General features: G+C 39.5%; 54 protein-coding genes and 4 pseudogenes (1 of these 58 running past the window's edge). 41 read left to right on the top strand and 17 right to left on the bottom strand.

Features of this window, described 5'->3' with window-relative positions:
- Positions 1-167, bottom strand: a pseudogene (locus PQ474_RS18570) (recombinase family protein); the annotation flags it as partial.
- A 17-nt stretch (positions 168-184) separates the two neighbouring features.
- On the opposite strand from PQ474_RS18570, the pseudogene PQ474_RS26650 reads away from it, so the two are divergent.
- Positions 185-454, top strand: a pseudogene (locus PQ474_RS26650) (DUF4260 domain-containing protein); the annotation flags it as partial.
- A gap of 667 nt (positions 455-1,121) precedes the next feature.
- Here the strand turns inward: PQ474_RS26650 and PQ474_RS18575 are convergent.
- The 3 genes from PQ474_RS18575 to PQ474_RS18585 all read right to left on the bottom strand — a co-directional run bounded on the left by PQ474_RS18575 (position 1,122) and on the right by PQ474_RS18585 (position 3,570).
- Positions 1,122-1,862: an amino acid ABC transporter ATP-binding protein gene (locus PQ474_RS18575; RefSeq protein WP_273846548.1), complete on the bottom strand. Its 741-nt coding sequence runs from the start codon at positions 1,860-1,862 to the stop codon at positions 1,122-1,124.
- 13 nt (positions 1,863-1,875) lie between these two features.
- A complete protein-coding gene (locus PQ474_RS18580) occupies positions 1,876-2,577 on the bottom strand; it encodes an amino acid ABC transporter permease (RefSeq protein WP_273846550.1) in 702 nt (233 codons plus the stop codon).
- A gap of 93 nt (positions 2,578-2,670) precedes the next feature.
- Complete coding sequence (locus PQ474_RS18585; RefSeq protein ID WP_273846552.1) at positions 2,671-3,570, bottom strand: transporter substrate-binding domain-containing protein; 900 nt, start codon at positions 3,568-3,570, stop codon at positions 2,671-2,673.
- 394 nt (positions 3,571-3,964) lie between these two features.
- Here PQ474_RS18585 and PQ474_RS18590 point away from each other — a divergent pair, with 394 nt between their 5' ends.
- Positions 3,965-4,189 (top strand): hypothetical protein, encoded by a 225-nt coding sequence (locus tag PQ474_RS18590; protein ID WP_273846554.1) that lies wholly within the window; start codon positions 3,965-3,967, stop codon positions 4,187-4,189.
- A 786-nt stretch (positions 4,190-4,975) separates the two neighbouring features.
- Here the strand turns inward: PQ474_RS18590 and PQ474_RS18595 are convergent.
- Positions 4,976-5,237 (bottom strand): annotated as a pseudogene (locus tag PQ474_RS18595) (transposase); the annotation flags it as partial.
- Positions 5,238-5,398: 161 nt separating this feature from the next.
- On the opposite strand from PQ474_RS18595, the gene PQ474_RS18600 reads away from it, so the two are divergent.
- The 10 genes from PQ474_RS18600 to PQ474_RS18645 all read left to right on the top strand — a co-directional run bounded on the left by PQ474_RS18600 (position 5,399) and on the right by PQ474_RS18645 (position 14,822).
- On the top strand, positions 5,399-6,100 hold the full coding sequence (locus PQ474_RS18600; protein ID WP_273846556.1) for a GntR family transcriptional regulator: 702 nt from the start codon (positions 5,399-5,401) through the stop codon (positions 6,098-6,100).
- A gap of 27 nt (positions 6,101-6,127) precedes the next feature.
- Positions 6,128-7,078 carry a sugar kinase gene (locus PQ474_RS18605; protein WP_273846558.1) on the top strand — a complete coding sequence of 317 codons (951 nt, stop codon included), beginning with the start codon at positions 6,128-6,130 and terminating at the stop codon, positions 7,076-7,078.
- Between the two features lie 23 nt (positions 7,079-7,101).
- Positions 7,102-8,115, top strand: coding sequence for an ureidoglycolate dehydrogenase (allD, locus tag PQ474_RS18610; protein ID WP_273846560.1), 1,014 nt, complete (start codon positions 7,102-7,104; stop codon positions 8,113-8,115).
- Between the two features lie 99 nt (positions 8,116-8,214).
- Complete coding sequence (locus PQ474_RS18615) at positions 8,215-9,243, top strand: TRAP transporter substrate-binding protein (protein WP_273846562.1); 1,029 nt, start codon at positions 8,215-8,217, stop codon at positions 9,241-9,243.
- Between the two features lie 99 nt (positions 9,244-9,342).
- Complete coding sequence (locus tag PQ474_RS18620) at positions 9,343-9,819, top strand: TRAP transporter small permease (RefSeq protein WP_273846563.1); 477 nt, start codon at positions 9,343-9,345, stop codon at positions 9,817-9,819.
- The gene (locus PQ474_RS18625) at positions 9,819-11,093 is read left to right on the top strand and encodes a TRAP transporter large permease (RefSeq protein ID WP_273846566.1); all 1,275 of its coding nucleotides are present in this window, start codon (positions 9,819-9,821) and stop codon (positions 11,091-11,093) included. Before PQ474_RS18620 ends, PQ474_RS18625 begins: the two co-directional genes overlap by 1 nt.
- Positions 11,094-11,115: 22 nt before the next feature.
- The gene (locus PQ474_RS18630) at positions 11,116-12,132 is read left to right on the top strand and encodes a zinc-binding alcohol dehydrogenase family protein (protein WP_273846568.1); all 1,017 of its coding nucleotides are present in this window, start codon (positions 11,116-11,118) and stop codon (positions 12,130-12,132) included.
- 23 nt (positions 12,133-12,155) lie between these two features.
- Positions 12,156-12,806, top strand: a complete 651-nt coding sequence (locus PQ474_RS18635) for a bifunctional 2-keto-4-hydroxyglutarate aldolase/2-keto-3-deoxy-6-phosphogluconate aldolase (RefSeq protein ID WP_337956376.1) — start codon at positions 12,156-12,158, stop codon at positions 12,804-12,806.
- A gap of 27 nt (positions 12,807-12,833) precedes the next feature.
- Positions 12,834-13,895, top strand: coding sequence for a mannonate dehydratase (gene uxuA, locus PQ474_RS18640; protein WP_273846571.1), 1,062 nt, complete (start codon positions 12,834-12,836; stop codon positions 13,893-13,895).
- A gap of 78 nt (positions 13,896-13,973) precedes the next feature.
- Positions 13,974-14,822, top strand: coding sequence for an SDR family oxidoreductase (locus PQ474_RS18645; RefSeq protein ID WP_273846573.1), 849 nt, complete (start codon positions 13,974-13,976; stop codon positions 14,820-14,822).
- Between the two features lie 181 nt (positions 14,823-15,003).
- On the opposite strand, the pseudogene PQ474_RS18650 reads toward PQ474_RS18645, so the two are convergent.
- A pseudogene (locus PQ474_RS18650) lies at positions 15,004-15,295 on the bottom strand (transposase); the annotation flags it as partial.
- Between the two features lie 70 nt (positions 15,296-15,365).
- Positions 15,366-16,718 (bottom strand): N-acetylmuramoyl-L-alanine amidase, encoded by a 1,353-nt coding sequence (locus PQ474_RS18655; RefSeq protein ID WP_273846574.1) that lies wholly within the window; start codon positions 16,716-16,718, stop codon positions 15,366-15,368.
- 480 nt (positions 16,719-17,198) lie between these two features.
- Here PQ474_RS18655 and PQ474_RS18660 point away from each other — a divergent pair, with 480 nt between their 5' ends.
- From PQ474_RS18660 to chrA, 7 genes are all read left to right on the top strand, one after another.
- Entirely contained in the window at positions 17,199-17,384 is a 186-nt protein-coding gene (locus PQ474_RS18660) for an NlpC/P60 family protein (protein ID WP_273846576.1), read from the top strand.
- A 719-nt stretch (positions 17,385-18,103) separates the two neighbouring features.
- The gene (locus PQ474_RS18670; protein ID WP_273846578.1) at positions 18,104-19,870 is read left to right on the top strand and encodes a cache domain-containing sensor histidine kinase; all 1,767 of its coding nucleotides are present in this window, start codon (positions 18,104-18,106) and stop codon (positions 19,868-19,870) included.
- A 17-nt stretch (positions 19,871-19,887) separates the two neighbouring features.
- On the top strand, positions 19,888-21,048 hold the full coding sequence (locus PQ474_RS18675; protein WP_273846582.1) for a response regulator: 1,161 nt from the start codon (positions 19,888-19,890) through the stop codon (positions 21,046-21,048).
- A gap of 85 nt (positions 21,049-21,133) precedes the next feature.
- Complete coding sequence (locus PQ474_RS18680) at positions 21,134-22,426, top strand: ABC transporter substrate-binding protein (protein WP_273846584.1); 1,293 nt, start codon at positions 21,134-21,136, stop codon at positions 22,424-22,426.
- A 397-nt stretch (positions 22,427-22,823) separates the two neighbouring features.
- Entirely contained in the window at positions 22,824-23,255 is a 432-nt protein-coding gene (locus PQ474_RS18685) for a Chromate resistance protein ChrB (RefSeq protein WP_273846586.1), read from the top strand.
- Complete coding sequence (locus PQ474_RS18690) at positions 23,252-23,671, top strand: chromate resistance protein ChrB domain-containing protein (RefSeq protein WP_273846588.1); 420 nt, start codon at positions 23,252-23,254, stop codon at positions 23,669-23,671. Before PQ474_RS18685 ends, PQ474_RS18690 begins: the two co-directional genes overlap by 4 nt.
- Positions 23,672-23,688: 17 nt before the next feature.
- A complete protein-coding gene (gene chrA / locus PQ474_RS18695) occupies positions 23,689-24,816 on the top strand; it encodes a chromate efflux transporter (protein ID WP_273846590.1) in 1,128 nt (375 codons plus the stop codon).
- A gap of 319 nt (positions 24,817-25,135) precedes the next feature.
- Here chrA and PQ474_RS18700 read toward each other — a convergent pair whose 3' ends face one another.
- Complete coding sequence (locus tag PQ474_RS18700) at positions 25,136-25,258, bottom strand: hypothetical protein (RefSeq protein WP_273846592.1); 123 nt, start codon at positions 25,256-25,258, stop codon at positions 25,136-25,138.
- Between the two features lie 275 nt (positions 25,259-25,533).
- Between PQ474_RS18700 and PQ474_RS18705 the strand changes: the two genes are divergently transcribed.
- From PQ474_RS18705 to PQ474_RS18715, 3 genes are read left to right on the top strand one after another with little or no spacing between them, the layout of a single operon-like run.
- Positions 25,534-26,877 (top strand): MATE family efflux transporter, encoded by a 1,344-nt coding sequence (locus tag PQ474_RS18705; RefSeq protein ID WP_273846594.1) that lies wholly within the window; start codon positions 25,534-25,536, stop codon positions 26,875-26,877.
- A gap of 32 nt (positions 26,878-26,909) precedes the next feature.
- Positions 26,910-27,728 (top strand): MerR family transcriptional regulator, encoded by an 819-nt coding sequence (locus PQ474_RS18710; RefSeq protein WP_273846596.1) that lies wholly within the window; start codon positions 26,910-26,912, stop codon positions 27,726-27,728.
- A gap of 43 nt (positions 27,729-27,771) precedes the next feature.
- Positions 27,772-28,404, top strand: coding sequence for a hypothetical protein (locus PQ474_RS18715; RefSeq protein ID WP_273846597.1), 633 nt, complete (start codon positions 27,772-27,774; stop codon positions 28,402-28,404).
- A 181-nt stretch (positions 28,405-28,585) separates the two neighbouring features.
- Here the strand turns inward: PQ474_RS18715 and PQ474_RS18720 are convergent, their stop codons facing one another.
- Positions 28,586-29,179, bottom strand: a complete 594-nt coding sequence (locus PQ474_RS18720; protein ID WP_273846600.1) for a dienelactone hydrolase family protein — start codon at positions 29,177-29,179, stop codon at positions 28,586-28,588.
- A gap of 349 nt (positions 29,180-29,528) precedes the next feature.
- Positions 29,529-29,900, bottom strand: a complete 372-nt coding sequence (locus PQ474_RS18725) for a winged helix-turn-helix transcriptional regulator (RefSeq protein ID WP_273846602.1) — start codon at positions 29,898-29,900, stop codon at positions 29,529-29,531.
- A gap of 178 nt (positions 29,901-30,078) precedes the next feature.
- Here PQ474_RS18725 and PQ474_RS18730 point away from each other — a divergent pair, with 178 nt between their 5' ends.
- Positions 30,079-31,104 carry a zinc-binding alcohol dehydrogenase family protein gene (locus PQ474_RS18730; protein ID WP_273846605.1) on the top strand — a complete coding sequence of 342 codons (1,026 nt, stop codon included), beginning with the start codon at positions 30,079-30,081 and terminating at the stop codon, positions 31,102-31,104.
- Between the two features lie 288 nt (positions 31,105-31,392).
- Here PQ474_RS18730 and PQ474_RS18735 read toward each other — a convergent pair whose 3' ends face one another.
- Entirely contained in the window at positions 31,393-31,938 is a 546-nt protein-coding gene (locus PQ474_RS18735; protein WP_273846606.1) for a GrpB family protein, read from the bottom strand.
- A 336-nt stretch (positions 31,939-32,274) separates the two neighbouring features.
- Positions 32,275-32,430: an aldehyde dehydrogenase family protein gene (locus PQ474_RS18740; protein WP_273846608.1), complete on the bottom strand. Its 156-nt coding sequence runs from the start codon at positions 32,428-32,430 to the stop codon at positions 32,275-32,277.
- 294 nt (positions 32,431-32,724) lie between these two features.
- On the opposite strand from PQ474_RS18740, the gene PQ474_RS18745 reads away from it, so the two are divergent.
- The 4 genes from PQ474_RS18745 to PQ474_RS18760 all read left to right on the top strand — a co-directional run bounded on the left by PQ474_RS18745 (position 32,725) and on the right by PQ474_RS18760 (position 39,747).
- Positions 32,725-34,095 carry a glycoside hydrolase family 68 protein gene (locus PQ474_RS18745; protein WP_273846610.1) on the top strand — a complete coding sequence of 457 codons (1,371 nt, stop codon included), beginning with the start codon at positions 32,725-32,727 and terminating at the stop codon, positions 34,093-34,095.
- Positions 34,096-34,160: 65 nt separating this feature from the next.
- Positions 34,161-35,507: a glycoside hydrolase family 68 protein gene (locus PQ474_RS18750; RefSeq protein ID WP_273846612.1), complete on the top strand. Its 1,347-nt coding sequence runs from the start codon at positions 34,161-34,163 to the stop codon at positions 35,505-35,507.
- A gap of 113 nt (positions 35,508-35,620) precedes the next feature.
- Complete coding sequence (locus PQ474_RS18755; RefSeq protein ID WP_273846614.1) at positions 35,621-36,967, top strand: glycoside hydrolase family 68 protein; 1,347 nt, start codon at positions 35,621-35,623, stop codon at positions 36,965-36,967.
- 386 nt (positions 36,968-37,353) lie between these two features.
- Positions 37,354-39,747, top strand: coding sequence for a GH32 C-terminal domain-containing protein (locus PQ474_RS18760; RefSeq protein WP_273846616.1), 2,394 nt, complete (start codon positions 37,354-37,356; stop codon positions 39,745-39,747).
- Between the two features lie 162 nt (positions 39,748-39,909).
- Here PQ474_RS18760 and PQ474_RS18765 read toward each other — a convergent pair whose 3' ends face one another.
- From PQ474_RS18765 to kynU, 4 genes are all read right to left on the bottom strand, one after another.
- Positions 39,910-41,253: a sodium-dependent transporter gene (locus tag PQ474_RS18765; protein WP_273846618.1), complete on the bottom strand. Its 1,344-nt coding sequence runs from the start codon at positions 41,251-41,253 to the stop codon at positions 39,910-39,912.
- Between the two features lie 149 nt (positions 41,254-41,402).
- Positions 41,403-42,257: a tryptophan 2,3-dioxygenase gene (gene kynA, locus PQ474_RS18770; RefSeq protein ID WP_273846621.1), complete on the bottom strand. Its 855-nt coding sequence runs from the start codon at positions 42,255-42,257 to the stop codon at positions 41,403-41,405.
- Between the two features lie 20 nt (positions 42,258-42,277).
- Complete coding sequence (gene kynB, locus PQ474_RS18775) at positions 42,278-42,919, bottom strand: arylformamidase (protein WP_273846623.1); 642 nt, start codon at positions 42,917-42,919, stop codon at positions 42,278-42,280.
- 2 nt (positions 42,920-42,921) lie between these two features.
- Positions 42,922-44,205, bottom strand: a complete 1,284-nt coding sequence (kynU, locus tag PQ474_RS18780) for a kynureninase (RefSeq protein WP_273846626.1) — start codon at positions 44,203-44,205, stop codon at positions 42,922-42,924.
- Positions 44,206-44,365: 160 nt separating this feature from the next.
- Between kynU and PQ474_RS18785 the strand changes: the two genes are divergently transcribed.
- From PQ474_RS18785 to PQ474_RS18795, 3 genes are all read left to right on the top strand, one after another.
- Positions 44,366-44,980, top strand: a complete 615-nt coding sequence (locus PQ474_RS18785) for a TetR/AcrR family transcriptional regulator (protein ID WP_273846629.1) — start codon at positions 44,366-44,368, stop codon at positions 44,978-44,980.
- Between the two features lie 243 nt (positions 44,981-45,223).
- Positions 45,224-46,027 carry a LysM peptidoglycan-binding domain-containing protein gene (locus PQ474_RS18790; protein WP_273846631.1) on the top strand — a complete coding sequence of 268 codons (804 nt, stop codon included), beginning with the start codon at positions 45,224-45,226 and terminating at the stop codon, positions 46,025-46,027.
- Between the two features lie 175 nt (positions 46,028-46,202).
- On the top strand, positions 46,203-46,838 hold the full coding sequence (locus PQ474_RS18795; RefSeq protein ID WP_273846633.1) for a hypothetical protein: 636 nt from the start codon (positions 46,203-46,205) through the stop codon (positions 46,836-46,838).
- Positions 46,839-46,869: 31 nt separating this feature from the next.
- On the opposite strand, the gene PQ474_RS18800 is transcribed toward PQ474_RS18795, so the two are convergent.
- Entirely contained in the window at positions 46,870-48,192 is a 1,323-nt protein-coding gene (locus PQ474_RS18800) for a helix-turn-helix domain-containing protein (RefSeq protein WP_273846635.1), read from the bottom strand.
- A gap of 121 nt (positions 48,193-48,313) precedes the next feature.
- Here PQ474_RS18800 and PQ474_RS18805 point away from each other — a divergent pair, with 121 nt between their 5' ends.
- The 11 genes from PQ474_RS18805 to rbsD all read left to right on the top strand — a co-directional run.
- Positions 48,314-49,429, top strand: a complete 1,116-nt coding sequence (locus PQ474_RS18805) for a mandelate racemase/muconate lactonizing enzyme family protein (RefSeq protein ID WP_273846686.1) — start codon at positions 48,314-48,316, stop codon at positions 49,427-49,429.
- Positions 49,430-49,433: 4 nt separating this feature from the next.
- Entirely contained in the window at positions 49,434-50,162 is a 729-nt protein-coding gene (locus PQ474_RS18810; protein WP_273846637.1) for a GNAT family N-acetyltransferase, read from the top strand.
- On the top strand, positions 50,159-51,283 hold the full coding sequence (locus PQ474_RS18815) for a M20 peptidase aminoacylase family protein (RefSeq protein WP_273846639.1): 1,125 nt from the start codon (positions 50,159-50,161) through the stop codon (positions 51,281-51,283). The genes PQ474_RS18810 and PQ474_RS18815 overlap by 4 nt, the downstream gene beginning before the upstream one ends.
- A gap of 35 nt (positions 51,284-51,318) precedes the next feature.
- Positions 51,319-52,743, top strand: coding sequence for a Na+/H+ antiporter NhaC (gene nhaC / locus PQ474_RS18820; RefSeq protein ID WP_273846640.1), 1,425 nt, complete (start codon positions 51,319-51,321; stop codon positions 52,741-52,743).
- Between the two features lie 14 nt (positions 52,744-52,757).
- A complete protein-coding gene (locus tag PQ474_RS18825) occupies positions 52,758-52,958 on the top strand; it encodes a hypothetical protein (RefSeq protein WP_273846644.1) in 201 nt (66 codons plus the stop codon).
- A 267-nt stretch (positions 52,959-53,225) separates the two neighbouring features.
- The gene (locus PQ474_RS18830) at positions 53,226-53,375 is read left to right on the top strand and encodes a hypothetical protein (RefSeq protein ID WP_273846646.1); all 150 of its coding nucleotides are present in this window, start codon (positions 53,226-53,228) and stop codon (positions 53,373-53,375) included.
- Between the two features lie 141 nt (positions 53,376-53,516).
- Entirely contained in the window at positions 53,517-53,723 is a 207-nt protein-coding gene (locus tag PQ474_RS18835; RefSeq protein WP_273846649.1) for a hypothetical protein, read from the top strand.
- A 226-nt stretch (positions 53,724-53,949) separates the two neighbouring features.
- On the top strand, positions 53,950-54,657 hold the full coding sequence (locus PQ474_RS18840) for a MerR family transcriptional regulator (protein ID WP_273846652.1): 708 nt from the start codon (positions 53,950-53,952) through the stop codon (positions 54,655-54,657).
- Positions 54,658-55,433: 776 nt separating this feature from the next.
- The gene (locus PQ474_RS18845; RefSeq protein ID WP_273846655.1) at positions 55,434-56,423 is read left to right on the top strand and encodes a LacI family DNA-binding transcriptional regulator; all 990 of its coding nucleotides are present in this window, start codon (positions 55,434-55,436) and stop codon (positions 56,421-56,423) included.
- Positions 56,420-57,304, top strand: coding sequence for a ribokinase (rbsK, locus tag PQ474_RS18850; RefSeq protein WP_273846658.1), 885 nt, complete (start codon positions 56,420-56,422; stop codon positions 57,302-57,304). The genes PQ474_RS18845 and rbsK overlap by 4 nt, the downstream gene beginning before the upstream one ends.
- Positions 57,305-57,308: 4 nt before the next feature.
- Positions 57,309-57,671: the 5' portion of a D-ribose pyranase gene (gene rbsD / locus PQ474_RS18855; RefSeq protein WP_273846661.1), read on the top strand. It continues 27 nt past the right edge of the window; 363 of the gene's 390 nt are visible here — the first part of the coding sequence; the start codon lies at positions 57,309-57,311; its stop codon lies beyond the right edge, outside the window.

Below are 57,671 nucleotides of genomic sequence, written 5' to 3' on the forward strand. Positions count from 1 at the left end.
AAAGGTCGTCCAAATTTTGTTCCTTTCTTCTTTGCTGCTTCAATTCCTTCAGCTTGTCGTACACGAATATCAGAACGTTCTTTTTCTGCAAATGCAGTAAGAATGACAAGTACAGCTTGCTGGATAGCTTTTAATATTACATCATCTGTTTCACTATTCGTGTTAATCAGATCAAGTGGGAGTTAGCTGGTGGGTATTTTTCCTCTTTTTGTTAGTACCAGATCTGTCTATGCTTGGCTATATAGTTAATAATAAAATTGGGTCAAAAATATATAATATTTTTCATACATATACTCTTCCGTTACTTTTTATCATCTTAAGTATGATTCTAGAACAAAATTTAATGCTGGCATTAAGTATCACTTGGATAGCGCATATTGGTATGGATCGAACTATAGGCTACGGATTAAAGTACCCAAGTAATTTTAAAGATACTCATCTACAGAAAGTATAGCCACCTTCACGAAAAATTCTTTTTTTATCCAATGAGTATGTGCATAATCTATTTTTATTTATTCAATTAACGGCCGCGATTGTTGAACAACATAGGTAGAAAATGATCAAACTTTTTTATAAAAACCAAACTTAAATCAGCTGAAGAAGAATCCATTTTGATCAATCTTTTTTCAAAAAGGATTCTTCTTATTTATTGTAAAAAAAGGGTTTACGAGGTATTTTTGCTTAAACTTTATTTCAAAGCTACACTAAAACAATGTTATCAAATTTAATAAGATTTATATATTAAAAATAAGAAGGAAGAGTTTTCTCCAAATATGGGAGGGAAAAAGAATGGAGGAAAAATATTGTGAGAAGTATAATTTTTTCTTACACGGTATAATTAATCTAAACTTATAGTATTATTTTTTTGTACATAACAAGAACAAGAAGAACAAAAAAATGAGCCCAACTATAATAAAGAACGGCTCCATTATACCTAAAAACGATAGAAGATCTTGAGATAACATGTTCAAAGATTTATAGTCGAATATTTGTGTAATCAAAAATAATATAATTAGTCCTAATATCAGTTTCCTCACTTTTAACCTCCTACACTTCTATGATTGAACATACTTAACATAATTATACTGCTCTATATAAATGAATGAGAAAAACCTTCAAAGCTATTCGTCTATCATTCGTAGAAATTGTTTTGTCCGATCTTCCTGTGGATTTTCAAGTACTTGAGTAGGAGGGCCTTCTTCAATAATATAACCGCCGTCCATGAATAGTACTTTGTCTGCCACTCGGCGAGCAAAATTCATTTCATGTGTAACAATGACCATCGTTTGACCTTCTTTCGCAAGATCTTCAATGACTCGAAGCACTTCGCCAATAAGCTGGGGATCGAGTGCAGACGTCGGCTCATCAAACAGCATCACTTCTGGTTTCATCATAAGAGCACGAGCAATAGCTACTCGTTGTTGTTGTCCACCTGAAAGTGAATCAGGGTACTTATCACGATGTTCAAACATCCCCACTTTTTGCAGTAATACCTCTCCTTCTTTAATAACCTCCGTTTTATTTCTTTTTTTAACCATTAATGGAGCTTCAATAATGTTTTCCATAACTGTCTTGTGTGGAAAAAGGTGAAACCCTTGAAATACCATCCCAGAATAGCTTCGCAGTTCAATCGTATCTTTTTTACTTGGTGGCTTTCCAACCAACTGTAACTTTTTATTGCCGATCATAATAGATCCACCATTAGGAGTTTCGAGTAAATTTAAACAACGCAGCAATGTTGTCTTTCCTGAACCTGATGGTCCAATCAAACACACTACTTCCCCTTTTTTTACTGAAAAATCAATCGACTCTAGTACCTTAACATTATCAAATTTCTTCATAAGGTTTTTAACATTTATCATTGATTCACCTCATTTATCGTCGGCTCAAATATCGATTATACCGTTTTTCTAATCTCTCTTGGAAATGTCCAATAACGATACAAACAACCCAATAGATAAGGGCTGCTGTTATGTACATTGTCATACTATCAAATGTTCGACCAGCAACGAGTCTCGAACTATATAATAATTCCTGTACTGTAATGACTGATGCAAGCGACGTCCCTTTAACAACATCCATGAAAATATTAAATATTGGCGGGAGCGCAATACGTGTAGCTTGTGGAATAATAATGCGACGAAGTGTTTGTACATAACCCATTTGTAACGAAGATGCCGCTTCCCATTGTCCGCGAGGTACTGACATAATTGCTGAACGGACGACTTCAGCAATATAAGCTGCAAAATTCAAGCTAATCCCGACAATACCAGCAACAATTGCACTACTAAATTGAACACCTAATACTGGGACACCATAATAAAGAATAAAAATAAAAACGAGTAAAGGTGTTCCCCGCATAAATGAAATATAGAGCCGAGTTGGCCAGCGTAAAAACCAGAATTTTGACATCCTTGTAATTCCTAGTAATGTACCAAGAACCAAGGCAAAAAACATACTAAAAAGGGCAATAATCATTGTAATCTTTAAGCCCTCAAGTAAAAACGGCAATGAATCGATTGCAAGTTGTGGATCATATAAATGTTCCCACTTAATTTCAGTAAACCATTCAAACATGCTGACACCTCTTTAGAAATAAATTGAAAAAGAAAGAGGCTAACTCAACAGCGTTAAGCCATCCTCAAATGGAAAGGTGCCTGGCACCTCAACTTATTTCCCGTCTAACCCAACGACTTCTGAACTGTCCACTGGCTGGGAAACGTCTTCACCAAGAAATTGTTCAGAAAGGCGAGCGACTGTTCCGTCTTCTAACAATTCTTGCATCACTTCATCTAATCGCTCTTTTAATGAAGTGTTTCCTTTTAACATAATGATTGCACTTTCTGTTGCATGATATTTTACCTGTTCTGCAATCGCTAAACGATCATCACCAAATTCTTCTAGTGTACGGCGAAGAACGAGACGATCATTTAAATACCCATCACGATTTCCGTTAATGATGTCACGCAGGATTGCTTCCACTCCTCCGTCATAAGCTACTCTGTCAGCTCCAATATTATCTGCAAAAATTGCATAGTTACTAGTTAATGAGCCTAGTGCTACTTTTACGCCTTCTAAATCATAAGCAGATTCAAATTTATCAACGTCTTCTGCACGTACAATGATAGATCCGTATGAATACTTATGTGGAATAACAAAGTCAAATGTCTCTTTGCGTTCTTCTGTAATAGCAAAATCGTTTGCCGCAATGTCAATTTGACCATTACGTAAAGCAGGTAAAATTCCATCAAAGTCCATCGTACTAAATTCTACTTCAAGTCCTAAACGTTCTCCGATTTCACGAATGAGTTCTACATCAAAGCCTGTTAACTCATTATTCTCATCGTAATATGTAATAGGTGAATAAGTTCCTGATGTACCAACAACGAGTTTCCCTGCTTCTTCAACGTCAGCCCAAGCTGTATCTTCTGTTTCTCCTTCTTCTGTAGTAGTTTCTCCTGTTTCAACATCTGTATCTGTATTTTCAGCTGGTGCATCTTCAGCTGTTCCGCATGCTGCTAGTGTAAACATTAACACTAAAGCAACAAGAATTGACCCAATATTTTTCATTTACTTCATCTCCTTCTTTTGATTTCCGAGTTTTCTAATCGGGATTGTATAATAATCAATTATATAATTGATTAGAAATATGTCAATGCCATTTGTTATTTTCGATTTTTTCTAATAATTCATGAGGGACATCGGGGACAGGTACCTTGTCCCTTTTTAAAGATAGTTCAATACATATATGTACAAAAAAGGGGGTAGATATCGTTGGAAAAAAGGTCTATAAAACTGTGGCTAGCTTTTATACTAGTAGTTAGTCGATTTACATTAACACCAGTAGAAAAAGTAGAAGAAGCCCAAGCATGTTATCCTGCGTATAAATGTATGTCAGAATCTTCTTGGCCGACCACATATAAACTTTATTATATTAATTAAAGATAGATCTTTGGGAATATATATGGGTTCTGTAGTAGTTGGAGCTACAGGATTAATTCCTGGAGTTGGAGCAGCCTCTTTTTTAGCAGCCTCTGGTATAGGAGCATATGAATTAGCTAAAGGACACCTTTCTTATAAAGTGTATATCAAGAGAAGTCCTGAATCACGAAAAATAGGTAGGATAAAAACGGTATATTATAAAGAAAAAAACTTTAAAGGGGCAACTAAAACACTTTATAAAGACTAAGTTTCCCCCTTCTTTTTATTCATAATTGTATAAGGACTAAACGGCTCCGTTAGCTCAACGATCCCTCACTGCCAGTAGTATAAATATTAATAAATATATAACTTAACCTATAGATAATTATACAAAAGACAAACTGGTAAACAGCCTGTCATTAACTGGTACATTCTTTGTCATTTAGTGATAAGAACTATGTCAATGGTGGTACATTTCACTGGCCGTAATCAATAGGTATTAAAATAATGGTCATTCCCGGGGAAGCAGGGAAATAGTCTGTTCACCGTTAATGATACCAGAACTGTGGATTCGTTAAAATGCAGCTAATAGATAAACGCATATCCAACGAACAACAAGTGGACAACCATCACTTTATACAGAGGTTTGTCCACATTCCTCGTATATCCACAAGTGTGAGGAAGAAGATCTCTCTCGGGTGGATTAGATATCCACATTTAATCAACATAAGGAGCATGGGGACGGAACAATAAACTCACTAGGGAAGCACGAGAACCGTCCGAGACTGGTGAAAAAGTACCGTTTATAATTAGCTAATTTTAGTTAAGCACAAAATTTTAGGTTCTAAACTTAAAATCCAATGAATTTTTTATGATTCTAACTCTGAAGGGGGAAAACCTTTGCGGTTTTCTCCTTATTATTAGGATACTAAAGCTGCTATTCTATTAAAATTGACTGCTATTGCAGCCAATTTAGATTGTTTAGACACACCTAATAGACCATACCCCCTGGCACGGGATAGGCCATGAAACCTTTTGAGCTCCGCATTTTTCCCTTCATCAATCTTAATACCTGCCTTCTTTGTTTAGGAGTTTTCTTCTTTGTATTAGCTTCAATATGAGTTGCGTCTATACTCACACTTTTCCCTTTAAGAATCCCTTTTTCAACACATTGTTTTACTATTTCTATGATGATTTCATCTAAAGTAGATTCTCCTAAGCGTTGTGTTCTAAATTTTGATAGGAGACTTTTATTTAGGAAGAGTATCTTCTGTGTTAATACCAAGAAAGTACATAAAGGTAAGGGTGAAGTTAGCAGGGAACAGCTATTCAAAAAATGACTTTTTCATCAGTCTCGAACCGTCTCCCCGCATCCCCAAAAGGTAAAAAACATTTGACAACGCTTTCACTTTTATACTAGTATACAAGTATGGAAGTGAATGAAACCTACTTCGTTTAAGTATCTGGAGGCCAAAAAATGACTGTTATTGATTTTTCAAATAAAAAAAACACCTCGATGGGAACAAAAGTATATGAATTTCTGAAAAAAGAAATTGTCAGCTTACAGATGCCACCAGGTAAATCGATTAGTGAAAATGAAACAGCTGAAAGGTTACAAGTAAGCCGAACGCCAGTGAGAGAAGCCTTTTTAAGACTATCTCAAGAAGATTTAGTAACGGTATTTCCTCAGAAAGGATCGTTTGTTTCTTTAATTAATTTGGATCATTTAGAGGAAACAAGATTTATGAGGGAGCATTTAGAAGTAGCTACGGCACAATTAGCATGTGAGTTTTTTACTGAAAAAGGTTTCCAACTCATTACAGCTAATCTAGAGAAACAAGAAAAGTGTAATAGGGAAAAAAACTATAAAGAGTTCTATGATTTGGATGATGAATTTCATTCGATTATTTTCAGAGAGTGTAACAAAACACGAATTTGGAGTGTTTTACAAACGATGATGAGTATTAATTTTAATCGTATGAGATTTTTAAGTTTATCTGAAAATTTAAATACGGATATCCTTATCGCTCAGCACCACGAGATTGTCGATGCGATTCGAGCGAAAGATAAGGTGCGTGTCGAGAAAGTGGTTCGTGAACATTTGAATATAGTTGTCATTGACAGACAGGAGCTAATTAAAAGGTACCCGGATTTTTTTAGAGTAATTACTCCTAATTAATAGCTTTATTGAAAGGTGGGAAACACATTGAAAGATGTTATTACAATAGGGGATGCAATGATTACGTTTAACCCTAGTTCAACGGGACCGATGAGATTTGTTCAATCGTTTGAACGAAAAGTTGGAGGGGCAGAGTTAAATTTTGCGATTGGCTGTTCGAGACTCGGGTTACAGACTGGCTGGATTAGCAGGCTAGGAAATGATGAGTTCGGTAGGCATATCTTCAACTCCGTCCGTGGAGAGGGAATTGATATGTCAGAAGTAGAGTTCGTTGATGGTTACCCTACCTCTTTAAATTTCAAAGAGATTATGGAGGGTGGAGATGGAAGCACCTCTTACTATCGTTCTAATTCACCAACGTTAACATTATCGGCTGATAGTATTAAAAGCACCTATTTTGAAAGCGCTAAACTGCTTCATATTACAGGGGTTTTTCCAGCTATTGATGAAAAAAATATTGAGATTATTCATACGGCTATATCGGAAGCTAAAAAACAAAATATGCTCATTTCGTTTGATCCCAATATTCGTTTGAAGTTGTGGACGAAAGAAAGAGCGAAAGAAGTGTTACTTCAATTCTTGCCTCACGTTGACATTTTATTGACGGGATTAGAAGAAGCAGAGCTCTTACTTGGAACGAATCATCCAAAAGAAATCATAAGTGAATGTCAAAAATTAGGGATTTCTTATACGGCCATTAAACTTGGTGATAAAGGGGCCATTGGCTATCATGACGGCGAGTATGTAGAAGCGGCGCCAGTTGTGCCGAAGAAGGTTGTTGATACCGTCGGAGCGGGAGACGGATTTGATGCAGGATTTGTCTACGGTGTCTTACAAAATTGGCCGTTAGAGAGGACATTAAAGTTTGCTAATACGATTGGCTCAATTGTTGTAAGTATTAAAGGTGATAATGAAGGACTGCCGTATCTAGAGGATGTTCTTGTCAAATTAGGAGAGAAAGAATTTATTGAAAGATAAAGTTTAGAATTGAGGATTAAAATATGGAAACGGTTAAAATTGAAGCTTCAAAATTAAAGACTTTAGTTGTGACAAAATTAACAAAAGCAGGACTTAATGCCAAGCATGCTCAACTTGTAGCAGATGTATTAGTGCATGCTGATTTACGAGGGGTAAGTTCTCATGGTGTCTTACGAACAGAGCATTATATCAAAAGAATAAGTGAAGGAGGACTTAATAAGCAGGCATCTTTCTCAGTGAAAAAAACGGGACCGTGTTCAGCCGTTTTTGATGGAGACAATGGGATGGGTCATGCCGTTATGAAAGAGGCCATGGATCATGCGATTGAAATGGCGGATCAAAATGGAATTGGAATGATGACCGTAATCAATAGTAGTCATTGCGGGGCTCTATCCTATTTTGTTCAGCAGGCAGCAGAGCAAGGCATGATTGGGGTAGCCATGACACACACAGATAAAATTGTTGTTCCTTTTGGAGGAGCCAAGCCATTTTTAGGAACCAATCCAATTGCTTATGGGTTTCCAGCAAAAGCACATAAACCGGTCATTTTAGATATGGCAACAAGTAATGTAGCGTTAGGAAAAATACTCCATGCCCGCGAAAGTGGTTCGTCCATTCCTGCTGAATGGGGAGTAGATGAAAATGGAGTTGGAACAACGGATCCGCATGAAGTGGAAGCGCTCTCTCCTTTTGCTGGGCCAAAGGGATATGGTTTGGGAGTCGTTGTCGAAATTTTCTCAGGATTACTCGCAGGAGCGGCCTTCGGACCACATATTTCGAAAATGTACGGAGACTATAACAAGCCACGAAAACTAGGGCATTACTTATGTGTGATGAACCCATCTGTATTTACTGATAAGAACGAGTTCTTAGAGAATATGGATCAGCTCATTCGTGAACTTCATGAACAAGAACCGGCAAAAGGGTTTGATCAAGTATTAGTCCCAGGTGAGCCTGAGCAATTAAAAGAAGAAATGGCTCATAAAGAAGGTGTTCCAGTAACGCAAAGTGTTTATGAATACTTAGTTACAGACTAAAAGGAATGAAGGCGATATTTTCTAGGGAGGTGGTTGAAACTCATAAAGATTTGTCGGTTTCCAATAAACTATTAAACTAACATTTTAGGGGGATTTACAGTGAAGAAATTTAAATTTTTACCAGCCGTTTTTGCAGCAATGTTTGTTATGTCAGCATGTGGATCGGATGATACTTCATCACAGACAGATAATGGAAGTGACGATTCAGCTCAAGAAGCAACTGAGACGATTACTTGGAAATTCGGACATTTGGCAGCTGAAGATCACCTATGGCATAAAACAGCAGAGAAATTCAGTGAGTTGGTAAGTGAAAATACAGATGGTCAAATTGAAATTCAAATCTATCCTAACAACCAACTAGGTGGGGAAACAGATACAATCAACAGTATTAAAGCAGGTTCTGCAGACTTAGTTATTTCTGGAGAAACAATGGCAAACTGGTCTCCAACAGCTGCGCTTATGGCAGTGCCTTACGCTTTTAGAGATGAAGATCACTTAGTAAACGTCATCGAAGGGGACATCGGTCAACAAATTAAAGATGAAATTATCGAAAAAGTGGGTTTAACACCCCTTTACTATCACACACGCGCACCGCGTAACTTAACGTCAAACGAACCAATCTCTACACCTGAAGATTTAAAAGGTTTTAGAATGCGTGTACCAAACGTTCCATTGTTCTTAAGTGTTTGGGAGGAAGCAGGGGCAAGGCCACAAGTCATGGACTTTAACGAGGTGTTTACTGGATTACAGCAAGGCGTGATCGATGGTCAAGAAAATCCGCTAGATTTAATTCATAGTGCTGGTTTTGCTGAAGTGCAAGATTATGTAAATGAAACAGAACACGTTTACTCTTGGATTTATATTTTAGTAGGAAATGAACAGTTCAATGGTTTATCTGATGAATTAAAAGAAGGCGTTTTAGCAGCTGCTGAAGAAGCTCAAAACTACGGTAAAGAGCTCTTTGATACAGAATTCGAAAACTATCGTGCAGCTTTAACGGAAAAAGGAATGAACTTCAATAGTGATGTCGATCAAGATGCATTCCGTGAAGCGATGATGCCTGCTATCCAAAAAAGTTTATCTGAAGAACAATTTTCTCTTTATGAGCAAATCTTAGAAGTAGAATAGTAACACTTATTTTAGAAGGTACACCGCTTACGAACACAAAGGGAACAAAACAAGAAGTAAAGCGGTGTGCCTAATTTATTGGTAAAGGATTGAAGAAAAGTGAGGAGTACAAAAATATTAGACCGCACCTTGGAAGTAGCTACAATTCTATGTTTTCTAGCTTTAATCATTGTAGTGGTTATCCAAATTGTTTCCCGCTATTTACCACAGACTTTTGTTTGGACTGAAGAATTATCGCGGTTCTTATTTTTATTTTCGGTTTCCTTTGGTGCTCCGTTGGCATTAAAGGACAAAGAATTTATCAATGTAGATCTATTGCTCCATTACCTTCCTAAAAGAGTAAGAGAAATCTATGAGGGATTTATCTATTTGACCATTGTTTTATTTAGTGCCGTCGTTGCGTATTGGGGATTTAGATTTATCGGAATTGGCCGTGGCCAAACGTCTGCAACCATGGCAATAGACATGTCTATCATCCATGCGTGTATTTTTATTGCAATGTTATTCATTGGAATTTATGCACTTCTCCATATGATTGACTATTTTAGAGGGCACCAAAGGGAGAGTGAAGACTAATGCTAGCACTTGTTTTATTTGTTTCATTTATATTCTTAATTTTTTTAGGTGTGCCAATTGCTTTTAGTTTAGGCATCTCTTCGGTCATCTACTTGTTAATGGCGGATATTTCTTTATCGATTATTCCACAAAGAATGTTTGGTGGATTAAACTCTTTTGTTCTTTTGTGTATTCCAGGCTTTATTTTGGCAGGGAATTTAATGAATGCAGGGGGAATTACGGAAAGAATTATTCAGTTTACCAATAATATTGTAGGCCATATCCGTGGTGGGTTAGGGCTTGCAAATGTGGGATCTTCAATGGGGTTTGCAGGTATATCTGGTACAGCTTTAGCAGATACAGCCAGTATTGGATCGGTTTTAATTCCAGCTATGAAAAAACAAGGTTATGATGCTGATTTCTCTGCTGCTGTTACATCATCCTCATCAACCATTGGTCCAATTATTCCGCCTTCATTGCCACTAATTATTGTTGGTACGTTAGCAAGTGTCTCCATTGGAGATCTCTTTTTAGCGGGGGCCATCCCAGGAGTTCTTTTAGGGGTTGGTTTGATGATCGCCGTTTACATTATTTCCGTTAAGCGAAAGTATCCTAAAGGAGAAAAACAAAAGTTATCCGTCATTGGAAAATCATTTATGGATGCTTTTTGGGCATTAATGATGACGGTTGTCATTATGTACGGAATCTTGGGCGGTTATTTTACACCAACAGAAGCCTCTATTGTTGCGGTTGTTTATGCGTTGATAGTCGGTTTATTTGTGTATAGGGATCTTAAAGTAAAAGCAATTCCTGCTATTTTATTGGAATCAATGAAGAGCACAGCTTCGATTATGATTCTAGTTGGTTTGGCCAATTTATTTGGATGGATTTTAGTGAGTGAACGAATTCCTCAATTAGTGGCAGAGACGATTCTTTCGATTTCGGATAGTAAGGTTGTTGTCATCTTACTGATTATTTTACTGTTGCTCTTTGTCGGTACATTTATGGAAACGATCGCAGCACTTGTCATCTTGTTCCCAGTGCTTTTGCCTGTAGCAACGTCAGTCGGAATGGATCCTGTCCATTTTGGGGTAGTGATGGTTCTTGGTCTAATTATTGGACTTTCAACGCCTCCAGTCGGGGTTTGTCTATTTGTTGCATCAAGTATCGGGAAGGTATCTGTAGGGAAGACGTCTGTTGCTCTTATACCATTCTTAGCTGTTAGTATTTTGGTGTTATTGTTAGTTGCTTTTATACCAGAATTAACTCTTTATTTACCTAGCTTATTAGACTAATGATGAAGGAGTTGAGTGTTTCATGAAAGCTGTTCAAGTTACAGGTGCACATGAGCTTGCAATTATTGAAAAGGAAAAACCAGTTATAACGGAGACAAATCAAGTACTAGTAAAAGTAAAAATGGTCGGTATTTGTGGATCTGACATACACATCTACCACGGAACCAATCCATTAGCGACGCTGCCAAGAATTATTGGTCATGAGGTCACAGGTCAAGTAGAAGAAATAGGAGCTAATGTGACGGGCCTTTCTGTTGGAGATAAAGTAGTCATAGAGCCCATTGAAACATGTGGTGAATGCTATGCCTGTCGGACTGGAAGAAAGAATGTCTGCAGCAAGTTAGAAGTATATGGCGTTCACCTGGAAGGCGGAATGCAAGAATACTTAGTCATGCCAGACTACTTAGTTCATAAAGTGAGTCAGGATTTAAATTGGAAAGAGTCTGTATTAGTTGAGCCATTTACCATTGGAGCGCAAGCAACGTGGCGTGGAAATGTGAAAGAGGGAGACACGGTGTTAATCATGGGTGCTGGTCCGATTGGCCTTTGTTGTTTGAAGATGGCCAAGGCAAAAGGCGCAACATGTATGATTACAGATCTAAGTGAGGATCGTCTTGATTTTGCAAAGTCTTGGGGAGCAGATATCACGATCAATGCCGCAAAGGAAGATGTAAGAGGAAAAGTATTGAGCCTAACGGAAGGCGAAGGGGCAAACATTGTCATCGATGCGGTTTGTATTCCAAAAACATTTGAGGATGCCGTTGAAGTGGTTTCTCCTGCTGGATATGTGGTCGTGCTTGGATTTGATACCGTTGCTTCAAGTATTCCGCAGTTGCCTATTACGAAGAAGGAAGTCACGATTGTCGGATCACGATTACAAACGGATCAATTTCCTGAAGTAATTAAGTTATTCAATGAAAAGACGTTAGGGATAGAAGAGATGGTGACACATCAATTTCCGGTAGAAAACATTAAAGATGCGATCTCATTAATTGAAAAATCACCTAATGAAATTCGCAAAGTTGTGGTCACATTTTAAAAATGATTGAGGGGTTAAATACGATGATTCAAAAATCTAAAATTATAATGGAAATGGTAGAGTCTGGCGTAGTGGCCGTCATCCGCACAGAGAGTGAAGAGGAAGCCATCCAGACTTCTAGTGCTTGTATGGAAGGTGGAATTAGATCGATTGAAGTAACGTTTACCGTGCCGGGGGCAGCAGATGTTATTTCAACTTTGACGAAAAAACCTGAGTTTAAACATTTACTCGTTGGTGCCGGGAGCGTTTTAGATAGTGAGACAGCGCGGATTGCGATACTTGCTGGGGCTAAATATGTGGTAAGTCCTTGTTTTGATCAAGATACCGCCATCCTGTGCAACAGGTACCAAATCCCTTACATGCCGGGCTGTATGACGGTAACTGAAATGAAAACGGCGATGGAATACGGCGCAGAGATCGTCAAAATGTTCCCAGGAAATCATTACTCACCATCAATTGTGAAATCAATTAAAGGCCCGATTCCGCAAGTTTCGATTATGCCAACAGGCGGGGTTAATCTTGAAAATGCGAAAGAGTGGATCAAAAGTGGAGCCGTTGCGGTTGGAATTGGCAGCGACTTAGCCAAACCTGCTAAAGTAGGAAACTATGAAGAAGTGACTGCACTAGCTAAACAATATTGTCTGCTTGTGAAAGAAGCAAGAGCAGAAATGTAAACAAATAGAGAGTATGGAGTGGTTCGTATGAAAATGGTATTTAGATGGTTCGGGGAAGGAAACGATAGTGTTTCGTTAAAACACATTGGTCAAATTCCTGGAGTAGAAGGATTAGTATGGGCCCTTCATGATGTTCCAGCTGGAGCAGAATGGCCAATGGATAAAATCCTAGAAGTGAAAAAGCAAGCCGATGAGCATGGTTTGCATATTGATGTCGTTGAAAGTGTAAACGTTCATGAAGATATTAAACTCGGTTTGCTGTCAAGGGACGTATACATTGAAAATTATAAAAAGACCATTCAAAAGCTAGCGGAAGTTGGGGTTAAGGTCATCTGTTATAACTTTATGCCTGTATTTGACTGGATTCGTACAGATCTATTTAAAGAGCTTGAGGATGGATCAACGGCGCTTTTTTATGAAGGATCGAAAATTGAGAATATCGATCCAATGGATTTAGTAAAAAAAATCAGTGAAAACTCAGATTTAACGATGCCTGGTTGGGAACCTGAAAGACTATCTCATTTAACAAAGCTGTTTGAATTGTATAAGGATGTGACCACAGAAGACTTGTGGGATAACTTAAAATATTTCTTAGAAGAAATTATCCCGGTGGCAGAGAAACATGATATCAAAATGGGAATTCATCCAGATGATCCCCCTTATCCAATCTTTGGCTTACCACGAATTATGATTAATCGAGAAAATATTAAAAGGTTTTTAAGCCTTGTTGATAATCCTTACAATGGATTAACGCTATGTAGCGGTTCTTTAGGAGCTAATCCGACTAACGATATTGGGGATATGGTTCGAGAGTTTGCGGATCGCATTGCTTTTGCTCATATCCGCAATGTCCGAATCTATGAAAATGGTGACTTTATCGAAACATCCCACAGAACGCTGGATGGTTCGGTCGATATTTACGATATTGTCAAAGCCTATCACGAAAAAGGCTTTACAGGTTACGCCAGACCAGATCATGGTAGACATATTTGGGATGAGGAGTGCAGACCTGGATACGGGCTGTATGACCGTGCACTTGGAATCATGTATATGTGGGGGATTTGGGATTCTCTAGAAAGACAAAAGTAGAACGGATCAAAATAGTAGTGCCCCTATTAGCCGTTTAGTAAATGGGGGTCTTACTACTTTAAAAAGGAGGAGAATCATATGTTAACGATAAATGAAAATCTCAAGGGGAAAGTGGCTGTGATTACCGGAGGAAGTGGCGTGCTATGCCGTGCGATGGCGAAAGAGCTTGCTAGACAGGGAGTAAAGGTAGCCATTCTGAATCGAACGGAGGAAAAAGGAAAGCAAATTGAACAAAGCATTAGAGAAGCAGGAGGAGAGGCTTTAGCTATTGCTTGTGATGTTCTTGATGTCGAAAGTATTAAAAGAGCTGAACAACTTGTAACCGAAACATTTGGGGTTTGCGACATCTTAATCAATGGTGCTGGTGGAAACCATCCAGACGGAATTACGACAAATGAAATCTTCCAACAAGAAGATTTGGAAAAGGATGATGTCTCTACTTTTTTTGATTTAAAGAGTGAAGGATTTGGTCATGTATTTAACTTAAATATTTTAGGAACGGTAAACCCAACCCAAATCTTTTTAAAGAAAATGGTTGATAAAAAGGGTGCTGTTGTGATTAATATGTCGTCAATGAGCGCGCCTTCCCCGATGACTAAGGTCCCAGCCTATAGTGCGGCAAAAGCGGGTATCGATAATTTCACACAATGGTTAGCGGTTCATATGGCTCAAGCAGGAGTCCGTGTGAACGCCATTGCCCCAGGTTTCTTTTTAACCGAACAAAATCGAGCATTGCTAACGAATGAAGATGGCTCACTCACAGAGAGAGCAGGAAAGATTATTACACATACGCCGATGAGAAGATTTGGTGATCCTGAAGATTTACTTGGAACATTATTATGGTTAGTTGACAGCAAGATGTCTGGATTTGTGACGGGTGTAACCATTCCGGTAGATGGTGGATTTATGGCTTATTCAGGTGTTTAGAGGGAGTGGGAAGTGGGAAGGGAAGCGGGGGGACGGTTCGAGACTGGTGAAAAAGTACCGTTTCTAATTAGCGAATTTTAGTTAAGCGCAAAATTTCAGGTTCAAAACTTAAAATCCAATGAATTTTTTGTGATTCTAACTCTGAAGGGGGAAAACCTTTGCGGTTTTCTCCTTATTAATAGGATACTAAAGCTGCTATTCTTTTAAAATTGACTGCTATTGCAGCCAATTTAGATTGTTTAGACACACCTAATAGACCATACCCCTTGGCGCGGGATAGGCCATGAAACCTTTTGAGCTCCGCATTTCCCTTCAATTGAAGCTCTTTTTTTATACTTTTCTAGAAACTCTTCAGTTTTTTGGTACTAAGAAATTTCATAAAACTCTGTTGTGTTTTTACCCACTGTCAGAATTCTTCTAGCCCTTTTTTGGGTACACTCATCCCTTAGTGGGCATTCCTTGCATTGCTTTAGATAGTTCTACTGTTTTCATTTAGAATAATAAACCACTAGGGAAGCACGAGAACCGTCCCGTTGCTTCCCGTTAGGATTCTTCTAGCTCTTCACGGATGTTCTCTAGCTTTGCGATCGTAGACTGAATCATTCGATCATAGATTTCTAAGATCAACTGGCCATAATTATCACCGGGAACGGCCCATTTTCCGTTTAAGGCGGTCCATGTAGTAGCAGATCCTCTGTTTACTAAATTAAAGCGTGGGTCCACTAATGGGTACTTGTCCGGTAACGGTTCAGTCGAAGCATAGGCAAATAAATGTTGAATATGGGCGAGAACCCCATCTCGCGGTGTAGCAAAGCTTGCTCCTGGATTATCTGAATCTGTAGCGCCTATACCGGCAAAGTTGTTTTGACTCGGTTGTACGACTCCGGTAAATCGAAAGAAATTCGTTTCATGAATGGCTTGAGCAAACGCAACGTCTCCTCTAATTCCATAATAGTCTCCAAAGGTTAAATAATAATAACCTAGCTTGATAGCGTTAGGGTTTATTTCTTTCACATACTGGTCCATTTGCTCTGGTGACTGGAACGTCTGACCTACTATCGAATAGCCGGACTGGACCTGACCCTGATCGTCTTGAGTAGAGTTGTTATCACTGAGGATGAAAGCATCTTCAATTCCTGCATTTTTCACTTCTTGCAGGCGTTTCTCGGCATTTTCTCTGCTTGAAAAGGCCCCAGCTTGGACACGATACCTGGTCTCACCAGAAACAGTAGTAGTGCTAATAAACGACTCAATGTTTCTTGAGTTCAAGTAAGCTACTCTCTTTTCTGCATTTTCTCTTGAAGTGAAAGAGCCAGCTATGACCTTGTAAGTGACAGAGTCATTTGGTTTGCGTTGAAGATTAAAGGCATTTGCTAAACCATTTACATGCCCCTGGGCTACTTGTTGACGCCAGGTAGAATCTTTCATCAAGGCAGCATCTTCAGGATTATCAATAAACCCATTCTCAGTTAAAAGGGCGGGCATGGTCGTTTCTCGTAAAACGTGAAAATTAGCTTTTTTCTTTCCGCGGTTAGGAAGTTGATTCACTTTTGTTATTTCTGCATGCATATGATCTCGATACTGAGCAGTTGTGGATGAATCAGATAAGCTGCTATGAATATAGTCTTCATATCCTCTGGCTGTGCCATTAAAGGCATTAGCATGAATAGACAAGAAATAATCAGCGTTCCAAGTATTGGCCTCGTTCGTACGTTCAGCTAAACTTTTACTGATATCGCTTGTACGACTCATCCTGACCTCGACGTTTTCATAGTGATTTACTAGAATTGAACGGATTCTAAGAGCTATATCTAATACAATGTCTTTTTCTCTCAACCCATTACCTTGAGCTCCTGGATCTGAACCACCGTGTCCTGGGTCTAAATAAAGTTTCATCGAATTCCTCCATTCTCTAAAAAGTACCTTACCTTAATATAGTATGGAAAGGGATGAATTTTTGATCTGGACAAACGATGGTTCTGGTGCCTGGCACTCACTGTTGTACGATAATCCTACTTCTGGAAAAATCCCATGAGTAAAGGGGGGTGGAAGAAGAAGGAATTATCATACATATGGTTCCATATGCAATAAGTGAATACAAGGACCGTGCTGTTTGTGGTATTCTCTAAAGAAGATTATCGTAAAAATAATGATAGTACCTAAACCTGTATCCATACCTTTGAGTGACTTAAATACCATAATGTTATATATATTCCTCAGGCTGAAAGAAGATAAGTAGTTTTGAAAGAGAGATTATCGAATGGCTATAAAAGAAATGGCTGTTAGGTGGTTATGTCAACGTTCCAAACTTGGATTAAAGGACCAGCCTTTCATGATGGGAATTGACTGAATAGTTAGTAACGGAGGTGAGGATGGATGAGCCAACATGACTTTCACGATCAAGCCCCCAGGAATATAAGCCGTCTACATTCGGTTACAACAGATACGTTGAAACATATAGGACAAAGTGTCCCTCCTGATGAAAGGAAGCCTGGAGATCTAGTATTCTTTGATACGTACAAAATTGACGGTCATGTTGGGATTTACGTCGGTCCGTTTTAAGGGGCGCAATCTAGTACAGGAGTAGCTTTTGTAGATAGGACTTCCGGATATAACCAAGAATGAGTTCGTCTGGAACCTTTTGATCGGCCTCTGTGATGTGGATCCTGGTGGTGGACGTCCCTTACTTCCTTTTTTCTCTTTTACTTGGTCCTTTTTTTGATCGTAGTAGGTAGAACGAGAAATGCCAATGATTAGCACCGTTTGTATCGCGTAGCCTTTGGAGATCCACTTGTCAACTACTTCAAATTTTTCAGCAAGTGAGGGTTTTTCTTTTTTATAAGGTCTTGTAGAACAGCCATTTTTTCAAGATCCTTCTCACCTAATAGCTTTTTAATCGATCATTATCTCGAGATAGTTTTTTTAACTTCTAAGAGTTCTATATTGGTTGCTTGCTGTCTCCATACTCGCCATCTTTGTATTTTCTAACCCAACGACTGACTATGTTTGGATTTAATTCATAGCGACGAGCAACAATCGTTTGTTTCCCTGTTTCAAGTACTTCTCTTAGGCCGGTTAATTTCTTCTTTAGTGTTTTGTTCGTTTCATCATAAAAGCCCCCTTGATCCTTAGGTTGTAAGTTATTTCACTATAACTAAACAGTCTGTAAAGGGCTATAGAGAACGATAGATTATATAGAGTCTTAGTGAGCTAGTAGCGCGAGGAAGTAGCGATGGCAACATACAGGGCAATCACTTCTGAGCGAAAGGAGCATCATTCTTGTGAAAAGCATTCAAAGTCGCCTATTGATCATGCTTATTATTTTTATCATCTTGCCGTATTTTTTATCTGTGCTTTTGATTTATGGGTATACGAAGAAGAATGTGGAGCGGTATGAGCTTGCAAGCAGTCACGATCAAATGCAAGAGGTGTCTGATCATCTCGAACAATACTTTCATGACATGATCCATCTTCCATATATTTTGTATCGAAATGCTGATTTATTTCGAATGTCAGAAACCGATATTGAAAGTTCGACTTATTCCAATCCATTGGTTATTGAAAAAGCCCTAAAAACGTTTTATTTGATGCGAAGAGAAATTCGTCAGGTTCGGTATTATATTGCAAACGAAAAAAACTCGTTTTCTGTTTATAATGCGATGATCAGTGCCCGTAAGCATCAACCGGATTTATGGAAGCTAGCTTCGATTCAGGATCTGGTCAACTCTGACCTAAATTTTGTGATTGAGCCGCCGCATCAGATTCAGAATTATACCGATGCTGCGATTATTCCTCAGTCGGACAAAACGATGGTTTTGACGATGCATCATAAAATCATAGATGTCCTGTCCAACGAACTTCTTGGCATCATCACGATTGATATCGATATGGATGAATATGCCCGCATAAGTGACCGTCTCATTCAGGGGGGGGAGGAATCGGCCTTTTTAATTGATTCGAATGGTTTTGTCATATATGCAAGTGATCAAGACTTGATCGGACTACCTATACCTGCCGATTTACAGTCGCAGATCAATCAGGAAGAAATCTATTCTGATGATGGTGATATTATCTTGTCGAGAACGTTGTCAGGGCCGTTAGAACAATGGAAATTAGTTAAGATCACCCCGAGTGAGTTCCTCTTCAATGAGGTGAGGCAAACCGCCCGTACCAATATCATGGTCGGTGTGGGAGTGGTATTTTTGGGCTTATTAATGGTTGTCATTATTTCTTACAAGATTACTCGTCCACTGAAACTCCTTAGCAGAAAAGTACGGAAAATTGAGGGCGAGAATATGGACATGGACGTGCTGTTTGATGATCAACGGGAAGATGAAATCGGCCATCTGGAAAAGCATATAAAGGGTATGATGGACCGGATTAATCTTCACATTGAACGTGAATATAAACTGGAGATTGAGAATAGAAAAAACCAATTCAAGGCTCTAAAGTCTCAGGTTAATCCGCACTTCTTATATAATTCATTACAGTCCATTGGTGCGGTTGCGCTTCGGTCCAATTCTCCGGATGTGTATAAATATGTGACGTCCCTCTCTAAAATGATGCGATACTCCATTCGTGCAGATCAATGGGTGTCGGTTCAAAGTGAAGTCGATTATATAAAAGCCTATTTGGAACTTCAAATGGAGCGTTTTCGAACCGGTTTAAGCTACTCTATTGATATACACGAGACGATTCTTGATAGGATCGTTCCAAGTATGATTCTACAACCGCTCGTTGAAAATTTCTTTAAACACTGTTATGAAGCGGGGGTTTATGAAGCTCATTTGCACATTTACGGAGAAATACGTGAAGAACATTTATATCTGGTTGTAGAAAATAATGGACCCAGTTTAACGGATGTAGAGCTAAAGACATTAAGGGAGAAAATCTATACATCGGGTGATGAAGCCTATTCACACGAGCATATCGGTTTGAAAAATATTCATGATCGATTAGTTTTAAATTATGGACCGGGAGCAGGAATTGAACTAGATACGAAGGATGGACAAGGGTTCTCAGTAAGGCTTATGATTCCATTACTTTAAAAAGGAGGATGACATACATGAAAGCTCTGTTGGTGGATGATGAATTCAATGTACGGGACGTCATTCGTTCTTTGGGGCAGTGGCAAAAATACGGGATTACGACTGTTTTGGAAGCCAACAATGGCAAAGAGGCAAAAAGATTGATTGAACGGGAATCCCCGGAAATCATTTTTACAGACGTAAAAATGCCCGAAATGAGCGGTATTGAATTAATCGAGTGGTTAGATGCCATATCTTATCCGGGTAAAGTGATTTTGGTCACGGTGTGTGACGACTATTCATACATGCGTAAAGCGATTCAGTACAGCAGCTTCGATTATTTATTGAAACCAATTGAAGCTGAAGCGCTAAATAATGCATTGTTCGGAGCTGTTAAGGCTTGGGCTAATGAAGAGGAGGAACGCCATAACAAAGAGTCGGGCTTCTATGAAGATGTCAAAAGTTTACGTATGAACCGGGTGGTGACGGCAGCTTGTAACCGCGAGCCTTTTGACGCTGGACAAATTGCCTCATGTCTTCCGCAAGCTGATGTATACGATCTTGCTTTACTTTCTTTTTACCAAATGCACGATTCCGATTCTTATATTCAGTTGTTGGCTCATGAGCTATGTGATCGGGAGTGGGGGAATGCATTTGCGTTTCTGAACGACCATAATCTCTGTGTGGTGATTACTGTGCAGGGTCAATGGGTAGCGGTAGAAGAATGGATTAGTCATCACTTTGATGTCCCTATTCGTTTTGTTAATGTTCCATTGAAATCATTGGAAGAACTACCTACAACTTTTCAAGCTGCGCAAAGAGAAATGGCTGATCAACATTTCAGATCGATACACCGATTGACCAATGTGGATGATGCGATGCGCATGCATGACATGGTTGCTTATGTTGAGAAGTATTATACAGAAGAGTTGAGTTTAGAAAAACTGTCCAACCGGTTTTTCCTAAGTCGCGAACATATCTCAAGAAGATTCAAACAAGAAAAAGGAGTGACCCTGTCCGAATACGTCACTCAACTAAGAATTGAACAAGCGAAACAGTGGTTAATTCAAACGGACGAGAAGGTGTACTCGATATCCATAAAGCTTGGATATCAGGACGGAAATTTCTTTTCGAAGCTATTCAAAAAAATGGTTGGGATGACACCGATCGAGTACCGGAAACACGGGAAGAAGTGCTAAAGCAGAAAAATTTAAAATAGATCCGTTTTCGTCTTTTAAAACAAGAAGGATTGATAAATAGTTACATTTACCTGAGGGGGAGACAATGAAAAAAAGGATTATTTTGCAAATGTTTTGGACCGGTATGATCATCCTACCACTCTTCGGGTGTGAGGCTGACAATGAAACAGTGAAATCAGAAACGATAAGTGAAGATCAGAAGACCACGTTGGAAGTGTGGAATCGGAAAGTCGAAATTTCCACACAGTTCGAAGAGATGGTTCTGGCTTATGAAAAGGAAAACCAGGGTGTGGATATTATCGTTCGTACCGTAGGCGGAGGGGTCGATGACCGCAGTGATCTAATTGCACAGTTAGCTGCCGGAAGAGGTCCTGATATATTTACGAACGGTGGATATGAAGAGGCCAAAAGGTGGAGTGAATATTTGGAAGTTCTTTCTGATCAACCTTGGGTTGAGAATGCGTTTGAAGATGCGATAGCATCCATGAAAATCGATAACGAAATTTACGGAATGCCGATAAACCTTGAAGGATATGGATTCATTTATAATAAAGATTTATTTAAAGAGGCAGGCATTGAAACGTTGCCCAAAACGCTTACGGAATTAATCGCAGCAGCAAAAAAATTGGAAGCGGCGGGCATCACGCCTTTTGCAAACGGATATTATGAAAAGTGGAAATTGGGTCATCTCTTAAATATTGCCTTTGCGCAACAGGAAGATCCGGATGCCTTTATTAAAGGCTTGAATGACGGAACACAAGAAATCAAACAAAATCAAAAATTCAAAGATCTGATCAGATTGTTGGATGTAACGGTAATATATGGAAATGAGAATCCGTTGACTACGGATTACAACATGGAAGTGAACCTGTTTGCCACTGGGATGGCAGCGATGATTCAGCAAGGTAACTGGATTCAACCAATGATCGATCAACAAACGCCCAATATGAACATCGGATTTCTGCCAATTGCAATTAATGACGATCCTAAAAACGATGCCTTAGTGGTCGGTGTACCCAATTACTGGGTTGTGAATAAACAATCGACCCCAGAGAAGAAGAGAGAAGCAAAGAAATTTTTAAACTGGATGGTTTCTTCAGAACAAGGAAAACAATTTATGACGGAACAATTCAAATTTATTCCGGCGTTTAAACATATTGAGACCAACCATTTAGGACCGCTCGCAGACGATATTATTCGTTACACCAAAGAGAAGAAGACGTTGTCCTTTAACTGGTTTAAATACCCTGGGGGAGCAAGGGATGAGTTCGATCATGAATTCGGACTTGCCATGCAAGCTTACGTAGATAAACAGCTTAATCATGATCAATTGCTGCAAGAGTTGCAGAAGTCGTGGGAGAAGGCTGCGAGGAAATGATGGATCATCCCGCAGTTGTAAAGTGACAATCAAGTTATTGAATTTTAAAACCTCAAACAGTATAACCCCGTTCTAAATTTAGGACGGGGTTATACTGTTTGAGGTTTTGATGTAAGATCCTTCACTTTACCTAAAAATATAACAATTAAGTCGTTTAAATCTAGATATTACTCCACAATAGCGCCCGTTTGTTGAAGATCTTAATATTGAAAAATCAATATTTCAGTACTATTTCTTATTTCACTAACGTCCCCGTTCCTTCAACATGAAGAAGTTCAATCAACCCTTATTCAGGGATTGCCTCTTTTACTTGAAGAAGACATGTAAATCCACTCTATAAATGTAGTTAAAATTAAAGTATAATGTAACCGTGGTTACATTAATGGGAGGTGGAATATTGATTAGTTGGCTACACCTCACTTATAAAATGCCTAGAAATCCTAGTTCTCCAAGGGTGAAAATCTGGAGGAAACTAAAAAGTTTAGGGGCTTTTCATTTACATGATGCTATATGGCTTTTACCTAACAATGCTTATACATTTGAACAATTTCAATGGTTAACTGTTGAGATTAAAGATTTAGGCGGAGAAGCAACTATGTGGGAATCACAACTTCTCTTTGGATTGTCTGATGAAGAAGTGAGTCAGTTATTTATTGAACAAATCAATGAAAGCTATATTGAACTACTAAAAAACCTGGATGGAGAAAACATCGATTTGGTTTCTTTGTCAAAAAAATACCAACGGATAAAAAAAATTGATTATTTCAAGTCCCCGTTGGAAATAAAAGTACGCGAAAAAATTACACAACAAAGGAGTGATTTAAAATGAAGTGGGTTACATGGGAAAACATTGGAGTGGACCGTATGGCTTGTTGTTGGTTAATTAAAAAGTATATTGATCAAGAAGCTGAATTTATTTTTATCCCTGAAGGCGAACAAGAAATTCCTGATGGTACAAGGGGATTTGATATTCCAGGGGCAGAGTTTTCTCACAGACATGGACGATGTTCTTTTTATTCTTTGTTAGATGACTATAACTTACAGGATACTGTGTTAAAAAAAATAGCTCAAATTGTAGATGAAGCAGATACGGTTCAAGAAGTTTTTTTAGAACCTGTTGCACCTGGTCTAGATTTTATTTGTGATGGGATTAGTTTAATTAGCAAAGATGATTATGAAGCGTTAGAAAGAGGTTTCATTATTTATGACGCTTTATACGCAATGATAAAAAGAAATAATCTTTAATAATGGGAGAGAAAAAAGTGGAGAAACCTAGTTTATGGAATATTTTCTGGACCTATATCCTTATTGGATTACAGGGTTGGGGTGGTCCTACTGCACAAATACAAGTCATACATGAACACGCGGTAGAAAAGAAGAAATGGATTGATAATGACCGATTTCGAGATGCCTTTGCTGTATGTGGGATGTTACCAGGACCAGAGGCAGCTGAACTTTGTATGTATGTTGGATATAGACAACGGGGTTATTTAGGTGGTTTTTTAGCAGGACTGGGATTTATGTTGCCTAACTTTGTCTTAATCACCATTTTGGCTTGGGCTTACTTTCAATATGCAGCTACCTCGGATATTGCACAAAGCTTATTATACGGTGTTAAGCCAGCAATGGTTGCGATTGTTTTATTTAGTCTTTTTCGAATAGCAAATAAGTTTGGGGTATTACAAGATGGAAAGAAAATATTTATTACTCTTTTCATGTTAACTTTAACTTTTGTTACTCAAATTGACTTAATCCTTTTACTATTGGTAATGGGATTAGTATATATGATATTGGTTCGCTCATTTAACACTAAAGCATTCAGCTTCAACGGTCTTCCATTTTTAGCAGTCGCCTCAGCAGGGACCGCTGCGATACCAACTAGCCTTTCCCTATTATTCTTAAAAATTGGTGCACTTAGCTTTGGCGGAGCGTATACGGTTCTAGCGTTGTTACAATTTGAAGCGGTTGATAATTATGGCTGGCTAACAACTGAACAATATATTGATGGTTTAGCTATTAATGAATTAACACCTGGTCCATTAATTATGGTTGCGGCATTCGTTGGATTTGCAGCATATGGTTTTTGGGGAGCTACACTAGCAACCTTTTTTGTCTTTTTACCTGCCTTTTTAGTGGTGTTGTTAGGTGCTCCTTATTTCGATAAAATTAGAGAAAATGACAAGCTAAAATTATACTTAGCAGGAGTTAGTGCAGCTGTTGTTGGTCTTATCGCTAGTTTTCTAATACGGTTATCTTTAGAAGTCTTTATTGATTGGGGAAGTATTGTTATTGCTATCATAATGCTTAGTCTATTGTTTAAATTCAAATGGCAAATCTGGCAAGTATTCCTTTTAGCATTAGCTTTAGGGACTTTACTTATCTTCTTATAACTATAAAAAATCTGTTCCGTAGGGAGCAGATTTTTTTATACGTTCTTCAAGTAAACTGTCCCGTTCGTTTAAGTGCAATCCTTCACAAATTAGCAATTAAAACCTCTCTAACACTAAAAAAAGACTGTACTACAGCCCTTTTCATTAGTTATTTTATTAAATTTGTTAGATCACTGAATGGAACAGGTATTAAAACTATATCACCTTGTTAATACATCATTCCAAACCTCATCATCAATGTCATTACCCCAAAATTTAGGCTGCTTTCACTAGCCTTTGTTAAATCCTCAGATAACCTTTTTTCTTTATGGGCTTTTAACTATTCTGCAAAATCTAGTATTTTATCTACTTCTTGTTCAGGTATTTCATTAATGATTTTAAGCAAACGCTCTTTGGCTGTATTCATGTTGTCGTTCACCTCTTCCATGAATAGTTTAATCAATTATATCCTCTAAGATTACTTGAAACTATATGTCCAAAAGTCAATTTAATAAAACAGAAAAGCCCCCCGTTAGAGCTGAAGAAGCAAAGTTAGAAAAATTCATATAACCCCTCATCAAAATATCGAAATTTTTCCTTCGATACTATATAACGTTTATACCCCTCATAAAGAGCCTTTTTATATTCATCCTCATTTAAAACACTCCACTTGACTATAGTGTAGCTCCATACTCTAGGATATCAATATGGATCTGAAATTCTAGGAGTTGATAAACAATGGGAGTATCAAAAGCAATAGGAAAAGAGTATACACTGACATCGTTGTTTGTATACGCTGCTCCAACTATTGGAATGATGATATTTATTTCCTTATATACAATGGTTGATGGCTTTTTCGTAGCACGTTATGTCAATGAAACAGCGTTGTCCGCAATTAATATTTTCTTGCCGGTTTTTACTTTGATCATGGCAATGGCTTTAATGCTCGGTACAGGTGGAAGTGCCATCATTGCTAAGAAAATGGGTGAGAATCACTTTCAGGAAGCAAGAGGTAATTTTACATTTATTGTGATAAGCGGGGCTGTAATTGGTATAATGATTACAATTTTAGGATTGTTATGTATTCGTCCATTGTTAGAACTTCTCGGAGCGGGTGCGAGTGATCAGCTTTTTGAATATACGTACATCTATGGAAGGATATTATTAGCGATCAGTCCATTAATTGTTATCCAAATGATGTTTGAAAATTTCTTTGTGACAGCCGGAAAACCAAATTTAAGTTTCGTGATCACTCTTATAGGTGGGGTTACAAACATTATGTTGGATTACCTTTTTATTGCTGTCATGAATATGGGGATTAAAGGCGCTGCTATCGCAACTGCAATAGGAATAACCATTCCTGCCCTAATTGGAATCGTGTATTTTACGATAGACAAAGAAAACGAGCTTCACTTTGTTAGGCCAAAGGTGGATGGAAGGGTCTTCTTAAAGAGCTGCATAAATGGTTCATCTGAAATGGTATCAAATATTTCTGCTTCGGTTGTAACCTTTGCTTTTAATCTTCTAATGCTTAATTATTTAGGTGTAGATGGGGTAGCCGCTGTCACGGTTATGCTTTATGTTATGTTATTTTTAACTTCCTTTTTTATGGGATACTCAGCGGGAATTGCACCGATCATTAGCTATAACTACGGGAGTCGAAATGTTCATCAGATAAAAAGAATTTTTAAGAATAGCTTACTTATTATTGGCATTAGCTCCATTGTTGTGTTTGGACTTTCCCTTTTGCTAGGGCCACTTCTTATTAAGGTGATGGTAGCTAAAGAAACTGATGTATATAAAATTGCTACAGACGGATTTCGAATCTTTTGTTTTAGTTTTTTATTTATGGGGTTAAATATTTTTACATCTATGCTGTTTACCGCTCTTTCAAATGGGAAAGTCTCGGCAACGATCTCATTACTAAGAACATTGGTATTCGTCCTAACTGGATTATTGATACTACCGTTTTTAATGGGAGTGAATGGAATTTGGCTAGCCATTCCATTAGCAGAATTCCTTTCTATTATTGTTTGTGCTATTTTCTTATTTCTTAATAGAAAGATTTATCATTACTATTAAAATGACAATTTAAGAGGAGAAATGAACCTTTTATGAACATAAACCCACAAATTCACTTAACGACAGGACAATTTGCGAAATTAATAAATGTCAGTAAAGATACTCTGTTTTATTACGATAAAGTTGGTATTTTTTCTCCAGAGATCATTGCTTCTAACGGATATAGGTACTATTCAATTTATCAATCAGATGTTTTTTCGGTCATTTCTGTACTGAAAGAATTAGATATGCCATTAAAGGACATCAAAAAATTCCTTGATCATAGATCACCTGAAAAGCTAATTCTTTTGCTGGAAAAAGAAGAAAAAGCTCTTACGACGAAAATCAATCATCTTGAAAAAATGAGAAATTTAATGGCTGAGAAAATAAATGTTACAAAAGAAGCAGTTGAGTTGAATACTTCAGAAATTGTTATTGTAAATAAAGAGGAACAATTCTTAGTAATTACTGATTCCAAACCGTTAACGCAGGATAAAAATATCTACGACTCTATTTATTATCACTACAATTACTTAGAAGAATATAATATAGTTCCCTCCGCCTCCGAAGGGTGGATGATAAGTGTAGAAAACATTCTAAAGGGAGAAAATAGAAGGTATGACTATCTTTATACAAGAGTAACTCAATCGAAATATGCGAATTATCAAGTTGAGAAAGGGGCATATTTGGTTACCTACCATACGGAAGGTTATTCTAAGATTGAACAAACCTATAATAGATTGGTAACGTATGCGAAAGATCATGATCTAGTTTTGAAAGGATTCTTTTATGAGGATATACTGCTAGATGAGTTATCTGTTAAAGGGTTTGAAAAGTATTTAATAAAACTTTCTGTGCCATTTCAGAAATAAACGATTCTGAAATAGTAAATATAATTCCTAGGGAGTGAAAATTATGGAAATAAACAAAACTACATTTTCTATTTTATGCCTTGCTGTATTACTAGTTGGGTGTAATTCCGGAGAAAATACACAACCAACAGAAGTAATCGAAGAGGAGAGAGGACAAATCGAAGCAGAACTTGAAACCTTTAGCTTTAGTGAATCAATGGAGAAAGCAGATTTAGTTGCTGAGGTAAAGATTATATCAAAGTTAAGTGAAATCGAAGAACCTTTGCCTAAAACTATTTATAGTGCAACCATTGTTGATTTACTTAAAGGTGAAAGCGAAATATTAGAAATAAACATCATGCAGCAAGGTAATAGTAATTGGCAGTTTAATGATAATGCATTGTTCTCTACAGATGAAAATTACATTTTAGTTTTGAAAAAAGCTACTGATGATTATGTCCCATATGAAAATACATATTGGATATTAGGTGAGGAGACAGGTATGTACCAAGTTTTAGATAAGAATATAACAGTAAAAATGGCATTAAAAGATAATCAATTAAATTCTATAGAACTCAATGACGTTACAGAAAAAATAAAAAATAAAGAAATTCAATCAAAAGTAAGTTCGACAAATGAGTTCCAAGCTTTAGACAAAAAAGCTTTAAAAGAAAAAATTAATAAAGAAGTAAAATAACTGGAGGAGTCTAAGTTGAAAATAATAAAAACATTACTATTAATATGTATTTTATTACTAACTTACCACAGTTAACATTCGCTCGCACGGGGTCTTCGTGTAATTCAGGTAGTGAAATGTATGGTTATTTAGTAAACTGCAACACTATTCCACAATGGCACGCATTTGCGGAATACAAAATTCAGTTATTTTTGAAGAAGTGCAATGTTTCTCTAAATGTATTTTGAGCTAATTCTTTATTGTATTTAGAAGAGTATGGATCACTAAATCCGTGTTCACCCCTACATATATGTACATCTATATTTGGTTTATCTAAAGTTGAAACTAATTCCTCAACATTAAATGATTTTTCCACTTTTGGGAAAAGTAGAAACACCGGACATTTGGGATATATATTTACATAATCCCTAATACGTGAGCCATAGTATCCAACAATACCATCAACGCATTCTTCCTCACTACACAACCAAGCAACCGTTGCCCCTACACTAAATCCAATGATAAATATGTTTGAATACTTATCTTGAATATCTAACAATATATTTTTTACTTTATGTAATCCGTTTGCGAAACCGACATTATCCATAAAATTATGGTAAGCCTTTTCCTCTTGAGAATAATCAAAAGCTATTTCTTGTTCTAATAAATTTGGACAAATGACATCAAAATTTTGTTCTGATAGTAATTCACATAAATCCACCATATGTTGATTAATTCCATATATTTCGTGAACGACAATAATTAATTTATCGGATTTTTTGTTTATTTTAAGCACCCTATTCACCCCTTAAATGATTTTCACATTGTTAGTTTATATCATTTCAAACCTGTCCCGTTAATGAGAGTTCGATATATTTCCTTCTCTTATTCAAGAAAATGGCCCTTTTTATGAAGAAAGACGCTTTCCTTATTTCAGAAAAGCGTCCTTTAATGGAATAAAGAATAATTAATCGTTCCCTTCTAATAGCTTTATAGAATGAAGCTCTTGATCCATTTGTAAATACGCCTTTATTTCAAAAAAGATAATGAAAAATGAGCTGTCGGAACAGCCCATCGGTTCTTCAATTATGGCTCCCGATTGCTGAATATTGACATAATGACTAGTTCCCTTTAATACTTAAAGACTAATTTTCCAAACTTCCCCTTTTAATAGCAATCTCTTTGTTATATCTTTCCCCCCAGTCTCTCATAAGCATAATAATTGGTTCTATTGTATGGCCAAACTCAGTTAACGAATATTCTACCTTTGGTGGTACTTCTCTATAAACTTCCCTGTGCACTATTCCATCTTTTTCTAATTCACGAAGTTGAAGGGTCAACATTCTCTGAGTGATGTCAGGCATTAGCCTACGGAATTCATTAAAACGCTTTGTTCCTGACGTTAAATGAAATAAAATAATGCCTTTCCATTTTCCACCGATTACTTCTAACGTTGCTTCAACTGGACACCCGAATGGGTCAGGACAAACTGAGTATTGGTTATGCTGATTGTTCATATGTATACCTCCATTAATCAATAGTATAAAAAATGATACTATACAACAAAAATGTGCGTACTTACAATAAATTATCATTTAAACTATTATAACCATTATAAAAGCATTAAATATAACAGACTCACTTTTTAATGCGATTTAGAAACTTTGAATAACTTTACGAAAGGATGATTGAACCATGGTAATTATGAAGGCTGTAGGTTTGCATCGTTATCTACCAATTGATAATCCAGAAAGTTTGTTGGATCTACAAATCGAAAAACCGAGTGCTTCGGGTCGGGATCTACTCGTTAGCGTAAAAGCTGTTGGAGTGAACCCAGTTGATTATAAGGTCCGCTCACCTAAAGAAAAAGTGGAGGAAGCCCCTAAAGTTTTAGGGTGGGATGTGGCAGGGATTGTAGAAGAAATTGGTCCAGATTGCAAGTTGTTTAAACCAGGCGATGAGGTCTATTATGCTGGTGACTACACTCGACAAGGGGGGAATAGTGAATTCCATCTTGTTGACGAAAGGATTGTAGGTAAAAAACCAAAATCCTTAAGCTTTGGAGAAGCTGCTGCTCTACCATTAACAACGATTACTGCTTACGAGGCACTATTTGATCGTATGAATATTAGTCTTAACCCAAACGAAAATAAGAATAAAACGATTCTTATTATTGGCGCAGCAGGCGGGGTCGGATCTATAGCCATCCAATTAGCTAAATGGGCTGGGCTAACAGTGATTGGTACTGCCTCCAGACCTGAGTCTATTGCTTGGTCAAAAAAGCTGGGAGCTGTTCATACCATAAATCACTTTGAAGAGTTCGTTCCGCAATTAAAGCAGTTGGGATATGAAGCAGTGCAGTATATTCTTTGTCTTAACACAACAGATAAACATTGGGTAAACATGACAGATGCTATTGCCCCTCAGGGGAAAATTTGTTCGATAGTCGAAACAGATGGACCCCTCAATCTATCACTGCTAATGTACAAAAGTGCAACGTTTGTTTGGGAGGTAATGTTTACAAGATCCATGTTCCAAACGGAAGATATGATTGAACAGCACAAACTCTTAAATAAAGTAGCCGGTTTAGTTGATAGTAATATAATAAAAACTACCTTAACGGAACGTCTCTCACCTATTAATGCAGAGCATTTACGAAAAGCTCATAGATTGCTAGAGACTGGCAAATCTATAGGAAAAACGGTCGTAGAAAATTTTTAATGTAATCAAGCTTAAACATTAGAAACATTAAATGGCTGTACGAATATATAGGTGTAACTTTGAAATGAAATTTGAGCAAAAATACCTCGCAAACCCTTATTTCATGATAAATAAGAAGAATCCTTTTTGAAAAAATTTGATCAAAATGGATTCTTCTTCAGCCGTTTAAGTTTGGTTTTTATAAAAAAGGTTGATCATTTTCTACCTATCATTTACTCAACAATTATGTATCTCTGAAAAATTTAGGAACGTACCTTAAAGAATCACCGCCATTAATTTGATTCATAATTACATTTTAAGAACTGAATTAATAAATTCTGTTTTAGCTTTAGTGTATAACTCACGATCATTACTATATTTTTCTACTAAATTTTTTTTAAGGATAGCATATTCATTAACAAGAAGCTGATTAGATTGTAATCGGTCTCGAAACAGTAGCTGCTTATCCCACCGTTCATCCCCCTCAAGCAATAGGTGTAGATGTACTTCTCGTTTGTCGTTAGTTACTTTCACAAAGAACCTTTGCCACGGGCGTTGATCTAAATCAGGATGCACATAATGCCAATTGTAATCAACTAACAATGAAGCAATGTCTTCTACCGTTTCGAATGAATCAATTTTGGCCATTAAATCGATGATTGGTTTCGATGGTAAATTCGGAATAGATGTACTTCCATAATGTTGAATTTCAGTTATACCTGAAGGAGAAAGAATATCTAGAAGTAAAGCCTTTTCATGCTCACCTTTTTTGATCCATCTTGGATTCGGTTCAACAATGTCTATTGTCTCGGTAGCCCAAACTGGCCATATGTTTTTATCATGAATATTTTCCATCTTACTCACCCTCAGACTGTTTATATTTAATCATTTGCTAAAATTGTTTTACGTTATGTGACCAAGGTAGTAAAACAACATAAGCATTCTACTTTTTCTTTATTCTCCATTCATACCTTTTCTCCTTCCCCACAAAATGCCCAATATCAAAAGAGGCAGCATACCATTTCTGTTTAAGTACATCTCTTCACAAACTACAATATAATTGAAAAATAAAATAATCTGCTTATAGGCAAACAAGATAGTAACCTTCTAACACTTATTATCTCTGAATCGATAATGCCATTTCTTTTAACGTTTCTTTTTCAAGCACTTCTTTTGTCATTCCTATTTTTGCTAGATGCAAAAATATTCTACATATTGACCTAAACCGATACCACCGAACTCACGACCGGTACCACTTTCCTTAAATCCACAAACTGGGGCATCAAATGAACTTGAAGCGCCATTTACATCTACCGTCCCTGTACGGATACTGCGTGCTACTTTCAAAGTCCTCCATAAGATCTCACGCAGCATCAATTTAAGACTAAATTACCCTCAATCTAAACCGTATTTCAAAAAGGTGGATTTAATTATAATTTAAGATGTAAACGAAGTATGGCGGGATTGTTACTGTTTTTCTACAGGATAACCTAAAATCTATAAGATGAACCGTACGGTTACGGGAATCTATGAACCTTTTAGGTCTGTTATCCCACCAAACAAAAAGAAAGGAGGTAAGAATGAAAGAATAGTTGTTTGTAAGAGAAAAAATATTAATCAATTAAACGGAGGCAAGAACAAATGAAAATGAAAACTCATAAAAAGGTAGGGAAATTAGTTTTGTGTGCTGCGATTTTAGCGAGCAGTTTGACAAGCATTAGCGTTGCTGCGAGCTCTAACTGGAGTATTGAGGATGATTACACGTCGGCTTGGTCGAGACAGCAAGCTGAGAAAGTGGCTCTAACGGAAGAGACGACAGCTCCAATCATCGATATGGACTTTGAAGACGTAGCTCCGGATGTGTGGGTTTGGGATACGTGGCCCCTTCAGAACAGAGACGGTTCACTTGCGAACGTGAAAGGCTACAGAATTGCATTCGCATTGGTTGCACCTCGTACTTATACTTGGCATGACCGTCATACTGAAGCAAGAATCGGTATGTTCTACTCTAAAAACGGCAAGGATTGGACTTACGCAGGAATTCCGTATGACTATGACAACGCGTTAGGACATATGCAATGGGCTGGTTCTGCTATGTTGGACGAGAAAGGGAAAGTGCATTTCTTCTATACGGCAACCACTGATATGAATGCCAATGGCGGTAAAGAATTTAATAAAGACGGATGGGTGCAAAGAGCTGAGCAACGTCTCGCTAAGACGACATTTGATATCAGTGCAGACAAAAATGGAGTACATCTGACGAATGAAGGTGATCACCAAATCCTTCTTGAAGCAGACGGCCATCATTATGAAACGATCGAACAGTTCCAAGAGCACGGAAATATCATCACTGGGTTCCGCGATCCGTTTTTCTTCCAAGATCCGAATACTGGAGAAGAATACATTATTTGGGAAGGTCAAGCAGGCACTAACAGAAATGATTTAAAACCGGAAAATATCGGTGATAAAGAATACCGCGATACTCATACCGTTCCGGATCATGCAAAATTTTACAACGGAAATATCGGGATTGCAAAAGTGCTTGACAACGATGTAACTAAACTGGAAATATTGCCACCACTTCTTGAGTCGGTTGGGGTCAACCATCAGTTGGAACGTCCTCATGTTGTGGTAAAAGACGACACTTACTACCTACTTACGATCAGTCACGAATTTACGTTTGCCCCAGGCTTAAGCGGTCCTGATGGATTGTATGGCTTTGTCGGTGAGGGAAGCTTGCGTACAGATTATAAGCCGGTTAACGGCACTGGTCTGGTTGTTGCCAATCCAGCGGAAAAACCGTTTCAAGCTTATTCTTGGTGGGCGGCTCCAGATGGTCAGGTCATCAGCTTCATTAATGAACCTTTAGACGAGAATGGTCAAGTTCAATTTGGTGGAACTTTTGCACCGACGCTGAAGGTATCTTTTGACGGAGACACAACAAAGATCGTGAAAGAAATGCAAGCTGGAGAAATCAAACCATTCGGTCCTTACGGTAGATCTTTACGCTAAAAGAGTGAGTACGAAGGGTATATGTAATGGGTAAACCATAATTCTTGAAACGAAGGAGCGATAACATGTCTATCCAAAAAAGTTTTCAAAAAAAAGGGAAAGCTCTAACGAGTCTCGCTTTGGCGACAACCCTTGCTGTTTCTGCATTAATTCCTGTTCAGGCCGAGGTCACGGAGACAACTGTCAACTGGACTCGTGAACAAGTATCAAAAATCGAACTAAATGAAGATAATACCTTACCTTATCTAGATATAAGTAAACTAGAGAAATTTACGGAAGATTATCATATTTGGGACTCATGGCCACTAACTGATCGCGATGGAAATATCGCTTCAATTAAAGGTTGGAAAGTGTTGTTTGCACTTTCTGCTCCTAACGATGTGCTACCAGGTAAAGTACATGACATTGCAACAATCCGCTATTTTTATTCGAAAAACGGGAAAGATTGGACACTTGGTGGAACGCTTTTCCCTGAGGGAGCTTCATTAGGTTCTCGTGAATGGGCTGGATCTGCCATGACGGATGACGGTAAAATTCATGCATTCTATACAGCAACTGGACATAGAGGTCAAGAGCCTTTGACGTTTGAACAGCGATTGGCGATGGCTACAGGTGATATCGTTGTTGACAGCAAAGGAGTCCGTTTTGAAAACTGGGGTGATCACAAGATCATTTTAGAGCCGGACGGTAAGTATTATCAAACAAGAGAGCAAGCTCTGCAAGGTGAAGGCGGCGGCTATGCTTTCCGTGATCCTATGTGGTTTAAAGACCCAAAAACCGATAAAGAATATATTCTGTTTGAAGGAAATTCAGGCGGTGCTGTAGGTGATCGCACATTTAAACAAGAATATGCAGGAAGTACTGAGTACACTAGTGAAAACCCAGTTCCTGCAGGTGCTGTACATGCGAATGGGAACATCGGTATTGCAGAGGTAGTTGATGGCGACCCTTCAAATCTTAAAATGCTCCCACCGCTTTTGGAAGCCAATTATGTAAATGAAGAATTAGAACGTCCGCATATCGTTGTAAAGGATAATAAATATTATTTATTCCTGGATACCCATATCAATAAATATGCTGAAGGGCTTCAAGGTCCTGAAGGTCTGTATGGTTTTGTTTCTGATACATTGATCGGTGGTTACGAGCCGTTGAATGAAAGTGGTTTAGTTTTAGCTAATCCTCCGGAAAATCCATACCAAGCGTATTCATGGCTAGTTCTTCCGAATTTAAATGTAGTAGCGTTTGCTCATTTTGGGGATATAGGTGATATGTCGATTGATGATATTGGACATCAATCGGAAGAATACCAATTTGAACATTTTGGAGGAACATTGCCTCCAACCGTTAAGCTATCCATCAAAGGCGATACAACCAAAATAGTAAAAGAGTTTAGCCCTGGTTGGATTAAGTAATAAGGAAATGATAATAGAAATGGTCGGCTAATCGTATAAGATATTAGCTGGCCATTCTGTTCATTTAAGGGAAGTTTGAGCCTATGATGGACTGAAGAATAGGGGGAACATAAATGGAACGCAAAAGAGATAAGAAGGGTAAGCTTTTTTTAGCAGCAATGATAAGTCTTTCTGCTGTATTCGCTCCTTTTGTAAGCGCAGGTGTATCTGCCAAAGAAAATATGGATCCTTCTAATTGGACTCGTGAAGATGTTAGTACTCTTTCAATGAATACTCAAAATACGGCACCTACTATTGACAAAGACGAACTTATTCAAATCACATCAGACTCTTATATTTGGGATACTTGGCCATTGCAAGAAAAGAATGGCCATCCAGCTGTCGTCAACGGCTTTAAAATTATTTTTGCTTTGTCAGTGCCGAATGATGTCCTTCCTGGGAAGCGACATGATACAGCTGAAATTCATTATTTCTTTTCAAAGGACGGGAAGAGCTGGAAATCCGGTGGCCCTGTTTTCAAAGATGGAGAAGCATTAGGCTCAAGACAATGGGCTGGATCTTCGATTGTTCACAAAGATGGGAAATTACAAATTTTCTACACCGCAACAGGTAAGAAAGGTGAAACTCACCTAAGCTATGATCAGCGAATCGCAACTGCAACGGCAACGATAAAAACAACGAACACAAGTGTGACATTTGAGGATTGGTCCACACATGAAATCATTCTTGAAGCAGATGGAGAATACTATCAAACAAATGAACAAACAGGTTCAGTAGAATCTTCCTATGCATTCCGTGACCCGTATTTTTTCCAGGATCCAAAGACTGGGGAAGAATATCTATTGTTTGAAGGAAACTCTGCTGGGAAGCTTGAAGACAGATCCTATAAACATGAATATATTGGCTCGGCAGCATTTCGTCAAAATCATGTGATCCCTGATGGATCAAAAGCGTTTAATGGCAGTGTTGGTATTGCCAAAGCAACGAATCAAGGTTTGAATCAATTTAATTTGCTGCCACCATTGCTAGAAGCGAACTATGTAAATGATGAACTGGAAAGACCCAGTGTCATGGTAAAAGGAAACAACTACTATCTTTTTGTAAAGACACACAGTGAAAAATTCGCCTCCGGCCTTAAGGCACCGGAAGGGTTATACGGGTTTACTTCAGATTCCCTTTTTGGAGGCTATCAACCCTTGAATGAAAGTGGGCTAGTCATCGCAAATCCAACCGATAACCCGTATCAAGCCTATTCTTGGATGGTGATGTCGAATGGCACTGTCATTAGTTTTGTGAATTATGTAGATGTGGATGGTAAAGATATTTATGAAATTGGCGAGCAATCACCAGAGTATCAAATGGAACATTTCGGTGGAATGCTGGCACCTTCATTAAAAATATCGATCACACGTAATGAAACAAAAATCCTTCATGAAAAGAAGCAAGGGGTTTTTAAATAAGGTGAGACTTTCCTCAGTGGGTTATTCTTCAACCGCCACTGATGGACAGCAATTTTGACTGCCAGTTAGGAATAAACGAGAAGAACAAGCAATGGCGTTCAGTTTTTTTACTGAGCGTCATTGTATATGGTTCCCTTTTAGAACGGTCATTAGCTTTGTACACTTTACTAACCTTGGAGACAAAACGATTGCAGACGTTGGTCTTCTAACTCCTTAATATCACTTGAACATTTTGGTGGGATGCCCGCAATTGCTTTGAATCATGACCGTATGCATATGGTGATATAGGACAAGGTGTCATCAAATAATGATCATGAGTCACCCTTTTATGGTTAAAGTGAGAGGCTGCTTTCATCTAATTTTCATATAGGAAAGTGAGGAGCATCATGAAACGTTATCTAGTAATCTTTTTTATTATTGTTACAGCACTAATCATCTGGTTTAAGACCGAAGAATTAAGTAATGAGCAAGAGCAAGTTGAAGAGGAGCCGCCTGAACTACAACAAGAAGATGAATCGTTAGAGGGAGTGGCTGCCTTATGGAAATTTGATGAAGGAACAGGTACGACTACCGTTGAAACACGTTCCAATCAAGAGCACCACATTCATTATGTTTTTAACGATGCCGTTGATAAACCGAGCAGCGATCCACTTTGGAAACAGGGGATTTCAGGAAATGCTTTGCTGTTTGATGGTTACTCAACCTGGGTTTCGGCAGATACATCGGGATTACATCTTCCAGAAGATGCGATGACCATTGAAGCTTGGGTGGCCCCTCGTGCGTTTGAATGGGGAAATGAAGGAAAGCTTTCTTCCATTATTAGCTTTCATCATAAAGAGGAAAATCAAGGCTTTCAATTAGGTGTCTTTCGTCATGGAACATGGTCGTTCCAATTTGGGACAGGTGAGGAATGGTTGGAAGTGTGGGCAGATGAGGAATTTAGACTTCCAAGAAATGAATGGTCCCATCTTGTTGCTGTTTTTTCTCAAGAGAGAAACGAAGTCGTCCTTTATCGTAATGGCGAACAAGCGGGCCGTCTAGAGATTCCGCCTCATACTCAGGTCGCCTTACCCGATCAAGAACTTCGAATCGGAAAAAATAATGACCCTGCTAAAATAAGTGATACATTTGATGCGAGTATGTTTAATGGGTTAATTGATGAGGTGAAACTTTATCAAACCGCACTTGAACCGCATATCATTGAGGAGCGTTTTAATCCATTTTTGGGTGAAGGGCTTCCTGACCCTAGTTCGGAACTTGCTTGGGACAGAAGCAGATATGAAGGGGATCGTCATCGACCCCAGTACCATTTTACCCCCCCAGAGCATTGGATGAACGAACCGCATGCACCGCTATATTTTAACGGACAGTACCATTTATTTTATCAGTTTAATCCAGCTGGTCCTTATTGGGGCGGTATTCACTGGGGACATGCAGTCAGTGATGATCTCATTCACTGGAGAGACTTACCCATTGCCTTAGCCCCTGAAGCAGATCAAGTCGACCCTGATGGTGTATGGTCTGGCGATTCGATTATCGATGATGAAGGCAACCCTGCTCTATTTTTTACCGCAGGAAATGATAGCATGAGGCCAAATCAAATGACAGGTCTAGCAAGAAGTACGTTTTTAGATGATCAAAATCCTGATTTAGTTGATTGGATTAAGCATCCAGAACCCGTAACGATTCAAGAAGAAGAGATTCAAACGGAAAAAGGAACGGTTTGGCATGGTCAATTTAGAGATCCGTTTGTTTTTAAATCTGGAGATAAATGGGTCCAACTTGTGGGTTCAGGAATAAAAGATGGCGAGGAATCAGTTGGAGGAACCGCGCTTGTTTACACATCAGATAACTTAATCGATTGGCATTATGAGCATCCTCTTATGATCGGAAATGTCCTCAACTATCCGGAAACGGGTGATGTGTGGGAGCTTCCCATTCTATTACCGATTGGGGAAAACGATAGCGGGGAAGAAAAATATGTTTTTCTCATTAATCCATGGTTTGACGGTGATAGTGAATATGCGGTGAAATACGTCTGGTATTGGATCGGCTCGTGGGATGATGAAACCTATCAGTTTATCCCTGATCAAGAAGATCCGCAGTTGCTAGATGTCGGCGAACACTTTACAGGACCAAGTGGAATGGTCGATGATCAAGGCCGAGCCATTGTTTTTTCGATTACACAGGATAGAAGAACCGAAGAAAGTCGATACAATGCCGGATGGGCTCACAATGCTGGTTTACCAATCGTCCTATCGCTTCGTGACAATCATCGTCTAGGAGTGCAACCTGTTCAGGAAGTAGAACGTTTAAGAGAAGAACACCTTTATGCACTCGACACCCCTTCTACCATAGAAGACGTGAACCAACAAATAGCAGACCTCAGTGGAGACATGCTTGAAATTGAATTAGAAATAGAAAGAAAAGCAGCTCAAAAAGTCGGGATAAAAGTTCGTCAATCACCAGATCAAGAGGAAGAAACGCTCTTATTCTATGATTTTGACGAACAAACGATGAATGTCGATCGAGAGCGCTCCAGTCTTTCAGATCATGTGGAAAAAGGAATTCAAGGAGGAAAAGTGGAGTTTGAAGGCGACCTTTTACGCCTCCGTCTCTTTCTTGACCGCTCCATGGTTGAAGCCTATATAAATGGCGTAAATAGTTTAACAACACGCGTCTATCCATCAAGAGACGATTCTCTCTATCTAGAATTGTTTACAGAAGGAGAGTCTGAAGTGAAGAAAATGAATGTATGGAGAATGGGAAGCGCGTATTAGTTGGGAAGCGGGGGGACGGTTCTCTTGCTTCCTCTTGACTGCGGTACCTGGCATCACCAGGATTTTCTCAAAACCAAAAAAAGAAGGAACCGCCTCACTCCGATCAAGCAGAGTGCGGGGTTCCTTCTTCTTTTTTTTGCATTAGTAGGCTCAGTCGCTCTCCTAAAACAAACCAATCATATTAATAAACACAATCATAATCGTAACCGGAACCATCCATCTCATCAGAAACTTCCATGTGGAGAACCAAGTAGGAGAGAGTGTATTCCCTGCTTGAAACTCACTGGCGATGAGGTGTTGATCCATTCGGTAGGAGATAAATAAAGCAATGAGCAAGCTTCCTAGTGGCAGCATGATGTTACTAACGAGATAGTCGGTCGCATCAAACACGGATAAGCCAAAAATCAGCACATCTTGAAGGACACCAAAGGATAACGCTGCTGGTATTCCAGCTAAGAAAACCACGATTCCTGAAACGAGAGCTACCTTGCTTCGTGAACGTTTCCCGTCCTCTGTAAAGGCAGAGATGATAATCTCAAGCAAACTAAACGAGGAGGTTAAAGTGGCAAACAGAAATAATAGTAAAAATAAGCTTAAGAACACAGAACCAAGTGGCATTTGCGAGAATGCGGTTGGCAGGACGATGAATAGTAATCCAGGACCTTCTGCTGGTTCAAGCCCAAACGAGAACACCACTGGAAAGATAGCAAGACCCGCTAGTAAGGAAACAAAGATGTTCATGAAGACAACCGATGATGCTGCTTGCGGAATGCTTTCTTTTCTGTCTAAGTAAGAACTATATGTAACCATGCAAGAGAACCCAACCGCTAAAGAGAAAAAGGATTGCCCAAGTGCATATAAGATCGATTCCCCTGTTATATTCGAGAAATCAGGCTGTAGGAAAAAGCGAACCCCTTCCATCGCTCCTTCTAACGTCAGGGAACGGCCGACAAGAATAATGAAGAAAACAAAAAGCAGTGGCATTAAATACTTACTAGCTTTTTCGATCCCGTTTTTAATGCCAAATGATAAGACGATCACGTTAATCAGTAAGAATAAAGCTAAACCCGTTAACCCCATCCAAGGCGTACTCGTCACTTGCCCAAATAACTGACCGTAGTTAGCGCTTTCATGAATGATGTTACCAGAAACGGCGAGTCCAGAGTAAAGCAGGACCCAGCCCCCTACGACACTGTAAAAAGAAAGTAATAAGAAGCACCCGATTACACCAAGGCGACCGACCCAAACCCAAAGGCTATTAGGCGCTAACGTTTGATAAGCCGTGATCGCTTCTTTCTTTGCGCCTCTTCCAATCACAAATTCAGAAATCAGCATCGAAAGGCCAATGACAACGGTAAAGGCGATGAAGATAAGGAAAAAGGCGCCGCCGCCGTTCATCCCTGCGACATAGGGGAATTTCCAAATGGCTCCTAAGCCAATCGCCGCTCCGGCTGTTGCCAGAATAAATCCTAATTTAGATGACCATTGTTCGCGATTTTCACTCATAATACCATCCTTTGCTACGTGATTTTTTACTTAGCTGATGTTGTTTCCCCGCTACCTTTTATACTGAAAAGGGAGGCCACTGAAAAAGGTGTATGTTCCAGTGGCCTTGAATCTGCTAAAAGGGACTTTTAAGCGGGGCAGGCACCAGGTTAAATTTCTGTTCGTAAATCCCATAGCTCAGGGAAAAAGCGTTGGTCTAGAACTTTTTTCAAGTAGTTCACACCAGAAGATCCGCCCGTTCCTACTTTAAATCCAATGATGCGTTCAACGGTTTTCATATGACGGAAGCGCCATTGTTGAAGCCAATCTTCAATATCGACTAGTTTTTCTCCCAATTGATATAAATCCCAATATTGCTCCACATCACGGTATACTGTTAACCAAGCTTCGCGGACCGATTCATCTGCTTCATATGGTTTGGAGTAATCGCGATTCACCATTGCTGGATTAACCGGTAATCCTGCTTTGGCAAGAGCTTGTATCGATACGTCATACAAACTTGGAGCATGATAGGCTTGCTCAAGCGTCTGATGAAGCTCTGAGTCTTTTTCATAGATTTTTAGAATATGACCCGTTTTATAACCAAGAGCAAACTCGATTAAGCGATATTGGTAAGACTGGAAACCAGAAGCTTGACCAAGTGAGTCACGGAATTCCATGTACTCAGCTGGCGTTAGGGTTGAAAGAACGTCCCACGCTTGAATAATTTGCGATTGAATTTTTGAGACACGAGCCAAACGTTTAAAAGAAGTTTGCAGGTCATCAGCTTGAATCGACTCGATCGCCGCATTTGTCTCATGCAAGATAAGCTTCATCCAAAGCTCACTCACTTGATGGATGACGATGAAAAGCATTTCATCATGGTGATCGGATAAACGAGTTTGACTCGAAAGAAGGCTATCTAACTGTAAATACTCGCCGTACGTCATGTTGTTTTTAAAATCAGTATGAATGCCTTTTTCCGCTTCTGTTGCTTTATTTTGATACGTTTCTTTGTTCGTCATCATAAGCCTCCTTGAATGTTTTAGAGTGGTCTAATTACCGCTCTGACTGGACTTCCATCGGCGTCTTTTAATGGCAATGGCAGAGCAATTAGCTCATAATCGCCTTCTTCGACACGGTCAAGCATCAGGTTTTCTAAGATGTGAATCTGGTGCTTGAATAAAGCATGATGTCCTTCTAGCTCTTTGCTGTCTAGTGCGTCGACAGAAGGGACATCGACCCCAATTAAGCGCACGCCTTTTTCCTGTAAGTAAGCAGCACCATCTGCGGTTACATAAGGAATGCTCTCAGGAAAACGGTCTGGTTGATTGGGAACCGCTGTTTTGATCAATAGACGCGTAACGCCGTCTAAATCAAACTGACTTAGGGCAGCGTGATCGATTTTTTCAAAGGCAGAAAGATCAATCACACGGGCCTCGCCGATAAAGACATTGATATCTAAATCTAATATCTTCGCCCCGTCATTGAGAAAATGAAAAGGAGCGTCGACGTGAGTCCCGGAATGAACACTCATCGTCATTTGTCCGATATTCACAGAACCTGTTTGTTCCTTCGAATACGTCACTTCATAGTGAAAAGGGGTGTCGCCTGGCCAATGGGCAAGCTTGTCATGCAAAGGCTGTGAAACATCGATCCACGATTTGTTTGCAGGTTGTTTACTCATGATTACGCCACCACTTCACGTTCATTTTTAAACTGCTTATAGCGTTCTTCTTTCATGATCCGTTTTAAGATTTGAACACTTTCCCACACTTCTTCAAACGTATTATAAAGGGCCACCGGAGCAAGGCGAATGCCGTTTGGCGTACGGAAGTCTGGGATGATCTTTTCTTCTTTTAACGCTTTACAAATTCTTGCAGCCTCTGGATGTTCAAGATAAATGTGACCGCCTCGTCTATGATCTTCTTTCGGGTTTTGAATCGTCAAGCCGTACTCCGAAAGTTCGTGTTCAATCAGGTCCATTAAGTATTGAGTCAACTTTAGTGATTTAGCTCGAATGTTTTCCATGCCGGCTTCTTTAAAGATCGAGAGCGAGCCAATTAATGGAGCCAGACTCAATACATGAGGGGTTCCCATTTGAAAAGCGCCAGCGTCTTCAGCTGGTGTTAAGGTGTGATCCATATCAAACTGCTTATCTTTGCGAGAACTAAACCAGCCAGCAAGGCCAGGGTGTCTGCCAAAATGTTTCTGATTCACAAACAAACCACCAACGCCACCAGGACCGCCATTTAAATGTTTGTAATTGCACCAAAAAGCAAAATCAACGTCCCATTCACTCAACTGGTGAGGGATCGAGCCGACCGAATGACACAAATCAAAGCCAATGAAAATGTTGCGCTTATGAGCTTCTGCCGTTAAACGCTTCATATCCAAAATCTGACCACTACGGTACAGAACACTTGGTAAGACAATGAGGGCGATATCTTCCTTCATTTCCTGGATGATGTCATCTTCATTCAACGTATGGCCGTCAGAACTACTCACTTCTATTAAATGTTCGCTAGGGTCATAGCCTTTTAAAGCAAGCTGACTCTTCAAGGCATATATATCACTCGGAAAATTTAACTCATCGGCTAAGATTTTCGTTCTCTTTCCTTCTGGTTTATAAAACGTACTCACTAATTGATGCAGGTTCACGGTTGTCGACCCTGTCACGATCACTTCCTCTGGCGATCCCCCTACAAGTGGAGCTAAGGTCTTTCCTAAGTTTTCGGATAAGTAAAACCAAGGATGCTCCCCTTGAGTCCATCCGTCAATGCCGTAGTTTTTCCATGAATCTAGTAAACTGAATAATGTTTGTTCTGCTCGTTTCGAAAGCAGGCCAAGCGAATTCCCGTCAAGATAGATACTTCCTTCCTTTACGTAGAACTCTTGACGAAAAGAGGCAAGACCATCTTGTTTATCTAAACCAAGCGCGTATTCTCTTTTGTAAGCGTTACCAACGGACATGTAAAACTCCTCCTCAATAGAGTAATCTTCTGATTCGAATTATATTACAATAATTGACACAATGTCAATGACATCGTGTCAATTAGTTATGGTAACATTGTATTCAAAAGAATAACCTTGTAGAATAAGGATTACAGAGAAATCAAACGAGGTGTAGCATGTGGCGAACGAAAATGAAAACTTAACGGTAAGGGAGCGTCAAGCTATTCAAACGAGAAAGAATCTGTTGGATGCGGGAAAAGCGATCTTTCTAGAAAATGGCTTCCAAAAAGCAACGATTTCTCAAATGATTAAACGAGCCCATACCGGATATGGAACAGCCTATGTCTATTTTAAAAATAAAGATGATCTTTTGATTGTGTTAATGGAAGAAGTCATGGAGAAATTCTACCAAGTAGCGGAGCAGTCGTTTGAACCGAAGTCAAAGGGCGAAGCGCAAGAGCAAATTTCCGAGCAAGTTCGCTTGTTTCTCATGCTTGCGGTAGAAGAGAAAGCGATGATGAACGTGATCAAAGAAGCAATCGGAGTCTCACAAGAGGTGGAACAAAGATGGAATCTGATTCGTGAACGATTTATTGAACGAATTTCTGTCGATGTTCGCTACTCACAAAAAAAGGGCCTAGCCAACCCAACCTTCAACCCTGTCCTCGTCGCACGCGGCTGGTTTTATGCAAACGAAATGTTTATGTGGGATTGTGTAAAGGGAGACAATTTATTCTCGATCGATGACGTGATTATGAATTTGACGCAGTTGTATGTGGATGGGTTGTATTGAGGAAGCGCGGGGACGGTTCTCATGCTTCCTCTAACGAACCACAGAACCACTCCGTGCAGTGAGGGCAGCCAAAGCGTGGTTTTGATAAAAGAATAAGCATTTTTAGAGAAGTGCTACCAGCACTTCTCTTTATGATTAAGGAAGCAAGAGAACCGTCCCTTTGCTCCCTTTGTCCCTCCCTGAGGTATATCTCCTCGGTCTTCTAACATACCTATCAGTATTGAAGAAAAAGGAGCGGTGTAGATGGCTATAATGTTTGGAACGCATATTTTGCATACGGTTCAACCAGGTGATACGGTTTACAGCCTTTCTGTACAGTATGGAAGTACCGTCGATGCTATTACTCTTGCCAATGTCTTGTATCCCCCTTTCGTTGACCCATATGTGATCTATCCGAATCAAATCCTCGTCATACCAAAAGTAATTTCAAATGAGACCGTCACGCTATACGTTATTCAAGCTGGTGATACGGTAGGAACTATATCTCAGCGCTTTTCAGCTTACCCAGAGCTTTTAGTTGGAATAAACAAGACCATTCAAAATCCAAATTTCATTTTTCCTAAGCAGCAAATTCAAATCCCAGCGGTGATATATGAAGTAGAGACAGGAGATTCGCTTGTATCGATTTCAGAAAGAACAGGGATTGCCCTACCGGATATTCTTCAGGCCAATCAAGATCGGCCGACCCTGTCACCGGATGTACTTTATTCAGGCATGAGACTCATAATCCCGCTTCAGATGTCAGAGAATATGGTTGTCACACAGCCCTTCCCAGGCACCGTTATTCGTGATAATCAAGTCATATCTGGGTATGCGAGAGCCTTTGAAGCCAATGTCCTTTACCGAGTGGTTGATGATAACGACGTCATCATTACGAATGAAACTTTCACAACCGCAGAATTCGGTGCCCCTTCCTATAGCCGGTTTCGAGATTCGATTTCTTTTGATCGGGCGCCAACTACAAATGCAGGCGTACTGCAAGTGTATACGAGAAGTGCCATGGATGGATCTGTTCAAGATCTTGTTCAGACGAGAGTTTTGTTTTAAATCGGGAGGAAGCGCGGGGACGAACCGTCCCTTTGCTCCCTTGCTTCCCTGCGATAACTTTTTCCATAACGGTTATACTACTAGCAGCTTGACTTTCCGTTATCTGTTTTAGTTACATAAGTACTAAAAGGACATGGTGATTGGATTACAGAAAGAGACAGGAGGCATTTTACATATGAAAAAAGCAATCACATTGATGATGCTCGCTTTATTTTTTGCTATGATTTCAGGATGTGGTGAACCGGAAGCAATGGATGAGGTGGTTACGGAAGAAGAGGTGGAACCTGCACCAGTTGAAGAGGGAGAGGTCGTTGACGAGGATCAGTCGGTTGACGTTGATAAAGGTCTTTTAAACGTCGTGATTACAATCCCTCCCAGTATGATTGAAGGGCAAGATCTAGAGCAATTGATTGCGGATGCTGAAGAAGCTGGTGTAAGAGAAGCGACAGAAAACGAAGATGGCTCGCTGACTTATGAAATGTCTAGGGCGACACATAATGAGATGATGAAGGAGATGGAAGAAAGAATTAACGAAAACCTTGAGGAAATAAAAGAAAGTGAAGACTATCCGTCCATTCAGGATGTAACGGCTCATAACTCCTATTCTGAGTTTACTTTAGTCGTTGATCAAGAAGCTTTTGAAAACAGTTTGGATGGGTTCGCGGCATTAGGGCTGGCGATGACAGGAATGTATTATCAACTATTTAATGGAGATGATCCAGATCATATTAAAGTAACGGTACATTTTGAAAATGCTGAGACAGGTGAGGTGTTTGATACAACGGTGTATCCTGATGCGTTTGATGAGTAGGTTGGGGTGCCGTTGCGGTGCCAGGCACCCCTCAATTCTCCATCACTTTCACCGACAATTTCAATTCATAAACGGCTCTTGGCCGCCCTTTCGTATAAGGCATTTCTTCCCCAACGGTAGACAGGTATCCATGCGTTGCAAATTTTTTCAGGAGTCGCTCCGCTGTTCGGCGGCCTACGCCTAAATAATCGGCAAGATCATTTGAAGTGAAGGGAGAGGTGTCTCTTGTTTTCACAAATTGGATGACCTTATCTAGGTTCGCTGTGCTTATTTGAAGGGCTTTTGCAAGGGTTTGTCGTTCTTCGTTTTCTGTTTGGATGTTGTGCTCCTTTTTCTTTTCGTTTAATGGACCGATGATTCTTTTTTCCTCCGTCATAATAAACACACTTTGTTTATAGGAAGACTTCCTCGCATAGGTTAAAGCCATTTCCGCATTGCTTTCTGCCTCTTTCATGGTCATACCAAATCCAAATCCGATGTGAATCCCTGTCGCTGTCTCTTGTTCGATGTCAGACAGTAAGGGGAATGATTGAAATTGGCTCGTCGCATCTTCAATGCTGCCTTTTGTCCCGAAAACTTTCACGCAGTCATCCTTCATTTGAATCGACGCTTGAATGATTTTTGCAAATTCAGCCAGCTGGTTTTGAATAACAAGCACCTCTTCGGATAAAGGCTTAGATGATTCGCTAGAATCGATCGTTATGAGGCCAATGGCAATTTGTGACCGATTACGCTTCTGTAACTCTACGATCGTTTTGGCTTCTTTTAACGAGTCAATGATGCTATTTTGTGGGTCGAGCATTTTCAGGCACGGTATCCCTTTTTCGGTCAAGCGGTTGAAGATCGCGTGTATGCTTGTTAAGGCAAGGCTTGTCTTTCCCTGATCCCATAATGCTGTGTGAAACGCTTCAATCTCATCTAGATCAAAGTTCCCTTCCTGTTCTCCTAAGATCGTTGGATAGTCTTTGACGTGGAGGTGTTTCGGCGTTATTTGCAAATCGTTTAGGACATTAGTGAGATAGGATCGATCTACTAAATCAATCGATAGGCGCTCCATAGGGATTTCATGGTGCTGCTTTATATAGAAAAGCGATAAAGTCAGCGCATGTTCGTTAAAGGATGGATAAACAGCCGGAATCTGCAGCTTTTGTCTTTCTAGTGTTGCATAAAAATAAGGCAGCAGACCGGAGAAATAAAGAATATCACATGGCTCAAGTTTTTTGATAAGGTTGACCGTATCACGTGGGTCTGTATAGATATAAGGAACCATTTCAATATTTTTTAATTGATGTTCATAAGCTTTAATTTGTTCGAAAGAATCTTGTGAACCAAATACAGCCATTTTTATTTTCATATGTTCTCTCCTTAAAAAAGAAAAGTCGCAATTGACGAAATATTAATAAAAATATATCATAGTATTTAATTAGCGACAACCAAGCGACATATAAAATATGTGTAAAAGGGGCGAAAACATGATGGAAATTACCGCTGTTCATATTTATGGAATCCATCTTCCTTTAAGAGAACCGTTTATCGTAAGCTATGCAACGTACACATCTATGCCTTCTATCATTGTAAAAATGGAAACAGACGCTGGATTAATCGGCTACGGTGAAGCGGTTGCAGACGAACATGTGACAGGAGAGACGTGGGCTAGTACCTATCAAGTGCTAAAACATACGTTGGTTCCAGCTATTTTAGGAGAAAATCCTTTTCATCTAGAAAAAATTCACGACATCATGAATCAAACCATCCACGGCGCACCGGCAGCCAAAGCAGCCATTGATATTGCGTGCTATGACCTGATCGGCAAAGCGCTTAAACAACCGGTCTATCAACTATTAGGCGGGAAGTTTCATGAAGAGTTTCCAGTTGCTCATGTGGTAAGCATTCTCGAACCGGAGGAAATGGCCGAGCAAGCGAAGCAAGCGGTCGATCAAGGATACAAGATTTTAAAACTAAAAGTCGGAACAGATAAACGAAAAGATATCGAGAGAATTCGCGCGGTTCGTGAAAAAGTCGGAAACGAGATTGTGATTCGTGTCGATGCTAACCAGGGCTGGAAGACGAGTGCGGATACGTTGTCTGTGTTACATAAAGTGGAAGACTTACAGATGGATTGGATTGAGCAGCCTGTTTTAGCCGATGATCTCGACGCTTTGTTAGAAGTAAAGCAAAAAAGTATGGTTCCGGTGATGGCGGATGAAGCCTTGCATAACCAACGAGAGATGCGTGAGATCATTGCCAAGCGAGCGGCGGATAAAGTAAACATTAAATTAATGAAATGCGGCGGGATCTATCCAGCGATGAAGCTCGTTCATCAAGCGGAGATGGCCGGAATAACATGCCAGGTTGGCTCAATGGTCGAATCATCCATCGCGTCAGCAGCAGGATTTCATCTTTCCTTTTCCAAGAAAAACATTACAAGTGTTGAGTTAACAGGCCCATTAAAATTCACAAAGGATGTCGGTGATTTATCATTTGATCTTCCTTTTATTCGACTAAACGATCTTCCGGGACTTGGCGTCGAAGTGGATGAAGATGTGCTTCAGGAGTTAACAGACATGCATGATGTTATGAGAGAGGAATGATAGCATGGAAATCCTTTATCAAGGAACGTTGTTGAATCAAGCAACACATTCTTATGAAGATGTTCAAGTTCAAACTCTGAACGATCAGCATCGATCGCAAATTTTACAGGTTCAACAGCACGTTGTAGAGCATCTCCAAGTAAAAGAATCCCTGCAGTCTCTTACTCTTGAAGAATTTGAACACGTTTTCAACGAAGGGGGACTAATGATAGGAGCGTTTGTAGGTGAGCAGTTGATTGCGTTTCGGGCGCTTTTGTTTCCGGGCGATGACCCGGAAAATTTAGGCCGTGATTTAGGACTGTCGGTAGCCAAACAACAAAAAGTCGTTCATCAAGAACTAACCTGCGTGCTTCCGGATTACCGCGGAAACGGCCTGCAAAATCAACTAGCTCAGCTGATTATGAAAAAGTTTTCCAAGCTTCAGCTTCCGTATCGTTATCTTTGCTGCACCGTATTCCCGACCAATGTTCCAAGTGTAAAAGATAAGTTTAAACAAGCGATGCTCATTGCAAAAATCAAAGAGAAATATAGCGGCAAAATGAGATATATTTTTTTCAAGGATTTAGAACAGAGTGCCTTGCTTGACCGAAAGACAATCAAAGCCGTACCAATTGCTGATTATGAGCAACAAAAAGTGTTGTTACAGGAAGGATTTTACGGTTTCGATACAGAGGAAGAAAACGGGGAGACCACGATCCTTTTTGCAAAACCTTCTACAGGAGAAGAGGTATGAAGCCAATCGTAAAAAGCCTACATGTTCAATTAAATGACATATTTGACCATCTTCATGCCAACCCTGAGCTAAGTTGGAAAGAAAAAAAGACAACAGCGTATCTCAAACAGTTGCTAGAGAGACATGGCGTTCGGGTCAACACGTTTTCAGATTGTACCGGTTTGATTGCTGAGATCGGCAGCGGCCAACCGGTCATTGCGGTCCGTGCTGATATGGATGCCCTTAGTCAAGAAGTGAATGGCGTGATTCAGGCAAATCATTCTTGCGCCCATGATGCTCATATGACGATCGCAGTTGGGGTGTTGCTCACTCTTAACAATCAGAATCTTCCAAAGGGGACGATTCGTTTTATTTTTCAACCGGCCGAAGAAGTGGGAAATGGCGCTTTGAAACTCGTTGAAAAGCAAGTTGTCGATGATGTCGATTATTTATACGGTGTTCATTTACGGCCAATTCAAGAACTCAAAGGTGGTCAAGCGACACCCGCAATCATCCATGGAGCTGGCTTATTTTTTAAAGGAAAGATTATCGGCGAAGATACACACGGAGCACGGCCCCATTTAGGTGTCAATGCGATTGAAGTTGGTTCGACGATCGTTGAGCAGTTAAAAGGGATCTATTTAGACCCGCAAGTTCCTTATTCGGTAAAAATGACGAAATTCCAAGCCGGTGGAGAACATGCAAACATTATACCGGGATCGGCGGTTTTCTCAATCGATATGCGTGCTCAAACGAATGAATGCCTGCAGCAGCTTCGAAAGAAAGTAGAGAATTCGATCGAGGCGATAGAAAAGCTGTACGATCTCGAGATTCAGTTGCAAGTACTTGACTATGTTCCAGCAGCAGAGGTAGATAAGCAGGCTGAGGCCATGATGGAGGCAGCTATTTTGAAAGTACTTGGACAAGAGAATTTCGTTAAACCGATTGTCACATCAGGCGGCGATGATTTTCATTTTTATACGATTAAACGTCCTCATATTAAAGCAACGATGCTTGGACTTGGAGCCAACTTAACACCAGGACTGCATCATCCTCATATGACGTTCGATCGAGAGACGATTTTGACAGGAGTTGAAATCCTTGCACATACGGTTGTGAACACTTTGAACGTTGATAATTGAAAACGTATACAAAATTGATGAGCGGAGGAAATAAGATGAAACATGAAGAAAAGCAGATATCTTTTGGCTGGGCTATCATTCCGTTAATTATTATGATTGCAGCGATGTCTTATACGATTGTCATTGTTGGCGGGGATCCACACATCCCGCTGATCCTGGGTACAGTAGTAGCGGCTCTTGTTGCTTGGAAGTCCGGCTTTTCCTGGGGGGAAATTGAGGGAGGGCTTTACAAAGGAATTCGCTTAGCTCTTCCTGCGATCGTCATTATCATCATGGTCGGAATTATTATTGGCGCATGGATTGGCGGCGGGATTATTGCAACCATGGTTTATTACGGGTTAAAGCTCATCTCTCCTTCTCTCTTCCTTGTTTCGATTACAGTCATTGCCGCGATCGTCTCTCTTGCGATTGGCAGCTCATGGTCGACGATGGGAACAATTGGTGTAGCTGGAATGGGGATCGGCTTAAGTATGGGCATCCCAGCACCGATGATTGCTGGAGCGATTATTTCCGGTGCTTACTTTGGTGACAAAATGTCTCCGCTTTCAGATTCAACCAACTTAGCCGCCGGGGTTGTCGGAGTTGATCTATTCGAGCATATCAAGCATATGTTTTTTACGACCATTCCAGGTCTTGTGATCGCTTTAATCGTGTATGGGTTCCTTGGCAGGCAGTTTTCTAGCATTTCGATGGAGGACGGGCAAATTGCTGCTATCATGACTCAGTTGCAAGCAAATTTTGTGATTACGCCATGGCTATTACTTGTTCCCGCGATTGTTATTTTATTAGTAGCTCGAAAGGTTCCTGCCTTGCCGGCTTTAGCGGTTGGGGTCATTTTAGGATTAATGGCACAAGTTTTCGTCCAAGGCGGTGCGATTGGCGATGCGATCAATACCCTACAAGGTGGATTTTCGATTGAGTCTGGAAATGAAATGATTGATAGCTTGTTTAACCGCGGCGGGATTGACGACATGATGTACACCGTATCGTTAACGATTGTGGCCATGACCTTTGGTGGTGTGTTAGAGAATACAGGCATGCTTAAGTCGATTGTGAACCAAATCTTAAAGGTCGCTAAAACCGGAAAAGGCTTAGTGACAACGGCCATTTCTACTGCATTTTTAACCAATGTTACCGCAGCAGAACAGTACATCTCTGTTGTCGTTCCAGGAAGAATGTACGCTCAAAGCTTTCGAGAGAAGGGACTGCATCCGAAAAACTTATCGCGTGCCGTTGAGGATGGCGGTACCATCACATCGGTATTTGTTCCATGGAATACATGTGCGATCTTCATTTTCGCAACATTAGCTGTTCATCCTTTAGAATATGCACCATATGCGATACTGAATTTCGTTGTCCCTATTATTTCACTGATTTATGCATGGACCGGTTTTTCTATTACACCTTTGCCTCCTGGAGAAGCTGGAAAGGTTGATGAGGATGGTAGAAAGGTAGTTTGATGGGGGGGAGGAGCGTGGGGACGGTTCTCTTGGACTGGTCAGTCAATGCAAAAGTAAAAAGTAAAATTTCTGGTACACTTACGGAATTTGCTGTTGTGGCTGCCATTATTAGTTTACCCATACAAGCGGTTTTCACCTATCTATTACCGTTATTAACGATGGTGGTTCTTGGGATCGCTGCGTGCCCCTCTTTTAAAGAGAGGTTTATTATTTAGGGAAACATGAGAACCGTCCCGTTGCTTGAGAGGATCTGGGGCATCTGATGTCAATTCAAGACAGCTAGTAGAAGAAATTGCTACAGTTTTGAAGCCGTATGTTAAGTCTGAAATTAAGTAGTATTGAGCCCTAACCAATAGCACTTGTAAGCAAGTGTGGTTGCGTAGGGCTTTTTCTTAATTCAACATTAAAAATCAAATTTTTGGACACATTCATAATGGAAGGATATAGGTACCTGACTCCCGATACGTTAAAGAGTTAGTATGTTGAGGGTCAGGAACGGTATCTTCGAACGTATCGCCCATACAAGAGCTGATTTCTTACATAAAGTCTCAACTGACATCGACTCGGTCATAGCGGCACGCGATACGAATAAGCCCCTACACGATACAGCTAAAGACCTTGTGTATCAATAAAAAGAAAGATTAGAAGGACCAATGAAACAGAGATTGTGATACCCAATATATATGACAATCTACGAAGAAAGGGACTAATCGGTTCTATTTTATGATTCGTATCGCGGGGCGATATAACGTGTAAATTCATCAAAAACCTTCATGATTTATAGAAAAGAAGGTTCAATTTGCGATACATTTAGTCAACCAAATGAACGGTCTTTCGCTTCCAAGGAAGTGGCAGAAGAAGCTGACATTGCAATCCCCACTGTTCGAAAGTATGACCAAATCTTAACGCGAAATGGATATGAGTTGTTAAAAGATGGAGATTGGCGTATTTTTTTCAATCTGACATCGAATCGCTTATAGCGTTACGCGATACGGACAAGCCCCTAGACGATACAGCTAAAGACCTTGTCTATCAACAAAAAGAAAGATTAGAAGATTTAATGAAACAGAGGTTGGGATACCCGATACATATGACAATCTACGAAGAAAGGGGCTAAACGTCTCTTTTTTATGTTTCGTATCGCAAGGCGATATAACTTGCAAATTCATCAAAGAACCTTCATATTTAATAGAAAGGAGGTCCGATATGCGACATGATATACAACCGAATGAACGATCTTTCTCTACCAAGGAAGTGGCAGAAGAAGCAGGGATTGCCCCCCCCACTGTTCGAAAGTATGGCCAAATCTTAGAGCGAAATGGATATGAGTTTTTGAAGGATGGCGATCGGCGTATCTTTGTTCAATCCGATATTGAATCGCTTATAGCGTTACGCGATACGGACAAGCCCCTAGACGATACAGCTAAAGACCTTGTGTATCAACAAAAAGAAAAATTAGAAGGATTCAATGAAACAGAGATTGCGATACCCGATACATATGACAATTTACCCCACGATCCTAATCAATTAAAAGAGATCTTAATGTTTTTATCCAATGAACTCGCAGCCACACGTGAAATGAATGCCCAATTGACAAACAGTATGTCTCAGCTTAAAACAACGGTTTCACGGCTCCAGCAAGATCATCATGTGATAAGTTCTACTATTGGAAACTCAGCGCAAAAAACTCATGCTAAAATCGAAAAATTAACTGAACAACAAAAGACCCATTACGAAACATTGCTGCAACAAGAAAAACAAAAAAGCGAATTCTTACAAAAAGAATTAAAAATTATGCGGGACGAACAGAAAAGAGAATGGCGTTCACAAAATGACTTTAATAAACGTTTAGAAGAAGCGATACAAAAACCTAAAGATAAATGGGGGAGGCTTTTCTCTATTTTCCGTAAATAATAGGTTCCTGTTCCCATGTGTAGTGGTGAGGTAAAGTGGAAAAGGGGAATAAGTAAATACAAACTATGTAATATGTGGTTTACTTTCAGTCTACTAGTGTAGTTTAGTGCTACTAGCAACTTTTACACTTATTATAACTAATGTCGTCTATCTAAACAACAAAAGAATAGCGACTGACCTCCAAGTTAGGTGGCTATTTCAATGACGGTTAACTTAGGTTGGCCGCACTCGATCTTGTTTATTCTAGGTTGATTTTGATTCCATTAATACATAATTATAGATTGGTTTCCATGTATATTAACAGAACTCCGAAAGAAGTCTCCCGCATGATATTGTGTGACAAGTCGTCATACTAGCTAATAGCGAACTAATGGACAAAAAGTGAGAGTGGATAGTGAATTGCTACCTGCTTTCACCTTTTTATGTGCGTGTGGAAATTTGTCGTACCTTGTATTTCCCGCGAAATATTTCATATCTCATGCCTGTCACCACTCGGAATTTGTCGATTATGGCTAGTGGTGCCTGACCCCCACTCAGGAGAAGGCGGGAGAAAGGGAACGAGAGTCAAAACAGAGATGCTGTTTTAGTCAAGCTCAAAAAGATGAATGGTGTGACAGTAAGACAATTGTCAAGAATAACTGGAATATCAAAGAGTGTCATTCATCGTATTCAATAAAAGGGGGACGAGGAACCTCTGTCCCCCTTGACAAATAATTTTAACTATATTATCATCTGTGTAACCGGTTACAGATTCGAATCGAAGTTGAGGAGATCTTATGACAACAATTCGTGACGTCGCAAAACATGCGCAAGTATCAGTGGCAACTGTTTCAAGAGTGTTAAATCAAAAAGGGTATGTCAGTAAGCAAGCGGAAGAAGCGGTTCTTGCTGCGATTAAGGAGTTAGATTTTAGACCTAATGCAGTAGCTAGAACGCTCTATAACAAATCATCGCGAATGATTGGTTTGATTTTACCGGATATTACGAATCCCTTTTTCCCAGAATTAGCTCGAGCTGTGGAGGATATTGCCCTTACTTATGGGTATACAGTTGTCCTTTGTAATGCAGATGAAGATATAAAGAAGGAACGTAATTACTTAGAAGCATTGAAGCAGAAATATGTCGATGGCATCATTTTAACGACGAACCAACTCTCTTTTGCGGAAGTGGATAAAGTAGGTGTGCCAATGGTCGCACTTGATCGAATTATAGGCGATCAGATTCCAACTGTCGTTTCCGCTAATAAAGAAGGGGCCGAAATGGCGACAACCCATTTAATTGAAAGTGGGTGTAAATTTATTGCTCACCTACGTGGACCAAAGGGGTTAGCGACTGCCGATGATCGCTTGCATGGTTTCAGGAAAGTGGTTGAGAAAGCAGGAGTTGCCAGTATTGTGGGAGAAGCTGATTTTTACTTTGAGAAATCAGAGCAGGTCACTAGAGACTTACTCGAACAGCATCCAAGCATTGATGGGATTTTTGCTAGTAGTGATGTAACGGCAGCAGGTGCGATGAAGGCTGTTAACAGAATGGGAAAACGTGTTCCAGAAGACATCCAGATTATTGGGTATGATGGGATTCCTTTTGGGGAAATGCTAGTCCCGTCTTTAACAACGATTGCCCAACCTATTTATGAAATGGGTGCAACAGCTGCAAGATTATTAATCAAGCTTATTGAAAAAAAGCCAATAGAAGGCTCTTACTTTGAACTATCAACGAATTTAATTGTTCGTGAAACAACGAAAAGGAAGGAGGAGATCGAATGAAACAGCAACCGATTATTACAGTCGTTGGAAGCATCAACATGGATATGGTTACCATCACAAAAAAGGTCCCGGTCCAAGGGGAAACAACGTTTGGAGAACGTTTTGAGACGATTCCAGGTGGAAAGGGAGCCAATCAAGCTGTTGCGGCTGCCAGATTAGGAGGGAATGTCCAATTTATCGGGAGAGTGGGCGATGATGCCTTTGGAGAGCAGCTTCAAGAGGTTTTAAAAAAGGAAGGAATTTCTGTAACAAATGTGGAACCGGTTACACATTCGAGTTCAGGTGTAGCAACCATCCTTGTATCGGATCACGATAATCGCATTATTGTCATCCCAGGAGCCAATGAACAAGTCACTCCTAAATACGTGGAAGAACATAAAGAGCAACTATTAACGAGTGATCTCGTGTTATTACAATTTGAAATTCCGTTAGAAACCGTTCGCTATTGTTTAAATCTTTGTCATGAGGCAGGAATTCCTGTCATTTTAAATCCAGCCCCGGCTAGAACATTAGATAAAGAGTTTTGGAGCAAAGCTCTGTATATTACTCCTAATGAGACGGAGGAAAACGAATTACGTTTGGATGAGCACGAAGAGATTGCTCGGAAGATTATTGTGACGATGGGAGATAAAGGGGCAAAATTCAGGGAAAACGGAATTACTCACACGATCCCATCCTTCAGAGTAGAGCCAGTCGATACAACGGGGGCAGGAGATACTTTTAATGGAGCGTTGGCGGTTGCAATTAGTGAGAAAATGCCACTTTCAAAAGCAGTTGAATTCGCCAATGCAGCTGCAGCGCTCTCTGTTCAACGGTTTGGCGCACAAGGCGGGATGCCTACACGAAAGGAACTAGAGGAATTCATATTAAAGTGGAGGTAGCTTGATGAAAAAAAATGGAATATTAAATAGAGATATTGCGGAGGTTCTCGCAAAGCTTGGACATACAGATACGATCGTGATTGGAGATTGCGGTCTTCCGATTCCTGAGAATGTGAGGTGTATTGATCTCTCTTTGAAAAAAGGGGTGCCTTCTTTTTTGGACGTGTTGGAAGAAGTGTTGAATGATATGGAAGTCGAAAGTGCTATTTGCGCAGAGGAAGTCAAACAGAATAATGAAAAGGTTTACAGTGAACTGTGTAAACATACATTTCCGATTCAATTTATGAGTCATGAGCGTTTTAAAAAAGAAACACAAGAGGCTAAGGTAATTATCCGAACAGGGGAGATTACACCGTACGCGAATATC

The organism is Halalkalibacter alkalisediminis (assembly GCF_028610705.1).
Classification (GTDB): Bacteria; Bacillota; Bacilli; order Bacillales; family Bacillaceae_D; genus Halalkalibacter; species Halalkalibacter alkalisediminis.

Coding starts and splice junctions, on each gene's coding strand:
- PQ474_RS18575 (WP_273846548.1), bottom strand. CDS start 1,862: ATGATAAATGTTAAAAACCTTATGAAGAAATTTGATAATGTTAAGGTA.
- PQ474_RS18580 (WP_273846550.1), bottom strand. CDS start 2,577: ATGTTTGAATGGTTTACTGAAATTAAGTGGGAACATTTATATGATCCA.
- PQ474_RS18585 (WP_273846552.1), bottom strand. CDS start 3,570: ATGAAAAATATTGGGTCAATTCTTGTTGCTTTAGTGTTAATGTTTACA.
- PQ474_RS18590 (WP_273846554.1), top strand. CDS start 3,965: ATGGGTTCTGTAGTAGTTGGAGCTACAGGATTAATTCCTGGAGTTGGA.
- PQ474_RS18600 (WP_273846556.1), top strand. CDS start 5,399: ATGACTGTTATTGATTTTTCAAATAAAAAAAACACCTCGATGGGAACA.
- allD (WP_273846560.1), top strand. CDS start 7,102: ATGGAAACGGTTAAAATTGAAGCTTCAAAATTAAAGACTTTAGTTGTG.
- PQ474_RS18625 (WP_273846566.1), top strand. CDS start 9,819: ATGCTAGCACTTGTTTTATTTGTTTCATTTATATTCTTAATTTTTTTA.
- PQ474_RS18630 (WP_273846568.1), top strand. CDS start 11,116: ATGAAAGCTGTTCAAGTTACAGGTGCACATGAGCTTGCAATTATTGAA.
- PQ474_RS18635 (WP_337956376.1), top strand. CDS start 12,156: ATGATTCAAAAATCTAAAATTATAATGGAAATGGTAGAGTCTGGCGTA.
- uxuA (WP_273846571.1), top strand. CDS start 12,834: ATGAAAATGGTATTTAGATGGTTCGGGGAAGGAAACGATAGTGTTTCG.
- PQ474_RS18645 (WP_273846573.1), top strand. CDS start 13,974: ATGTTAACGATAAATGAAAATCTCAAGGGGAAAGTGGCTGTGATTACC.
- PQ474_RS18655 (WP_273846574.1), bottom strand. CDS start 16,718: ATGAAACTTTATTTAGACCCAGGACACGGTGGTTCAGATCCAGGAGCT.
- PQ474_RS18660 (WP_273846576.1), top strand. CDS start 17,199: ATGAGCCAACATGACTTTCACGATCAAGCCCCCAGGAATATAAGCCGT.
- PQ474_RS18675 (WP_273846582.1), top strand. CDS start 19,888: ATGAAAGCTCTGTTGGTGGATGATGAATTCAATGTACGGGACGTCATT.
- PQ474_RS18680 (WP_273846584.1), top strand. CDS start 21,134: ATGAAAAAAAGGATTATTTTGCAAATGTTTTGGACCGGTATGATCATC.
- PQ474_RS18690 (WP_273846588.1), top strand. CDS start 23,252: ATGAAGTGGGTTACATGGGAAAACATTGGAGTGGACCGTATGGCTTGT.
- PQ474_RS18705 (WP_273846594.1), top strand. CDS start 25,534: ATGGGAGTATCAAAAGCAATAGGAAAAGAGTATACACTGACATCGTTG.
- PQ474_RS18710 (WP_273846596.1), top strand. CDS start 26,910: ATGAACATAAACCCACAAATTCACTTAACGACAGGACAATTTGCGAAA.
- PQ474_RS18715 (WP_273846597.1), top strand. CDS start 27,772: ATGGAAATAAACAAAACTACATTTTCTATTTTATGCCTTGCTGTATTA.
- PQ474_RS18725 (WP_273846602.1), bottom strand. CDS start 29,900: ATGAACAATCAGCATAACCAATACTCAGTTTGTCCTGACCCATTCGGG.
- PQ474_RS18730 (WP_273846605.1), top strand. CDS start 30,079: ATGGTAATTATGAAGGCTGTAGGTTTGCATCGTTATCTACCAATTGAT.
- PQ474_RS18735 (WP_273846606.1), bottom strand. CDS start 31,938: ATGGAAAATATTCATGATAAAAACATATGGCCAGTTTGGGCTACCGAG.
- PQ474_RS18745 (WP_273846610.1), top strand. CDS start 32,725: ATGAAAATGAAAACTCATAAAAAGGTAGGGAAATTAGTTTTGTGTGCT.
- PQ474_RS18750 (WP_273846612.1), top strand. CDS start 34,161: ATGTCTATCCAAAAAAGTTTTCAAAAAAAAGGGAAAGCTCTAACGAGT.
- PQ474_RS18755 (WP_273846614.1), top strand. CDS start 35,621: ATGGAACGCAAAAGAGATAAGAAGGGTAAGCTTTTTTTAGCAGCAATG.
- PQ474_RS18760 (WP_273846616.1), top strand. CDS start 37,354: ATGAAACGTTATCTAGTAATCTTTTTTATTATTGTTACAGCACTAATC.
- PQ474_RS18765 (WP_273846618.1), bottom strand. CDS start 41,253: ATGAGTGAAAATCGCGAACAATGGTCATCTAAATTAGGATTTATTCTG.
- kynA (WP_273846621.1), bottom strand. CDS start 42,257: ATGACGAACAAAGAAACGTATCAAAATAAAGCAACAGAAGCGGAAAAA.
- kynB (WP_273846623.1), bottom strand. CDS start 42,919: ATGAGTAAACAACCTGCAAACAAATCGTGGATCGATGTTTCACAGCCT.
- kynU (WP_273846626.1), bottom strand. CDS start 44,205: ATGTCCGTTGGTAACGCTTACAAAAGAGAATACGCGCTTGGTTTAGAT.
- PQ474_RS18790 (WP_273846631.1), top strand. CDS start 45,224: ATGGCTATAATGTTTGGAACGCATATTTTGCATACGGTTCAACCAGGT.
- PQ474_RS18795 (WP_273846633.1), top strand. CDS start 46,203: ATGAAAAAAGCAATCACATTGATGATGCTCGCTTTATTTTTTGCTATG.
- PQ474_RS18800 (WP_273846635.1), bottom strand. CDS start 48,192: ATGAAAATAAAAATGGCTGTATTTGGTTCACAAGATTCTTTCGAACAA.
- PQ474_RS18805 (WP_273846686.1), top strand. CDS start 48,314: ATGGAAATTACCGCTGTTCATATTTATGGAATCCATCTTCCTTTAAGA.
- PQ474_RS18810 (WP_273846637.1), top strand. CDS start 49,434: ATGGAAATCCTTTATCAAGGAACGTTGTTGAATCAAGCAACACATTCT.
- PQ474_RS18815 (WP_273846639.1), top strand. CDS start 50,159: ATGAAGCCAATCGTAAAAAGCCTACATGTTCAATTAAATGACATATTT.
- nhaC (WP_273846640.1), top strand. CDS start 51,319: ATGAAACATGAAGAAAAGCAGATATCTTTTGGCTGGGCTATCATTCCG.
- PQ474_RS18835 (WP_273846649.1), top strand. CDS start 53,517: ATGATTTATAGAAAAGAAGGTTCAATTTGCGATACATTTAGTCAACCA.
- PQ474_RS18840 (WP_273846652.1), top strand. CDS start 53,950: ATGCGACATGATATACAACCGAATGAACGATCTTTCTCTACCAAGGAA.
- PQ474_RS18845 (WP_273846655.1), top strand. CDS start 55,434: ATGACAACAATTCGTGACGTCGCAAAACATGCGCAAGTATCAGTGGCA.
- rbsK (WP_273846658.1), top strand. CDS start 56,420: ATGAAACAGCAACCGATTATTACAGTCGTTGGAAGCATCAACATGGAT.